60 protein-coding genes and 1 pseudogene (2 of these 61 running past the window's edge) are annotated in these 56900 nt (G+C 51.4%); 22 read left to right on the forward strand and 39 right to left on the reverse strand.

Going from position 1 to position 56900, the window contains the following annotated elements:
• The 4 genes from ACFQO0_RS14355 to ACFQO0_RS14370 all read right to left on the reverse strand — a co-directional run.
• A protein-coding gene (locus ACFQO0_RS14355; protein WP_382235778.1) for an efflux RND transporter permease subunit crosses the window boundary here: on the reverse strand, positions 1-153 show its 5' portion. It extends 2994 nt beyond the left edge of the window; 153 of the gene's 3147 nt are visible here — the first part of the coding sequence; the start codon lies at positions 151-153; its stop codon lies beyond the left edge, outside the window.
• Complete coding sequence (locus ACFQO0_RS14360; protein ID WP_382235780.1) at positions 150-1640, reverse strand: efflux RND transporter periplasmic adaptor subunit; 1491 nt, start codon at positions 1638-1640, stop codon at positions 150-152. The genes ACFQO0_RS14355 and ACFQO0_RS14360 overlap by 4 nt, the downstream gene beginning before the upstream one ends.
• Positions 1637-2722, reverse strand: coding sequence for a TolC family protein (locus ACFQO0_RS14365; protein ID WP_465261970.1), 1086 nt, complete (start codon positions 2720-2722; stop codon positions 1637-1639). The genes ACFQO0_RS14360 and ACFQO0_RS14365 overlap by 4 nt, the downstream gene beginning before the upstream one ends.
• 293 nt (positions 2723-3015) lie before the next feature.
• The gene (locus ACFQO0_RS14370) at positions 3016-3315 is read right to left on the reverse strand and encodes a hypothetical protein (RefSeq protein WP_382235784.1); all 300 of its coding nucleotides are present in this window, start codon (positions 3313-3315) and stop codon (positions 3016-3018) included.
• Between the two features lie 313 nt (positions 3316-3628).
• On the opposite strand from ACFQO0_RS14370, the gene ACFQO0_RS14375 reads away from it, so the two are divergent.
• The gene (locus ACFQO0_RS14375) at positions 3629-3973 is read left to right on the forward strand and encodes a DUF4148 domain-containing protein (protein ID WP_382235786.1); all 345 of its coding nucleotides are present in this window, start codon (positions 3629-3631) and stop codon (positions 3971-3973) included.
• A gap of 221 nt (positions 3974-4194) precedes the next feature.
• Here the strand turns inward: ACFQO0_RS14375 and ACFQO0_RS14380 are convergent, their stop codons facing one another.
• Together ACFQO0_RS14380 and ACFQO0_RS14385 are read right to left on the reverse strand one after the other, a co-directional pair.
• A complete protein-coding gene (locus ACFQO0_RS14380; RefSeq protein WP_382235788.1) occupies positions 4195-5571 on the reverse strand; it encodes an ATP-grasp domain-containing protein in 1377 nt (458 codons plus the stop codon).
• Between the two features lie 101 nt (positions 5572-5672).
• Positions 5673-8033, reverse strand: coding sequence for a heavy metal translocating P-type ATPase (locus ACFQO0_RS14385; protein WP_382235790.1), 2361 nt, complete (start codon positions 8031-8033; stop codon positions 5673-5675).
• A gap of 393 nt (positions 8034-8426) precedes the next feature.
• On the opposite strand from ACFQO0_RS14385, the gene ACFQO0_RS14390 reads away from it, so the two are divergent.
• A complete protein-coding gene (locus tag ACFQO0_RS14390; RefSeq protein ID WP_382235792.1) occupies positions 8427-8879 on the forward strand; it encodes a DUF305 domain-containing protein in 453 nt (150 codons plus the stop codon).
• Positions 8880-9303: 424 nt separating this feature from the next.
• Here the strand turns inward: ACFQO0_RS14390 and ACFQO0_RS14395 are convergent, their stop codons facing one another.
• From ACFQO0_RS14395 to ACFQO0_RS14435, 9 genes and pseudogenes are all read right to left on the reverse strand, one after another.
• Complete coding sequence (locus ACFQO0_RS14395) at positions 9304-10521, reverse strand: type II toxin-antitoxin system HipA family toxin (protein WP_382235794.1); 1218 nt, start codon at positions 10519-10521, stop codon at positions 9304-9306.
• Entirely contained in the window at positions 10514-10771 is a 258-nt protein-coding gene (locus ACFQO0_RS14400; protein ID WP_011871057.1) for a helix-turn-helix domain-containing protein, read from the reverse strand. The genes ACFQO0_RS14395 and ACFQO0_RS14400 overlap by 8 nt, the downstream gene beginning before the upstream one ends.
• Positions 10772-10852: 81 nt before the next feature.
• Positions 10853-11854, reverse strand: a complete 1002-nt coding sequence (locus tag ACFQO0_RS14405; RefSeq protein ID WP_382235796.1) for an AAA family ATPase — start codon at positions 11852-11854, stop codon at positions 10853-10855.
• A gap of 8 nt (positions 11855-11862) precedes the next feature.
• Complete coding sequence (locus tag ACFQO0_RS14410; protein ID WP_382235798.1) at positions 11863-13830, reverse strand: Mu transposase C-terminal domain-containing protein; 1968 nt, start codon at positions 13828-13830, stop codon at positions 11863-11865.
• A gap of 1 nt (position 13831) precedes the next feature.
• Positions 13832-14518 (reverse strand): PDDEXK family nuclease, encoded by a 687-nt coding sequence (locus tag ACFQO0_RS14415; protein ID WP_382235800.1) that lies wholly within the window; start codon positions 14516-14518, stop codon positions 13832-13834.
• Between the two features lie 144 nt (positions 14519-14662).
• Positions 14663-15991: a hypothetical protein gene (locus tag ACFQO0_RS14420; protein ID WP_382235802.1), complete on the reverse strand. Its 1329-nt coding sequence runs from the start codon at positions 15989-15991 to the stop codon at positions 14663-14665.
• Positions 15992-16275: 284 nt separating this feature from the next.
• Positions 16276-16533 carry a hypothetical protein gene (locus ACFQO0_RS14425; protein WP_382235804.1) on the reverse strand — a complete coding sequence of 86 codons (258 nt, stop codon included), beginning with the start codon at positions 16531-16533 and terminating at the stop codon, positions 16276-16278.
• A 292-nt stretch (positions 16534-16825) separates the two neighbouring features.
• Positions 16826-18613 carry a diguanylate cyclase domain-containing protein gene (locus ACFQO0_RS14430; RefSeq protein WP_382235806.1) on the reverse strand — a complete coding sequence of 596 codons (1788 nt, stop codon included), beginning with the start codon at positions 18611-18613 and terminating at the stop codon, positions 16826-16828.
• Between the two features lie 221 nt (positions 18614-18834).
• Positions 18835-19109 (reverse strand): annotated as a pseudogene (locus ACFQO0_RS14435) (type I restriction endonuclease subunit R); the annotation flags it as partial.
• Between the two features lie 463 nt (positions 19110-19572).
• On the opposite strand from ACFQO0_RS14435, the gene ACFQO0_RS14440 reads away from it, so the two are divergent.
• The 7 genes from ACFQO0_RS14440 (at position 19573) to ACFQO0_RS14470 (ending at position 25567) form a co-directional block, all read left to right on the forward strand.
• The gene (locus tag ACFQO0_RS14440) at positions 19573-20571 is read left to right on the forward strand and encodes an SDR family oxidoreductase (protein ID WP_382235808.1); all 999 of its coding nucleotides are present in this window, start codon (positions 19573-19575) and stop codon (positions 20569-20571) included.
• A 14-nt stretch (positions 20572-20585) separates the two neighbouring features.
• Complete coding sequence (locus tag ACFQO0_RS14445; protein WP_382235810.1) at positions 20586-21065, forward strand: VOC family protein; 480 nt, start codon at positions 20586-20588, stop codon at positions 21063-21065.
• 146 nt (positions 21066-21211) lie between these two features.
• Positions 21212-21649, forward strand: coding sequence for a DUF6152 family protein (locus ACFQO0_RS14450; protein ID WP_382235812.1), 438 nt, complete (start codon positions 21212-21214; stop codon positions 21647-21649).
• Between the two features lie 10 nt (positions 21650-21659).
• Positions 21660-22142, forward strand: coding sequence for a DUF2214 domain-containing protein (locus ACFQO0_RS14455; protein WP_382235814.1), 483 nt, complete (start codon positions 21660-21662; stop codon positions 22140-22142).
• 213 nt (positions 22143-22355) lie between these two features.
• Positions 22356-24752 (forward strand): catalase, encoded by a 2397-nt coding sequence (locus ACFQO0_RS14460; RefSeq protein ID WP_382235816.1) that lies wholly within the window; start codon positions 22356-22358, stop codon positions 24750-24752.
• Positions 24753-24833: 81 nt separating this feature from the next.
• Complete coding sequence (locus ACFQO0_RS14465; RefSeq protein WP_382235818.1) at positions 24834-25001, forward strand: hypothetical protein; 168 nt, start codon at positions 24834-24836, stop codon at positions 24999-25001.
• Between the two features lie 167 nt (positions 25002-25168).
• Positions 25169-25567, forward strand: a complete 399-nt coding sequence (locus ACFQO0_RS14470) for a thiol-disulfide oxidoreductase DCC family protein (RefSeq protein WP_382235820.1) — start codon at positions 25169-25171, stop codon at positions 25565-25567.
• 188 nt (positions 25568-25755) lie between these two features.
• Here ACFQO0_RS14470 and ACFQO0_RS14475 read toward each other — a convergent pair whose 3' ends face one another.
• The gene (locus ACFQO0_RS14475) at positions 25756-25947 is read right to left on the reverse strand and encodes a YgaP family membrane protein (protein ID WP_382235822.1); all 192 of its coding nucleotides are present in this window, start codon (positions 25945-25947) and stop codon (positions 25756-25758) included.
• 675 nt (positions 25948-26622) lie between these two features.
• On the opposite strand from ACFQO0_RS14475, the gene paoA reads away from it, so the two are divergent.
• From paoA to ACFQO0_RS14500, 5 genes are read left to right on the forward strand one after another with little or no spacing between them, the layout of a single operon-like run.
• Positions 26623-27270 carry an aldehyde dehydrogenase iron-sulfur subunit PaoA gene (paoA, locus tag ACFQO0_RS14480; RefSeq protein WP_382235824.1) on the forward strand — a complete coding sequence of 216 codons (648 nt, stop codon included), beginning with the start codon at positions 26623-26625 and terminating at the stop codon, positions 27268-27270.
• The gene (locus ACFQO0_RS14485) at positions 27267-28220 is read left to right on the forward strand and encodes an FAD binding domain-containing protein (RefSeq protein ID WP_382235826.1); all 954 of its coding nucleotides are present in this window, start codon (positions 27267-27269) and stop codon (positions 28218-28220) included. Before paoA ends, ACFQO0_RS14485 begins: the two co-directional genes overlap by 4 nt.
• A gap of 4 nt (positions 28221-28224) precedes the next feature.
• Positions 28225-30426: an aldehyde oxidoreductase molybdenum-binding subunit PaoC gene (paoC, locus tag ACFQO0_RS14490; RefSeq protein WP_382235828.1), complete on the forward strand. Its 2202-nt coding sequence runs from the start codon at positions 28225-28227 to the stop codon at positions 30424-30426.
• A 4-nt stretch (positions 30427-30430) separates the two neighbouring features.
• The gene (locus ACFQO0_RS14495) at positions 30431-30991 is read left to right on the forward strand and encodes a nucleotidyltransferase family protein (RefSeq protein ID WP_382235830.1); all 561 of its coding nucleotides are present in this window, start codon (positions 30431-30433) and stop codon (positions 30989-30991) included.
• Between the two features lie 9 nt (positions 30992-31000).
• On the forward strand, positions 31001-32008 hold the full coding sequence (locus ACFQO0_RS14500) for an XdhC family protein (protein WP_382235832.1): 1008 nt from the start codon (positions 31001-31003) through the stop codon (positions 32006-32008).
• Positions 32009-32033: 25 nt separating this feature from the next.
• Here the strand turns inward: ACFQO0_RS14500 and ACFQO0_RS14505 are convergent, their stop codons facing one another.
• Both ACFQO0_RS14505 and ACFQO0_RS14510 read right to left on the reverse strand, forming a co-directional pair.
• A complete protein-coding gene (locus ACFQO0_RS14505) occupies positions 32034-32477 on the reverse strand; it encodes a universal stress protein (RefSeq protein WP_382235968.1) in 444 nt (147 codons plus the stop codon).
• A 120-nt stretch (positions 32478-32597) separates the two neighbouring features.
• The gene (locus ACFQO0_RS14510; protein WP_382235834.1) at positions 32598-32924 is read right to left on the reverse strand and encodes a YegP family protein; all 327 of its coding nucleotides are present in this window, start codon (positions 32922-32924) and stop codon (positions 32598-32600) included.
• A 280-nt stretch (positions 32925-33204) separates the two neighbouring features.
• On the opposite strand from ACFQO0_RS14510, the gene ACFQO0_RS14515 reads away from it, so the two are divergent.
• Both ACFQO0_RS14515 and ACFQO0_RS14520 read left to right on the forward strand, forming a co-directional pair.
• Positions 33205-33555: a DUF3147 family protein gene (locus ACFQO0_RS14515; RefSeq protein WP_382235836.1), complete on the forward strand. Its 351-nt coding sequence runs from the start codon at positions 33205-33207 to the stop codon at positions 33553-33555.
• A 298-nt stretch (positions 33556-33853) separates the two neighbouring features.
• A complete protein-coding gene (locus ACFQO0_RS14520) occupies positions 33854-34384 on the forward strand; it encodes a superoxide dismutase family protein (RefSeq protein WP_382235837.1) in 531 nt (176 codons plus the stop codon).
• A gap of 148 nt (positions 34385-34532) precedes the next feature.
• Here ACFQO0_RS14520 and ACFQO0_RS14525 read toward each other — a convergent pair whose 3' ends face one another.
• The 7 genes from ACFQO0_RS14525 to ACFQO0_RS14555 form a co-directional block, all read right to left on the reverse strand.
• Positions 34533-34880, reverse strand: a complete 348-nt coding sequence (locus ACFQO0_RS14525; RefSeq protein WP_382235839.1) for a copper-binding protein — start codon at positions 34878-34880, stop codon at positions 34533-34535.
• Positions 34881-34934: 54 nt separating this feature from the next.
• Complete coding sequence (locus ACFQO0_RS14530) at positions 34935-35429, reverse strand: cupredoxin domain-containing protein (protein WP_382235841.1); 495 nt, start codon at positions 35427-35429, stop codon at positions 34935-34937.
• A 15-nt stretch (positions 35430-35444) separates the two neighbouring features.
• Positions 35445-36722, reverse strand: a complete 1278-nt coding sequence (locus ACFQO0_RS14535) for a multicopper oxidase family protein (RefSeq protein WP_382235971.1) — start codon at positions 36720-36722, stop codon at positions 35445-35447.
• Positions 36723-36748: 26 nt separating this feature from the next.
• A complete protein-coding gene (locus ACFQO0_RS14540; protein ID WP_382235843.1) occupies positions 36749-38173 on the reverse strand; it encodes a TolC family protein in 1425 nt (474 codons plus the stop codon).
• 116 nt (positions 38174-38289) lie between these two features.
• Entirely contained in the window at positions 38290-38730 is a 441-nt protein-coding gene (locus tag ACFQO0_RS14545) for a hypothetical protein (protein ID WP_382235845.1), read from the reverse strand.
• A gap of 83 nt (positions 38731-38813) precedes the next feature.
• Positions 38814-39491, reverse strand: a complete 678-nt coding sequence (locus ACFQO0_RS14550; protein ID WP_382235847.1) for an alpha/beta hydrolase — start codon at positions 39489-39491, stop codon at positions 38814-38816.
• A 216-nt stretch (positions 39492-39707) separates the two neighbouring features.
• Entirely contained in the window at positions 39708-41294 is a 1587-nt protein-coding gene (locus ACFQO0_RS14555) for an OpgD/OpgG family glucan biosynthesis protein (RefSeq protein ID WP_382235849.1), read from the reverse strand.
• A gap of 383 nt (positions 41295-41677) precedes the next feature.
• Between ACFQO0_RS14555 and ACFQO0_RS14560 the strand changes: the two genes are divergently transcribed.
• Together ACFQO0_RS14560 and ACFQO0_RS14565 are read left to right on the forward strand one after the other, a co-directional pair.
• Positions 41678-41923, forward strand: a complete 246-nt coding sequence (locus ACFQO0_RS14560) for a hypothetical protein (RefSeq protein ID WP_382235852.1) — start codon at positions 41678-41680, stop codon at positions 41921-41923.
• Between the two features lie 305 nt (positions 41924-42228).
• On the forward strand, positions 42229-43053 hold the full coding sequence (locus ACFQO0_RS14565) for a D-alanyl-D-alanine carboxypeptidase family protein (RefSeq protein WP_382235855.1): 825 nt from the start codon (positions 42229-42231) through the stop codon (positions 43051-43053).
• 88 nt (positions 43054-43141) lie between these two features.
• Here ACFQO0_RS14565 and ACFQO0_RS14570 read toward each other — a convergent pair whose 3' ends face one another.
• The 5 genes from ACFQO0_RS14570 to ACFQO0_RS14590 all read right to left on the reverse strand — a co-directional run bounded on the left by ACFQO0_RS14570 (position 43142) and on the right by ACFQO0_RS14590 (position 46823).
• Positions 43142-43474, reverse strand: a complete 333-nt coding sequence (locus tag ACFQO0_RS14570; RefSeq protein ID WP_382235858.1) for a DUF6587 family protein — start codon at positions 43472-43474, stop codon at positions 43142-43144.
• A complete protein-coding gene (gene feoB, locus ACFQO0_RS14575) occupies positions 43471-45315 on the reverse strand; it encodes a ferrous iron transport protein B (protein ID WP_382235861.1) in 1845 nt (614 codons plus the stop codon). The genes ACFQO0_RS14570 and feoB overlap by 4 nt, the downstream gene beginning before the upstream one ends.
• A gap of 11 nt (positions 45316-45326) precedes the next feature.
• The gene (locus tag ACFQO0_RS14580; RefSeq protein WP_382235864.1) at positions 45327-45566 is read right to left on the reverse strand and encodes a FeoA family protein; all 240 of its coding nucleotides are present in this window, start codon (positions 45564-45566) and stop codon (positions 45327-45329) included.
• Between the two features lie 103 nt (positions 45567-45669).
• Positions 45670-46200, reverse strand: a complete 531-nt coding sequence (locus tag ACFQO0_RS14585) for a GNAT family N-acetyltransferase (protein ID WP_382235867.1) — start codon at positions 46198-46200, stop codon at positions 45670-45672.
• A gap of 71 nt (positions 46201-46271) precedes the next feature.
• The gene (locus ACFQO0_RS14590) at positions 46272-46823 is read right to left on the reverse strand and encodes an NADPH-dependent FMN reductase (RefSeq protein ID WP_382235869.1); all 552 of its coding nucleotides are present in this window, start codon (positions 46821-46823) and stop codon (positions 46272-46274) included.
• Positions 46824-47039: 216 nt separating this feature from the next.
• On the opposite strand from ACFQO0_RS14590, the gene ACFQO0_RS14595 reads away from it, so the two are divergent.
• On the forward strand, positions 47040-47252 hold the full coding sequence (locus ACFQO0_RS14595) for a DUF3820 family protein (protein ID WP_382235872.1): 213 nt from the start codon (positions 47040-47042) through the stop codon (positions 47250-47252).
• A 9-nt stretch (positions 47253-47261) separates the two neighbouring features.
• Here the strand turns inward: ACFQO0_RS14595 and ACFQO0_RS14600 are convergent, their stop codons facing one another.
• Positions 47262-47924, reverse strand: a complete 663-nt coding sequence (locus ACFQO0_RS14600; protein ID WP_382235875.1) for a TetR/AcrR family transcriptional regulator — start codon at positions 47922-47924, stop codon at positions 47262-47264.
• An 85-nt stretch (positions 47925-48009) separates the two neighbouring features.
• Between ACFQO0_RS14600 and ACFQO0_RS14605 the strand changes: the two genes are divergently transcribed.
• Together ACFQO0_RS14605 and ACFQO0_RS14610 are read left to right on the forward strand one after the other, a co-directional pair.
• Positions 48010-48456, forward strand: coding sequence for a YybH family protein (locus ACFQO0_RS14605; RefSeq protein WP_382235877.1), 447 nt, complete (start codon positions 48010-48012; stop codon positions 48454-48456).
• A gap of 93 nt (positions 48457-48549) precedes the next feature.
• The gene (locus tag ACFQO0_RS14610; protein WP_382235880.1) at positions 48550-49026 is read left to right on the forward strand and encodes a VOC family protein; all 477 of its coding nucleotides are present in this window, start codon (positions 48550-48552) and stop codon (positions 49024-49026) included.
• A gap of 45 nt (positions 49027-49071) precedes the next feature.
• Here the strand turns inward: ACFQO0_RS14610 and alkB are convergent, their stop codons facing one another.
• The 8 genes from alkB to cyoA form a co-directional block, all read right to left on the reverse strand.
• Complete coding sequence (gene alkB, locus ACFQO0_RS14615) at positions 49072-49725, reverse strand: DNA oxidative demethylase AlkB (RefSeq protein WP_382235883.1); 654 nt, start codon at positions 49723-49725, stop codon at positions 49072-49074.
• Positions 49726-49827: 102 nt separating this feature from the next.
• Positions 49828-50364, reverse strand: coding sequence for a response regulator transcription factor (locus ACFQO0_RS14620; protein ID WP_382235886.1), 537 nt, complete (start codon positions 50362-50364; stop codon positions 49828-49830).
• Positions 50365-51699 carry an ATP-binding protein gene (locus tag ACFQO0_RS14625; RefSeq protein WP_382235889.1) on the reverse strand — a complete coding sequence of 445 codons (1335 nt, stop codon included), beginning with the start codon at positions 51697-51699 and terminating at the stop codon, positions 50365-50367.
• Between the two features lie 50 nt (positions 51700-51749).
• Positions 51750-52580, reverse strand: coding sequence for an SURF1 family protein (locus tag ACFQO0_RS14630; RefSeq protein ID WP_382235974.1), 831 nt, complete (start codon positions 52578-52580; stop codon positions 51750-51752).
• Between the two features lie 2 nt (positions 52581-52582).
• Positions 52583-53035 carry a cytochrome o ubiquinol oxidase subunit IV gene (cyoD, locus tag ACFQO0_RS14635; protein WP_382235892.1) on the reverse strand — a complete coding sequence of 151 codons (453 nt, stop codon included), beginning with the start codon at positions 53033-53035 and terminating at the stop codon, positions 52583-52585.
• Positions 53032-53679: a cytochrome o ubiquinol oxidase subunit III gene (cyoC, locus tag ACFQO0_RS14640; protein WP_382235895.1), complete on the reverse strand. Its 648-nt coding sequence runs from the start codon at positions 53677-53679 to the stop codon at positions 53032-53034. The genes cyoD and cyoC overlap by 4 nt, the downstream gene beginning before the upstream one ends.
• A complete protein-coding gene (gene cyoB / locus ACFQO0_RS14645; RefSeq protein ID WP_382235898.1) occupies positions 53672-55675 on the reverse strand; it encodes a cytochrome o ubiquinol oxidase subunit I in 2004 nt (667 codons plus the stop codon). Before cyoB ends, cyoC begins: the two co-directional genes overlap by 8 nt.
• Positions 55675-56694, reverse strand: a complete 1020-nt coding sequence (cyoA, locus tag ACFQO0_RS14650) for a ubiquinol oxidase subunit II (protein ID WP_382235901.1) — start codon at positions 56692-56694, stop codon at positions 55675-55677. The genes cyoB and cyoA overlap by 1 nt, the downstream gene beginning before the upstream one ends.
• Before the next feature lie 157 nt (positions 56695-56851).
• Here cyoA and ACFQO0_RS14655 point away from each other — a divergent pair, with 157 nt between their 5' ends.
• Positions 56852-56900 carry the 5' end (the start) of an MFS transporter gene (locus ACFQO0_RS14655; protein WP_382235904.1) on the forward strand. Its footprint extends 1295 nt past the window's final position, so 49 of the gene's 1344 nt are visible here — the first part of the coding sequence; the start codon lies at positions 56852-56854; its stop codon lies beyond the right edge, outside the window.

Here is a 56900-nt window from a genome sequence, read left to right on the forward strand (position 1 = left end):
AGCACGAATGATGACCTGCGTGTCCGACAGGTCTGGCAGTGCATCTAATGGCGTTTTGTTCAATGACCATAAACCCCATCCTGTGATGACGATCGCGGCAAGCAGAACCCAGAATCGATTTGCAATAGACCAGCGAATAATTCGCGCGATCATTGCTTGCCTCCCACCGGTTTGACGCTTTCGAGTAGATAGCCGTCGTCATTTTCCTTGAATAAAAACTCCACTTCCTGTCCGGCTCTTATCCCGTCAAATAACTCAGGACGCGACTTGTTAAAATCCATCGTCATCGCACCCCATTCAAGCTCCGGAATAGGCTTGTGCGAAAGAGTCAGTGCTTTTGGTGTTACTTTCTCTACCGTGCCAATGCCCCGGTGAACAGGAGACGCTACTGGCTGCATTGTTTGGCTATGGCCGGAAAACTTGGGCAATACCGACTTCAGACTTGCTTCCGAATCAATGAGGAATTGCCCTGAGGCGACTACTTTCTGGCCCTCACTCAAGCCACTCAAAATCTCAGTGTCGTTCCCTGTATCCAGCCCTATTGTCACAACTACAGGCTGCATGCTGTTGTTTTCGCTCGCCACCAGAACGATGGATTGCTTGCCGTTTGCAATTACGGCTTCACTCGGAACCAGAAGACGCGAAACTGCTTTCTCAGCATCGAGGCGAACGCGCATGAGCATGCCAGGGGTGAGGCTGCCATCACGATTATCCAATTCAAGACGAGCCTGCAAGGTCCGTGTCGTAGTACTGATACCCGGCAGGATTTCGCGAACCTTGCCACTGTATTTTCTATTCACGTCACCGGAGAACGTCGCCTCCACCGTCATGCCAGAACGAACTGCATTGCTCAGAGTCTCTGGCACTTCTGCTACCAGCCACACCTTGCTTAACCCTGCTACTTTTGCGATGGTCATGCCGGGCGTTACCATTGCCCCATCGCGTACGGACAACTCGGTGATGACGCCGGCAACCGGGGATGTCAGCGTGAAGTGCTTTTGTGATTGTCCGGTACGGTCTGCCTGATTGACCAATCCATCCGGAATAGACATCGCTCGCATTCTTTGCCGAGCAGCTGCTGCCAGTTCGGTATTACCTCCACGCTTGAGGGCCAGATATTCCTCCTGCGGTGCAATCCAGTCAGGAACAAAAATAGAAGCTATTGCTTCACCGCGCTTGATACGCTGCATAGGCGAACGGGCATGCAGTTTGTCGATATATCCTGTCACGCGGCTTTGTACGACTTCCGATGCACTCTCATCAAACTGCGTTGTGCCGACCATTTCAAATGCATCCTGTACATCTTCACGTCTTACAGTTGCAAATCGGATGCCGAGATTCTGTTGAAGTGAAGGGTTGATTTTTACGCCACCATCTGCCGAACCTTCATCCGCGTACATCGGGACCAACTGCATATCCATGAAAGGACTTTTACCAGGTTTGTCGAACTTGTTTCCCGGAACCATCGGGTCGTGCCAATACAGGACTTTACGCCCAGTCTTCGGGTCAACTTTCTCAGTTGCTGTGCCCGATGTAGCGGCATCCATATTTCTTTGCGTGCCAAACCAATACCCACCAAATACGAGACTGGCACCTGCTAATGCCAACACAACCACTTTCAATGCGAATTTAGGTTTCATTTCGTTTCTCCTACAGACACCGTGTCATGTGGAACCACCTGATATTCAAGCGCCGCCCAAGTCAGCGCTGCTTCTCTTTCAAGCTCTACTATTTGAAGTCGTCGTTCCAACAACATCTTTTTTGCATTGAAAACAGCGCTCAGACTGCCTTCACCTGAACGGTAAGCGGCAGTTGCCAGTTCTGCTTGCTGCGATGCCGCGGGCAACAATTGCGCATTGAGTTGCTGAATACGCTCTTTAAGGCTTTCTAATGTCGAAGACTGGCTCTCGATGTCCGTCTGCAGGTCACGCAAGGCTTCTTCGTATTGCATTCTTGCTTTGGTACCCAAAGCCGATTTTTCAGCGATGTCACGGTTTTGTTTTTGCGCACGATTAACGGGAAGAGGAATGCTGATGCCAAAAGAGACCATGTTTGAGTACTGGCTGCCGCGCTGGCTGTAAGCGGCTTCAACTGACCAATCTGGATTACTTTCGCGGGTCGCAACGGTACTATCAGCGTCGGCTAAATTAATTGCGCGACGCGCCGTCAGTAACATCGGGTGGTACTTTTCAAGTTCATCGATAGGTAATCCCGGCACGTGCGAAATCAGTTTTGGGCTCTCGTCGCTGACAATTGCCGCAGGCATGCCAGTCCAGCGGCTGAGTGCAAGTCGCGCATTCCGCAAATCCTGTATGTTTTTGCTCGATGCATCTTGCGCTTGCGAGAGTGACAATTGCGCTTGCATCACGTCTGAAGCGTTTGCCTTGGCACCACGATGCGCCGCATTCACCGCAATCAGATCATCAGACGCTTCTTTTTCCATCCCACTGACCAATGCCAATGTGCGCTGACCGTACAGCACATTGACCCATGCCTTGGCAGTTTCTTCCCTTACCTTGGCAACGCTTTCCAGATAAGTGCTTTCTTCCATTTCGACGGCGCGTTGAGCACGTTCGGACCGTGCAACGCGTTTGTCAGAAGATACCCATTGCTGTTCGATACCAACTCGACGCATGGTCATGAAGTCGCTCGTAGTGCTGTAACGGTCGCTACCTGTCACCGGCAAATTGTCGATACCAACTTTCAGCATCGGGTCAGGCAATTGGTCAGCTTTCGCGGCTGATTCACGGCTGGCCAAAACTGAGGCATTAGCAGCTTTGGTCAGTGATGACCTCTGTAATGAAAGCTGTATTGCTTCGTTTATTGTCAGTCCATTGGATTGGGCGTGAACAAAAGGTGTGCCAAAAGCCAGCGCCAGTAAAACGCTCATTCGGCAAAGAGTGCGCGACTGATGATTCAGTGGCGCGTAGATACGCAAAAACATATAACCCCCGGTAATGAAGACGAACGCCGACCACGGCCCAATGCCGGTCAGCGAAACAACTGGGGGTTAAATCAAATACGAAGTCGTTGCGTTCGGAGATAAGGCGGATCTACGCCTAATTCCAGAGAAGCGTCAGTCCAGGCTGAAGCCAGTACGACAGGAATAACCGGCACAGGTGACGGAATAATGAATGAAACGATAGTTGGTGCCAACGACGTTACAGCGGCAAGATGTTCAAGTGCCAACTGCGTGCCTGATTGTTGAGAAGCGCAATGAACCGGCTTTTCGATATCCATCCCTGCACAGGGCATGTCACCCATTGCCATCTCTTGCACAGGAACCGTTGTCTGCGAACAGACGTAGGCAGCCATTGCTATTCCTGAAGTCATAACAGTCATGACTAGGACGCAAGCAATTAAACGGCAAAAAGATGAAAAGGAGTGTCGGCGCATTTGGCGGTATTTATAAGTCTTTTTCCAGTTTAGCGCAATTCATTTATATGCCACGACCATGTTGACCGACGGATTACATCTTTGTAATACCGTTGTCATGTTTGCGTAACTGCTGAATTTCTATAATTCATCCATTGATACATTAGATCGCTAAACAGTTGAAACAATGTATCTGATCGATTTCGTTTTTGAATTTACTTAGACGAATCAATCCTAACTTTGGAGAATTGAAATGAATATCACACACAAGAAACTCATCGCAGTTATTGCAATATCCATTGCATCAGGCACTGTTTTTGCGCGCACCGCAAATACGAATACCTTGCAACTTGCCCAAGCAGAAGAGTCTAACTATCCAATCCTTCCATCATTTACGTCGACCAAAACTCGCGCAGAAGTAAAGGCGGAATTACAGCAGGCTCGCGAAAAGGGATTGATTGCGGTTACTGATAGCGAATATCCAAAGCTGCCTGTAGTTACTAGTAGCAAAACGCGGGCCCTAGTTAAAACCGAACTTGAACAAAGCAAGGCAAGTGGCGAATTCAAACGTCTTGAGACAGAGCAATACAGCGGCTAATCATTCATCCACCTAACAAGTTCTTCCCTAGTACTGCCTATTATCGAAAGATAACCCATCCCAATCTATGCGGGGGATGCGGAGCGGCAGTACTCTAGACAATCCTCTACGCGACACAAAATATAGCCTTTTAGGCCATATCGTATACGCACATTTATCTGTAATTTCCTATTCTTGATGGCCCTGCAATTGGACAGTTCATGGCTAGGTAAATACCTGTATTAAATGCAAGTTAGACGGCAACACACCAATGCATCCGCAGCGCTCTTCAATAGTTCGTGTTCATCTGCCCTTATTGCTGTATCCGGTACGGTGTAGACCGGCGAGAATCCTCCACCGGCCGTACGAAAATTCGTAGTCTGTCCTTGATATAAACGCGCGGCTGTCCATTGAAGCTGGCCGTCATAGACATAGGCGCGAATATCAAACTTAAGCATTTCCGGGTCCTCTTTGCTTCCACTGATTCTTTCTCCTGGCGCCATGATTGCTTGTGCCACGTAATCTCCCGCTAAAATTTCTGTCCATACTCGCTTAGTCAGCTTGTCTCCCCGATACGTCGCGCGAGAACCAAAGCCTGCACGTGGTTTGAAAAACAAATGACGGCGATCTTTCCATAGTTGCTCGGCATTGATAGCTGTGACAATTAAGGTACGCGGAATATTCGATAATAAAATTTCCTGGACATCGAAAGGAACGCCAAGCTCTTGCAACATTTTTGAATCGGTAAATAATGCGAGATTATATTTGTCGGCGTATAGGGCATGCGCTTGCGGATGTGGAGTCAATACCACTGCATTGGCCAGATAGGCTGCGCGTAAGGCAGCACATGCCTCAGTTTCCAGCATGAAGTCAGTTAACCGGTTATAGACCAGATCGATGAGCGTATCGCCGAACCACAACCTCCCTTGACGCCACTCCAAATCGGACGGATCGACTATGACCGACTGTATCCCGTGCCGCTTGAATAACTGCTGGAATAACAGAAATTCGGGATACATATATTGCTGCTGTGGATGCGTGTCGACAATCGCGATAGTCTTGAGCAATGTTTCTTTAGCAGATAATTTCCATTCGCTTTGAAACATATCAACGAAAGTTTTTTCTAGCGCTGCTGCCGATTCTTTGGCCAATGCCATGCTCTTTGGATCCAAGCAGCAGGATTGATGCACACGTGCCATGACGGCGTTGAACATCGCGCCACCAGCGTTGGTGTTAATTTCAATGAGCCCGAAACCATCGTTACTTAAATGAAAGTCATAACCAAAAAAGACGCCTTTTGCCCCACCCGGATCGTGCCTGACAATCTCGGATGCATTAGTAAAAATATGTGCTCGATAAGCTGGTAGCGCAATGACCGATTCAATCGCCCGGATCACGCTTACCATGCGTTCAATCTGGCTATCGGAAGCGAATACGGGCCGGGCAGAAAATAAATACGGGCAACGTTCTTCAACCAGAGTCATTAATTCAGGAGAATCAAGTTCAATGCTAAGCGCATGCTTTAGTGCATCGCTATCCAGACTGACGCAAAAGCATGCACGATTGAACTGCTCACTAAACTGACCAATGATCTTTTTTCCCTGAAGTGTATGCGTCATTAATTTCCATCTAAAGGAATCTGTAAAAGAATCATTGAATTTCCCTCAGTTTCTGAGGATATCGTGCGTCTGTCAAAGCATCCCTCAAAACATTTACAAAGCTACTTTGAGCGCAAACGCAAAGCATTAACAATTACGGAAACGGAACTCAAACTCATCGCGAGTGCTGCAATCATTGGTGATAGCAGGTGCCCCGTAAATGGATATAAAAGACCTGCTGCCAATGGTATTCCCAGGGAGTTGTAGATGAAGGCAAAGCCAAGATTCTGGTGCATGTTGCGGACTGTTTCTAAAGATAAATTCCTCGCTTGCGCAATCGCTCGCAAGTCTCCCTTGATCAAGGTCAGATGTGCGCTATTGATGGCAACGTCAGTACCCGTACCCATCGCGATGCCAACAATGGCTCGTGCAAGTGCCGGCGCATCATTGATGCCGTCACCCGCCATTGCCACAATTTTCCCTTCTTTTTGCAAGCGTTCAACGAGCGCCAATTTGTCCTGTGGCTTGACCTCGCCATAGAATTCTTCAATCTGTAATTTTGCCGCTACCGATTTAGCGGTCGTCACCCCATCGCCAGTCGCCATGATGACGTTAATGCCCGCATCGCGTAAAGTCGTGAGCGCCTCTTCTGTCGTCGCCTTGATGGGATCGGATACCGCAATTAAGCCAGCGAGCGCACCATCTGCCGCCAAATACATGACGCTTGCACCTTCGCTACGTAGTTCTTCGGCAGCTTGCGACAAAGGCTGCCAATCGACTTTTTCTTCATCCATCAACGCTGTGTTGCCAAGCGCAATGCGCTTGCCATCTACGGAACCGCGCACACCAATGCCGCTGGCAGATTCAAAATTCTCGGGCTTAGTGAGCGTCAATTTTCGCTCACGTGCCTCTGCCACAATCGCATGCGCTAGTGGATGTTCGCTGCCCTGATCAATGCTTGCAGCGATCTGCAATACTGTAGTCTCGTCCATGCCTTTTGCCGCAACGATACGGTCAAATGTTGGTTTACCTTGGGTCAGCGTGCCGGTTTTATCGACGATCAAGGTATCGACTTTACGCATATCTTCAATCGCGGCAGCGTCGCGAAACAACATGCCCTGTGTTGCGGCACGCCCAGTTGCCGCCATGATGGACATTGGTGTTGCCAAGCCGAGTGCGCAAGGACAGGCAATGATCAACACCGAAACCGCAGTCACAAAACCAAATACCCAACTAGGTTGCTCGGGGCCGAATAATCCCCAGCCAAGTAGAGTTAACACTGCAATACTGACCACCACCAAAACAAAATAGCGTGCCACCTGATCGGCTAATCGCTGCATAGGTGCGCGTGAGCGCTGCGCCTGCGACACCATTTGTACAATTTGCGACAGCATGGTTTGCGAACCGATTTTTTCGGAACGAATCACCAAACTACCGCCAGTATTCAGCGTTGCGCCAATGACCTTATCGCCTACTCGCTTAGAAACCGGCATCGGCTCTCCTGTCAGCATGGATTCGTCAATCGCGCTTTCGCCCTCTTCCACAACGCCATCTACTGGCACTTTTTCACCTGGACGCACACGCAATTTGTCATCGATATGGACGTTATTGAGTGGGATATCTTCTTCCGAGCCATCCTCACGGATACGGCGTGCGGTTTTTGGTGACAGGCCGAGTAAAGATTTAATCGCGGCAGAAGTTTGTGAGCGTGCTTTTAATTCCAATATCTGCCCCAACAGTGTTAACGAAACAATCACTGCTGCCGCCTCAAAATAAACGCCAACGTTTCCATGCACGCTCATTGCCGCTGGAAAAAAATCCGGTACCAGGGTGGCGATCACGCTGTATAGATAAGCCGCTGAAACACCCAAACCAATCAGTGTCCACATATTAGGACTGCGTTTTGCAATCGAGTGTATGCAGCGTACAAAGAATGGCCAGCCCGCCCACAAAACGACTGGCGTGCTCAATGCAAACTCTATCAAGTTCTGATGTGATATTCCTTGCGGGAAAAGACTATGCCCCGCCATTGCTAGCGTGGTGACAATGACTGTGAGTGGTAAAGTCCACCAAAATCGGCGACGAAAATCCACCAACTCTGGATTTTCTTCCTCATCCAAGGTGGGCATGACAGGTTCGAGTGACATGCCACAGATAGGACAACTGCCGGGAGCTGGTTGTCTAATTTCAGGGTGCATCGGGCAGGTATACATCGTTCCCTCAGGCGCATCCTGTTTGGTTTCCGATGATTCCTTGTGGGCGTATGACGCAGGGTTCGCATCAAATTTATCCATGCAACCGGCGCTGCAAAAATAATAATTCTCGTCTTCGTACGCACGCGTTTTCTGCGGATCGGCTTTGACCTTCATCCCGCAAACAATATCTGTATACGGCTTATCCGTCGTCGAGCTTTGCTTGTCTGTCTCTGCATCCGCATGGGCATGACCTGTATGGGAATGATCGTGATGTGTGTCTTGAGTCATGGTTCCATCCCTGCATGAAGGTAGCTGTGTACTTTGTATAGTGTCAGAAATATCGCTGTGACTACAGTTAATCTGGATAATGAGCAATTAAAAGAATGATGGTGGTTGCTGTGAGGTAAGCACTGAGGCAGCGATCAGGGCACGAAATAACACAATTGATTCGATCCGTGAGTAAATTTGATTATCAAAGCGGATGGCGGGCACATTACAGCCTGTTGTCATGAAGGGAATCCTATTTTCTAATCACGCATCCTTCGTTAAATAATTACGCGGTAACGGGACGAAAAATATAGTTTCCATTCTCATTCGTTAACATGGGACCTCTTTCTTTAGTTTACAAACTTTTTCTCTAAAAGATGTCTAATAAAAACAAAAAGTTAGAAAGGAGATGAAATGAACAAGTACGCCAAGTTTTGCCTGATGATCGTCACATCAACAGTCATCATGTTTGGACTAATGTATCTAAACACCTACCAGCCAGACCATCTCTTTTTTAGTGAAACACGTGCTTACATGGCGCTCGTTATGGGAGCAACCATGGCGGTCATCATGCTCGGTTTTATGTTGAATATGTACTCTGAGAAGAAGCTCAATATTTCCATACTGATTGCCAGCATTGTTATTTTTTCCGCGTCAATCTGGTTAGTGCGAAGCCAAAAAACCGTGGATGACATTGGCTGGATGAAAGCAATGATTCCACATCATTCCATAGCCATCTTAACTAGCGAACGTGCCAACATCAGCGATCCTCGAGTGAGGAAACTCGCAGACAATATTATTGAAGCACAACGTCGTGAAATCGATGAAATGAAGGCTTTGATCAAAGATATTGAAACTAAGAATTAGCCGATCGATTCCTACATTTAGCCAACTTACATCAGCAATGCTAAAGATAGTGATTAATTTCTACTGAAATATGTACAAGTTCTTCGTGAACACCTAGCGGCTCTTCGACATAATCTGGTTGTACATCCGCATTCGTAGCCAAAGAACGAATACAGGCCTATTTACCTTGCCCGACACGCCAAATATTAAGATCGCATAACGTCGCGTTAATAGGGCTAGCGGCAACCATGTGCCAGTCAACGCAAAGGTCATTGGTAACCATGTGTAGTGGTCTAATGAAACCGGACATCAATTTAGGCGAGAATACTCGCCATAGAGAGGTGTTTGATGACCAAGAATGATCGCCATCATTGATGACAGGCGCTGGCTGTGGGAGTTTAGTTAAGTTAACGAATGCAACGTCTAGATTCCCTTTTGTTAGTTCTTAAATTCTCACCTGTGCTCGCGCCTTACTAATCATGCCGATACCTTTCGCAATTTCAGGACGCATTTTTTCCCATATTTCGCCAGTATCGATCGCAGGGATGTAAGAAGTAATCACTTCGATCACTTCATCGATAATTTCGACCGGGCGATCAAGTTTACAGTGTGCTTTTCCAAACTCTATAAGCTGCTCACGAGATGGCCATGCTTTTGCCTTGTTCATTTTTAAGGCAATCGTGTCACGTGGGATATAAGCTGTTGTACATACGATGTCATACAGAGGTGACAGTCGAACATCGTTTGTCTCAGGTGTCGTGTACAACATTCCAAAATTTTTCAGATGCGCATCGCCATTCCGTACTGCTATTGACAGCACAAGCGATTTAAAAAATTCGGCAAGCGATTCCGTCTTGTAAGTGCTGCTCGAGAAAATATCGATGGCCTTTGCTACGTTCTCATAGCTTGAATCGTATTTCCCGTCATTTTGTTTGCCAGTTAGAGCGGTCATATCTTCGAACCCAAGATACTCGCCCGATATTGGATCTATATCAAAGCGCTCAATAACAAATACTTCCTTGTTTTCAGATAGCCAAAATTTTGGGACATTAAGTCCCGCAAGCATTCCCATTGTCATGCAATGGAATTCATTTTCCGCGAGTCCGTCATAATCGGCTCCACTGGCCTTGATAATTAGCCTACGATCTTTCATTGCTCCTTTGTCGACCGTTTCCTTATCTTCGTATGCGACAGCAAGTACCTTCGGCTGTACTCCAGAAATTCCAGAAGTGCTCGCATATTTTTCAGCCAAATAGTCAAATAGACTTTCACTTCCCTTCCACGACAGTAAGGCACTGAGATCTTCCGCTTTTGCGTGTTCAACGTGGTTTTCGTTAGGACTAACACTCACTCGGCCAATCATGTCACTGCCAGTGAGTGCCAGAATATTGAAATCGTCCATTTTCATGGTCTTACCAAACCGTTCGCGAATCCAATGAAGTAAATAACCTTCGGGAAGGTTCTGTCGCAATACACCAGGCAAAATATTTGCAGCGTATGTCTCTGCTCGCAGCGGCATCGTCAGGCTGATCTCGCAATGCGGGTCATCGCTACGATATCCAAAAACAATCTGTGATTCGCGCGTGAGCTGGCCGGCCAAGCCTTGGCTTGTATGCACAAACAATTGTTTGAGACCTTGCGGTTGGGAGTTCGATTTATTCATCGTCGGCAAAGATTGTGTTTAGCTCGGATTCGGTCGGACGCTTTGATTTTTCTATGACTGCGATGTTCAGTCCAAGAGCATTGAGAATGCGTTCAATCTTGCGGAAGCCAATATCATTGGAACCAGGCCCATTCTCGAGATCAATGAGAGTGCGGCGACTGATATCAGCTCGAACGGCTAATTCTGCTTGAGTCAGCTTCAGTGCGCGGCGGGCTGAAACGATAATTTTTGCTAGATCAAGAGTATTCATGTGAATAATTTAGCACTTTATACTGAAATATTCAATATAAAGTGAAAAATACAGCACTTATTGCAAGGAGCAGAAGAATTATCACTCTTGCATCATGCTGGTGAATAAACGGAGTTGTGACGCATCGACAGCATCCTGCAAATCATTATCGGACAATACAAAATTAGGGCAATCCGAAGCTCGTGCCATTTGTAACAGGCTCTCAATTGCCACTATCGTGTGTTCCATTGGCAAACCGCCACTTTCACCACCGACATTTGCCGTCGTCAATGCAGACCACAGCTTGCTTGCGTAAATCTGGAGACGAAAGCCTTCCTCAAATGCGCGAGGTAAAAAGAAACGCGTAAAGCTCCAACCAGACCCTTCTGGATACTCTGTTCCTTCGTCAAAAGTCTTCAAGATTTCCTCCAATTCTTCGATGGAAGTACAACCATTGAAAGCTAACGGCTCACTTAAAAACCGAGCAATAATTTGACGTTCCCCAGCAATCATCATCGCAGCCCTACGATGCAATATCTCTGGCTGAGCAAATGATAGAGTTGTCATGTTTATATTCTTAAGTTTGAGATCATTATGCACAACCAACAACTGACTTAGATCAGTTCCACTTAGAAGATGCATTTCATCGATCAGTAAAACAAATTGCATTCCTCTACGTCGCCCTACCTGCATTGCTATGTCGGTGACGGTATTACGAAATAAAACACCGGTATTGGTTCGTCCCGCGAGCTCATGGTTTAGACCCTCCAGTAAGAGGCGGTACATATGTGCTTCGCTAGGCCGGGACGCACGCGCGCTAATCAATAAAAAAAAAGTCTTCGGAAACTCAGCTTCAAGCATCCCTTTAATCATCATCAAACATGTGGTTTTGCCGATACGAGGAGTTGAATAGAAGTTGAGACCCGTGCGACGAGCCCATACCCTTTCTCGTACCAAATCGTAGGTTCTCTGAAGAGTAGGAGTTGGCAAAATATAGGTTTTTGTCACCATAGGATGGTCATCAAGCATCTTCAGAATATCTGCTGAAGAAAACTTAGCAATTGATGTTTGTGAGGAATTGGGTGACTCATTCGCAGCATCCATGGTGATTCCTATCGATGATTTTTGGTCTTCATTGGAATTGGAGACGGACGTCCAATCAATGAGCGCCTTTTGCTCGCATCATTAACTGATTTACCTCTTTTAATTTTGTCTTCCTGCGGGGCAGTTATTGTAGGTTCAAGACCAGCCGCCTTCGCTACGTGAACTACTGCTGTTGCTACCTTGGGCGGAGGAGGTTTGATTCCCCCTTTGTGTTTCACCCCTTTTCCGATATGTGCAAGATATACCGCTACTGGGTCATCAAATTCAGTTAAGACGATAATTCGCTCATATGCCAATCGATTGATAATCTTACGTGTGCGGCGACTGTGTTTAGTTAAATTCCATCGCCCCCCTGCTTTCAGTATCCCAAGTTCGGTTCCATTTGGGAGGAATGCACGAACTTGTCGCATATCGTCTTCATCAATTTCAATCGTTACTTTCTTACCTATTAGATGCCCCGCCTCTGCAAGAATAGGGTTGGTGTAACGCACCCGGTCAATTTGTACATATGGTCGACGACCTGTTTTCTTGCCTCCGCGTACAAAATGCGTCTCCGTTAATAGAAACAATTTTGTTTCCGCTGCAGCTCGCGCTGGAAGATGCCTTACTATTAAGCGAGCTACTGGTCCGTCTATGAAGTAACGTAAATAATCCAGCGGCGTCATGTACGAAAGGCCCTCGGTGGGAGTGGCGTTATGCTGAGCGAAATAGACGTCAGTCATTTTTTCTGCATCATCAGCATTAATTCCGTATCTGATTGCTTTTGCCTCAGCATCATCTGCGCGACCTTTACGAGGGTGGCTACCTGTAGTGGACGGCAAACGTTTGAATACATCATCGCCAATTTTCCGAAATGTTCTTTCAACATTCGGTCTCCTTTCGAAATGGCCCACTGGCCCCCAATTAATAATCATGCCAAGCGTTTTCCTAACGCGGTCATGTAACGCTGTGGCTAGGTGAGCCAGCGCGCCATCCAGCATAGTGATTTCCCAAACTGCACCAAATGCGAGGGGGATTACACCGCTAGGGAGCCCACTACCAATCCCATATGTAAATGGGGGGCCGGCAAGAGGTTCCCATTTTTTTGCGACAGCATCGCGAATAAGAGCAACTATGTCATTTGCCCCAACTTCGCTCCGGTAAACAAATGACCATGCAAGGACAGCAGTGCTCGCGCGTTCAACAGCAGCAATTAACCAAATCCGTTCGAGTAAAACTTGCTTGCTCGTACCCTCCGGTGTTAAGAAGTCGATAGTAAAGTGAGCTTCAATACAGTAGGCATCAATTTCGACTGCATCATATGGATCTTCAAAAGATAAGAAGGGAGGATCGCCTGTTCCGACAGCTAAGTGCGCCTTTGCGTCAATCTCTCCTCGTCGATAAACGGATTTCGAAAAATATTTGTTGAGTACACCCACCATGAATTTTTGGATCGTGCGAATACCAAGGTACTTGGTATTGAATGGCCATTCGTGACGACAAATGCCTTGCTTCTCGATGCACTTAATAAATAAATGGTGTAAATCTTTTGCGCGCAGCTTGTATTCCGGAATAACCTTTGCCTTAGCATCTTGCATAATCCATCGTACTAACTCGCTTTCCAAATTTGGAAGTCTCTCCAAAAGATTGGACAATGCACCAGACAAACCACCTTGGGCTTCGGGGAATTTCGTTTTTATCGCGGCGCGGCGCTGATAAGGTTTTAATCTAATGTTTGGGACAACAGCGCGAAAACCGAATATTCGGCCATCTTCCGCCAACATCAGACACTTACGTGCCATGGTCGGTAAATAGCGCTGATCAACGCCTGTACGCTCTGCAATACTCGCAACGGCTTCGTTGGCATAATATAAGCGTATGGCCTCCTCGTTTCTTTGATATCGCACTTTTATCTCGGGTGCAAGGCTGGCTACACTAACCGTCGGCCACGTTTCAATCGGCGGTGCATCCTGAAAGGCATTGCGGCGTGACCACATGTCAAAACTCCTCCAGCCATTTCCATTGAGTCTCATAATTGAACGATCGATGAGATAAATCGATCGCAATTACCCCCTGTATTGCGCAGCGAATAAATAACCCAATTACCGTTGGTATGTCGTGCCCGAAGAAATCCTGCAAAATTTGATCGAGTGTCCCTTGCGTTCTTGCTTTCAATACTATTAGTAACCGTCCTTGTAATACTGCATGGTCTTGATCGCGTAAGGCAGCGGCAAAGCCGAGAGGCTTTAACCATCGAATACTAGTTTTAACGTGGGGTATTAAATCGTCGTCGGTGAACAGTCGATATTTGATTCCTTCGCGCTGAGCCTCACTTGCTTGCGCAAGAAGCTGACCACGTGCCTCATGTACTTTGGTTGAGTCACTTTTAACTTCATGAAACTCTTGGTGTCCGTCGACGTATTCAACTTCTGCATCGAATTCCGTTCCGCGGTACTCCTTATCATCAAACGAAATGCGCAGTTCTGGTGCAAGGTCAAACGATCTCACCGATCGATTCAGTTCTAAGAAATTCAGCCAATGGACGAACTGACGTCCGCTGGGAAGTATCCAATCCCTGTTGGTCTTGACGCTGTAGACAAGGTAGAGATCATTGTTCTGTTTGCCGCGCCCACGATACGCTGCAAAAACATGTAGACGTTGTTTGTTTTTGGGCGACTTGCTCATGCGATACACCTCATGAAAGTTAGTCGATATCCAACTGATAGACATTGAAAAGCGACTTATAAATAATCGATTTTGATTTTTAGATTGTCAATGAAATTCTAAAAACTTCGTGCGATTCAGCTTTTAATAACTAAAAATTTAATGTCATAACCACGTCGTTTCTACGAGGTTCAAGCATTTCTCATCGATTGACTGCTGAACTTCTGATTCCTTATGAAGGATCGCTAATACTTTTGAGTAGGTAGGAAATAAAGACAGTTCTTTGTCATCGACTACCTGAGCCACTTGATGAAAGAAAAAATTTGAAGAACCGCGAGAACCTTTTACTACTTCTTCATCAAGATATTTACTTATATTAGGAAATAAAATTGCTTGGCTGGGCACACTTCTTTTGCCGAACCAAACTAAGGGTTCTTGTGAGTAAAGATTTCCCATTAAAAATAGATAATATTTACTATCTTTTAAAGTCGATAATTTTTGATAGATTCCGAAATATTGGGCGTAACACCAGTTAAGAACGAAATCATCGTCCACCTCCGTAACAAAACTTTGGAGATCAGGTGTATTCAGAGTTAAGCGACGCCGTGTCCGCTGGTCAAGCTCAGACAAATTACGTCCTTCAATCGACATCCGCCACAACAAAAATGCTAATGCTGGTTTAGCTACCTTATCGACATTAAAGCTAATGGCATAACCATTGCACAAAAGTATATTGTTAAAGCATCCCCTATAGCGTCGGACAAATTTATTAAATAAATGGCGTCTAAGACTCTTGTAACTTTTGAGCAAATCTAGAGGTACAGATCTATTTTCAGCCTTCCATCGAATTAAGCTAAATCTAGATTTTTTCCTTGCGATTTCCCACGAGAGAGGCGGCTTATCAGCTACGTCTAGAATTACAGAATAATAAATTCCGAAAGGCTCGGGTTCATATCTGTAGGGTAATTCATGATGAGGAGAGTATCTGCTCATAGCTGTTTTACACCAATCCAGTAGCTCACTACACTGGATATGGATTCTGTCAGCTAAGTGACTAGGAACCTTTGTGACCTCATAATCGGAAACAAAGTCCACCAAGATTTCACGGCAACCTGGGCAGCAGAGAAGAAGATCATAAGGCTTAGTTAATCTTGCTCCTTTAACTGGTGCAGAACATTCACTGCAAGAAGAAATTAGCGGCACCCGATGCCATGGGCAACTCTGCACAAATGGTAAATCGAACAAGACACAATGATAATTTAGGTCAAGGCATTGGGGACATATCCTGACTTTGTAGCCAGAATTTGGACCTTTAATTCCGAGTTGGTCTGGAAAGCAATTTCTGAGCGTTTCTTCACACACTCCTAGTAATCCCGATAGTTTCTCGAAATCAATCCAAGAGCTATCAGTAATATCCAGTGCATTAATTTTCCGCTTTTTCGATACCTCGGTTTGTATAAGTCGCATCAAATTATGCGGGGTAATCTCGTTCAATACGCATATTTTCAAGAACAGAATCCACGCCGACTCAAAAGGTGCTGGACTAGAGGGATGCCACGACAGTCTCGTATGTAGCTTTGCCATAACCATATCCAATACAGGACGAGGAATATGATTATGTCTCCTCCTCCGGGATTTAGTTCCACTGTCCGCAAAGTAGAATAATCAGTTCTAAAAATTAGAACTAATTAGTCAACCTGACTTCGCCTATTACAAGAGATAAGAGTTGTAGCTGTTTGAGGTAAATGAGATCGTTGAATGTGGGAGACATCGATGTATTACTTCGGAGCGCTACCTACTCCTTTGGAGTTTGCATTTGCTACGTGTTCGAAGCCATCAAACATGGTTTTTAAAGTCGTGTCGATTTCGCGCCAGCGTTCCAGATGATTTTTGCCGTAAGAGTATTCAAGTACGATGCCATCTTTATAATTTGATTTTGTTCTGCAACTTGGCGAAAAGTCATCGCTTGCAGGCTCTGGATCGCAGCTAATAACCAACTCCAGATCATCATTGATGGGAAAATAAAGGTCCTCCATTTTTCTAAATTATCGTCACCCGGAATCGGGCGCATCACTATTTAGCGGATACACAGGGACATAACTTGATGGTAGTTCGCTAGAGAATCAAAATAAATTACTCGTCGTCGGGCAAGGACCATAATGGGCTATTAGGCTCAGTAACTGCTTGTTCACCCGGTGCGCCAGCCCTGAACCGAGCAGAGTGAACACGACGTCACTGCCGACTCTGTACAAGGCTGCGCGGTAACATCCCATCCCGCCTTCGCGCCGATCACAGCATCAAAGGCGGCAGTAACGCCAACTGGGACCGTCACAATGGGGGCTGGTAAATGTGAAACCGGTTCCTTCCACACGTCTTGGCCTCGTACATTGCCTGATCCGCTTGCCTGAGCAATTCGCTCGTGCTCGTTGCCTGGCCGCTGTAAATGGCAATGCCGATACTGGAGCTACAGCTATGGACGGTGTGAGCAAGATGATAGGGGCGCGCCAGGCTGATGTTGATTTTTTGCGTCACAGTGTCCACCCACCCCGTCCCGGCTTGGTTCGAGTCGCGACTGATATTAAGGATGATGACGAACTCATCGCCTCCCAAACGGGCGACAATGTCCGACTCGCGGACGCACTTGCTCAGCCGTACGGCAACTTCCTTGAGCAATTCATCGCCGGCTTCGTGGCCACACACATCATTCAAGGCCTTGAAATTATCCAGATCGATGAACAAGACGGCAAACTCAGCCTGGTCACGTTGTGCCCTCAGCAACGTGTGTTGCAACTGCTCCTGCAACAAGCGCCTGTTTGCCAGCCCGGTCAGCGTGTCGTAGAAGGCCAGGCGCCTGATTTCCGCCTCGGCAGCCTTGGCTTTTGTAATGTCGCGGGCGATCTTCGAGGCGCCAATGACCCGCCCGCTCTGGTCGCGCACGGGAGAGATGGTTACCGACACATCGACCAAATGGCCGTCGCGATGAAGGCGCCGGGTTTCAAAATGGTCCACTTTCTCGCCACGGGCGATCCGGGCAAGCAATTCCGGCTCTTCATGGGCCCGGTCCGCGGGAATGATATCCATCATTGGCTTGCCGATCATTTCATCGGCGCTAAAGCCGAAAATCTTTTCGGCGCCGCGATTCCAGCTTGCGATGATCCCTTGTGTAGTCTTGCTCAGGATGGCATCGTCTGACGAATCGACCATCGCCTTATAGTGCAGCAGGTCCAGTTGAGCGAGCGTGCGCTGAGTTTGCGCAATCCAGCCCAGAACGCTATCAGCGTTTTTATTGTTCAATGCAATCGGGCTGATGAAATCGCCGCTGCCAAGCCGGATAATGGTTCTATGCAGCTCGGGAATGGAGCAACCAATAATGAGATTCAGTTGCTGCCGCACTTTCAGGATCAATACAACCAACAAAGCGCTCAATATGAACAGCGCCGTCAGCGCAATTTTCAAGCGCTTATGCGTCGCATCGACGACCTGCTGGGTTCGTCTAATTATCATTCCCTCGGTAAGGATAATCGGTCGCATCACCTGCGCTTTAATCGACAAGAAATTTTCATCTACCATCATGCGCAGTGCCTGCTCGCGCTTGGCCGGATTGACCGGGCTATCCTGGTCGACCAGGGCCATCACCATTTTTTCAATCCGCACCAATTCGTCCGAATAGGCTTTCGATTGCGCCAGGTTTGCCATCTCTTCTCGCGTAATGCCAGCGCGCCTCATCAGCTCCAGCAAAGCGACCGCCTCGCCTACCGGTTTCTTATCGCTTTGGTAGCCAGGATCAATTGCCTTCAAGTCCCAATAAGCAAGACTGTAATTTGATGGCCTCGGAATTCTGCCCTCGCGGATGTCAATCACCGCCTGGAACTGCGATTTGAACACCGGATTGCCAGTCGTAGCGTAGGTACGGACCAGGCGGGTCAGATCATTCGACGATTGACGCAATTCTTCTACCAGGCCGATTGAGACGGAGCGGTTTTCAAGCGCTTGCTCGTAATGCCGCTGCTCGTAGATAAACCCAATGAAACTGATGCCGAGCGCAGCAACAATTCCCAACATCAAATAGAGGTAAAAGGTGAAATGTGACGACTTGCTATTTTTCCAGAACCTCATTTTGCCTCCCAACGTCTCCACGCATGCTGGCATTGCCGCTGATTCGAGCTTCTGTATCGCATGTAATGCAAAGTGCATCAAGCTGCACAATAGTATCTTCTTTTGCCCAGAAACAACAACTTGCACGCGATGCAGCCTCCACACAACTTAGCAGCGCTGCGTCTCCGCACGGGGCTGTCTCGCAACACGTTGCGCAAGTGGCTCAGGAAGCCGGATCAGGCAGCGTAGTTCAGCGCCTGCTGCATGCCCGCACCGACGCTGTGGCAGTTGTCCTTGGCCTCGATCACTGCAAGGGGGATGTTCGATTTGTAATACAGGATGTAATCGGCACGCTTCTGTTCGCCGCGAGTATGCAGCTTGCCCCCACGATAATGCGTCCCTTGGTAAAGCTCACTTCTTCGCGAATGTGCGTATGGAGATCCCATCCTGCGCTGGTGATTGCTGGGGTGATGTATCTGGAGCAGATGTCCCGTTCGGAGAGTTTCTTTTTGTCCATTCTGCTTTTATCTAAACCTTCAACAAATACCCCCTGGCAGGATTCCATTAGCGGAAACATTATGTGGCATGGAAGTATTTGTGGCCTGTCCCCAATCTGAAAGGCACCGTATTAAGCCAACTGAGCTTGTTGTTCAAAGTCAATTGGGCTGACATAGCCCAACGTTGAATGTCTTCGAACTTGGTGTCTTTCAAGTCTGAGACAGGCCAGTTTTTGAGCGCCCTCCTTCCTAGCCACCGTTTTGATTTCATCGGATTGCCAGCCAGCGACATGGTAAAAATCGCAACCGGAATCAAGATCACGGCACCAATGACCGGTCAACGCTTCCAGATCGGGACGATATCGCTTGCTTCCATCTCGGCATCGGCTACAGACGATCTCCTTAAGAGAAATACCCTTTCTCGGGAACGTCGCAAGCTCCCTTGCGTCATAAAACTGTATAGCTTAACTACAGGAGATACGCATGGCATCGTCCGTCAAAACAAAATCCCGTTCGACTGCAGATACCGTAGAGAAACAGAAAAAAATCCAACGCAAGCAAGATGTAAAGGACGCGAGCAAGAAAACTGCAAGCAAGTCCAAGCCAGCGGTACAAACCAGTGACAAGAAGCAAGCTGCTCCGCCGATGTCGCGTAAGCACTTGCGAAAACCTGGCACCGAAGCCGAGCTGGAGGTGGCGCCGCAATTTCTCGCGACTGGCTATAAAGGCAGCGGCAAACTTAAAGGAATGAAAGCCATCATCACGGGTGGCGACTCTGGAATTGGGCGTGCAGTCGCGGTGTTATTTGCGCGTGAGGGTGCGGATGTAGCGATCATTTATCTCAATGAAGATAAAGATGCCAAGGAAACACGGCGTCATGTTGAAGCGGAAGGTCGCCAATGCTTGTTGCTACCTGGCGATGTGAAAGACGCTGCATTTTGTCAGAAGGCGGTGAAGAAGGCAGTCAAGACATTCGGCAAGCTCGACGTGTTGGTCAACAACGCAGCATTTCAAGAACACGCTGATACTTTGCTGGATCTGACAGAAGAACGTTTTGATGAAACCATGAAGACGAATGTCTATGGCTATTTTCATATGGCAAAAGCCGCACTGCCCCATTTGAAGCGTGGTTCCGCCATCATCAACACCGGTTCGGTGACGGGTTTAAGAGGTAGTAAAAAGTTGCTCGATTACTCGACTACCAAAGGTGCGATTCATGCCTTCACAATGGCGCTTGCCGCCAATCTACTGGATCAGGGCATACGCGTGAATGCAGTCGCGCCAGGCCCAGTATGGACTCCGCTTAATCCGGCGGACAAATCCAAGCCGGAAGACATCGCACAGTTCGGTGCGCAAACCAGCTATCGTAGACCTGCACAGCCGGAAGAGATTTCACCTGCTTATGTATTTCTCGCTTCTGCTGTTTGCTCCAGCTACATTACTGGAATTGTATTGCCCATTACCGGCAGCGTAGGCGAATAAAAAGGAGAATCAATATGCTCAACAAAAACACGATTTGTCTTTGGTACGATGGCACTGCTTTGGATGCCGCAAAGTTCTACGCCGAGACCTTTCCTGATAGCACAGTAGATGCTATTCATCGCGCGCCAGGTGACTATCCTTCTGGCAAGGAAGGCGACGTTTTAACAGTCGAGTTCAAAGTGATGGGCATTCCTTGCCTTGGCTTGAACGGCGGCGCGGCATTCAAACACAACGAAGCATTCTCTTTTCAGGTCGCAACTGACGACCAAGCTGAAACAGATCGATTGTGGAATGCGATTGTCCAAAACGGCGGACAAGAAAGCGCATGTGGTTGGTGCAAAGACAAATGGGGTTTATCGTGGCAAATCACACCACGCGCACTCATCGCCGCTGTTACAGACTCTGATCACGCAGCAGCCAAGCGTGCGTTTGAAGCCATGATGACGATGTCAAAGATCGACATCGCTGCGATCGAAACGGCTCGACGCGGCTAATTCACACCCAAAGCGGACCTTAGAGAAGGCTACTACCCGCTTCGCTTTTGGGGAAGTTGGCACCGGTAGTTGTCGTACCGTTAAAACCAGGAACTGGGTCAATGTGTCGGACTCTCAGTTTTTTACTCACCTAAAGGAGCATGATTATGTCGGTATCAAGTGAAAGTCGAACCGCCACCCGCACAATCTCCATGACGGCGCGCGATGTTACGCGTCGTATGGTATTGATGTTTTGCGCAACGGCCATGGCGCTATTTACCATGCAAGCCTTCGCGCATCATGGCTGGACCTGGGCGGAAGAAGAGCAGTCCGAGTTGAAAGGCACGATAACCGAGATTTCGATGGCGCCGCCGCATCCAGCGATGCGCGTGAAGGCCCAGGATGGTCGCTTGTGGCAAGTCGATCTGGGAAACCCGAATCAGACACAGCGCTCAGGTTTCACCGGCGACACTGCCAAGGCGGGCGATGACATTACAGTACTGGGCAACCGCAGTAAGGAGCCGAACAAGGCGCATATAAAAGCCGTGCGCATTACGGTCGGCGGCAAACAGTACGACATGTATCCTGAACGCATCAAGGAATGACGGCACGGCGATGACCGGTTTTCTGCAAGCAATTGCTGGTTGGCCCGGTGCCGTCTTCCTGCAGGAATACTGGGTCGCCTACCTCGTTGTCAATGCAGCCCACATCCTTGGTATAGGGCTACTTCTTGGTGCTATCCTTCCGCTCGATTTACTCCTTTTGCGTTCAACGCACAGACGGGATCTGCCGATCCTCGGCCCCTTTCTTGTGCGTGCAGCGGCAACGGGTGCCGCACTCGCGGTTACGACAGGGCTTTGCTTGTTCTCAGTGAAACCGGTGGAGTACGCAGAGAATCCAGCTTTCCTCTTCAAGGCCGTACTGCTTGTACTGGCAATCTGCAACATCGCACTACAGCATCGCGGCGAGAGCTTTGATGCTGCCCTGCGCAGCGGCCAGCCATCTGTGCGAGTTCAAGCCTTGGCCGCCGTATCCGCCATTCTTTGGCTTTCTGTCCTCATAGCTGGCCGCTGGATAGGTTTTGTCGAGACGATGTGATTGGCGGGAGATTATCAGTGGGGAGTTAGCTGCGCCAGAACCTGTCGTTCTCCTTCCCAAATTTGTTTCCATTTCGCATCTCTATCCGCACAGAAATTGAACCCCTTGTCTTACACGGTGTTGAGCAAACGTCTGATAGGTTAACCCCAATACATCTCTTAATCTTCAAAGTTAGAAACCAGGTCCCCCTCATCTATCACTTTGGAGATTCTTATGCCAACGAAAATCACGGCCCCGAAAAATACTGGCTCGCTGCTCTCTACCGTCTCCGGACCGTCGACCGCACAACCGGCAGCAAAAACGAGTGCAGTAAAAAATTCATATTTGGCCGACAAGGTTGAAGGGACCGGGGCACTCGCTGGTTCAATGCCGAACAATCCAAACAAGGCTTCAGAATATGGCGAGGCAGCATATAACCCGCCCGAGGGTGCTACCGCTCTGCCCGCCTCTGCTGCCGTCACGAGTAGCACGGCGAGTGAAAAAAACGGATCGACTAAAACCGGATCGGGAAAACCTCCGCAAGGGATAAATGCAATGATCGCGTCGCTAGACCGTGTTCGTGTGGATTCGGGTGGGCAACAATTGACGACGAACCAAGGCGTACCGATTGCTGACAATCAAAACTCTCTGAAAATCGGCTTGCGAGGCCCAACCGCACTGGAAGACTTCATCCTTCGTGAAAAAATCACTCATTTTGATCACGAGAGAATCTCTGAGCGCGTTGTTCATGCTCGCGGCTCTGCAGCACATGGCTACTTCGAATGTTATCAAGCGCTGGGCGCATTGACAAAGGCGACCCCCTTTGCAGAAGACGGCAAGCAAACGCCGGTCTTTGTACGTTTCTCTACCGTCGCAGGAGAGCGCGGTTCGACAGATACTGCGCGCGACGTCAGGGGTTTCGCCGTCAAGTTTTACACTGACGAAGGTAACTGGGACCTGGTCGGCAATAATATGCCGGTTTTCTTTATCCAGGACGCGATGAAGTTTCCTGACCTGGTCCATGCCGTCAAGCCAGAACCGCATTTTGCAATGCCGCAGGCATCTAGCGCGCATGACACGTATTGGGATTTCGTTTCATTGATGCCTGAATCGACGCATATGTTGTTATGGCAAATGTCTGACCGTGCGATTCCGCGCAGTTACAGAATGATGCAAGGCTTTGGTGTCCATACTTTCCGCTTGATCAATGCTGAGGGTGAATCCGTGTTTTGCAAATTTCATTGGACCCCGGTGGCCGGCACCCATGCACTGTGCTGGGACGAGGCAGTGAAAATATCCGGTGCTGATTCGGATTTCCATCGAAGGGATTTATGGGAGGCGATTGAGGCTGGTGCTTATCCTGAGTGGGAGTTGGGACTGCAAGTATTTACCGAACAACAAGCAGAAGAGTTTGAGTTCGATGTACTCGATCCAACTAAACTGGTGCCAGAAGAGTTGATTCCTGTCATCGCGGTCGGCAAGCTGGTATTGAATCGCAACCCGGATAACTTCTTTGCTGAAACCGAACAAGTGGCTTTTTGCACTGCTCACATTATTCCGGGTATCGATTTCAGCAATGATCCCTTATTGCAGGGACGAATTCACTCTTACCTCGACACACAGATAAGTCGACTTGGTGGCGCTAATTTCCACGAGATACCTATCAATTCGCCATTGGCTCCAGTCCACAACAACCAAAGGGACGGCATGCATAGGCAGGCGGTTGCCCGCGGCCGCGTATCGTATGAACCAAACTCGCTGGGTGGCGGCTGCCCTTTCCAGGCTGGCGGCGCTAAGGGATTCACGAGTTTCGCGGAGCGCGTTAGTGAAGACAAAGTGCGCGGCAAACCTGAAAAGTTTGCGGATCACTATTCGCAGGCGCAGTTGTTCTGGATCTCGCAAACTCCGGTCGAGCAACAACACATCATTAAAGCGTTTCGGTTCGAGCTTACTCGCGTGCAAACACAAGCGATTCGAGAGCGGGTCGTATCGCTGCTGGCCAACGTCAACGCTGAGTTAGCTGCCGGTGTCGCCGATGGATTAGGTTTTGCCGTGCCTGCACCTGCGCTAAATATTTCGCCATTGCCACCACACACTTACGATCCATCCCCGCCGCTGTCGATGAGCTCGTACCCAGCTAGCGACATCAAGACAAGACGGGTGGCAATCCTGATCGCGCCGGGCATTGATGGTGCAATGGCATCGAGTATTTACTCGGCGTTGATCGACGCAGGTGCAGTCCCTCGTTTCGTCGCTGCCAAGCTAGGTGAAGTGAAGGCGGGCAAACTTGGTTTGCACGCAGAGATATCCATCGAAGCCGGCCCGGCTGCTCTTTATGATGCGATGGTGGTTCCCGATGGTGCAGATGGCGTTGCCGCTTTGCTTAAGGATGGCAATGCGATTGAATTCATTAAAGACCAATACCGCCATTGCAAACCAATGCTGATGATGGGTGCCGCCGAGGCGTTGTTGGAAAAGGCTGGCATTCCGCTCAATCTGCCTAGCGAAGAAAAGGATCCCCTCATTGTAGGGCCGGATCAGCCCGACGCAGGCAAAGCTACTAAAGCTTTCATTTCAGCCATGACCAAACACAAAGAATTTGGCCGTGAAACTGATCCGCCTGCAGTCTGAAAAACCGGCGATCCGGCAAACAAATGCACCTCGTCATATTTGGTGAAATGCCAGACTTTACGACACTTAAAGGAGAATGCAATGACTAACAGAATCGGAAACAAAGACATCGCCCATCAACGGAGTGAGGAAGAGAAAAAACGCATCAAAGCGTCAAATCAGACGATGGAGGCAGAGAAAAAGGCGGCTGCAAATGCGAAGTATCGCAATGCCATCGAAGGTCAGGAAACCGAGACGCGCGGTCCATAAGGACTAATGGCCTGCGGCCACCCCGATTTAGGCGGTCGCAGGCGAGCATTGTGTTATATGGTTCAGGGTAGCTTGAATTTTATTTTTTTCCGCTTCCAGCTCGAACAACATGCTGGCAGCACTATCGATACGTTTCTTATCGCGATCGCTCCCTGAAAGAAAACCATATGAACAAAGATGCTGATAGTCAGAGCAACGGATCGACCAAGGTTATGTTTGATGGTGCCTGCCCTCTGTGCCGCCGTGAGATTGCCATCTATCAGAAAATACAGGCCAATGAAGACATTGCCTGGGTCGATGTATCCGCTTGTGATTTCCAGCCGCCTGTCGGCATGACCAAGGCACAGTTGCTGAAGCGCTTTCACTTGATTACTCCTGACGGCGATATATTGAGTGGTGCCGAGGCTTTTGTATTTGTATGGAATCGCTTGCCCGGCTGGCGCTGGCTTGGCCGGTGCGCTCGTTTGCCTGGAATGATGTTCTTGATGGAATGGCTGTATCGCGGCTTCCTTGTCGTACGGCCTGGGCTACAACAGCTCGCCAGATTTTTCGCGGCAAAGCAATAGCGCTCTCATGGCGGAATAACTCCGCGTGACGCTTAAGAATCAAACGCATCCCCTCCCCGCCTGACTTTTTCTACTTGTAGCTTCCTTCTTGCCTATGTTTGTATTGATGCCGAATTTCTTCGCGCGCGATGCGCGAAGGGTCGGCATTCAGTTGGCGGTATTGCAAATCTATTTATTCAGCCAACAAGCTATTTTTTCACGCTGCAGGTGTTAAAGCCGAACGGCAGATATACCGGACAAAAACGAAATATTCCGGTTGCCAGTGGGATCACGCCTATCCAGCCCCATGGGCCGATAAGGTCTAACAGAGATGCCGCAATCAGCGCAGCACCAGCAACTATGCGCACGATACGGTCGATACTTCCTACGTTTGTTTTCATGATGGCTCCTTCGTGAATGAGTGATCCGGGTTGGAGGTTAACATCCAGGGATTGATTGATAGACCTGCATATACATGCGACGTAGGTCATCGCCATGCAGGCCTGCTGATACAACACGTTCGCACTACCTGCTACAGCACCACTCAAGATCAGGCACGTGCTGCTGTGGTCTTGTCGCTGAATATGATCAGTGCGCTCATGTCATTTCCGGTCTATGTGGACAGACAAGAGCAAGCGACACTGTTACACCGGCACGCGCCCTGTCAAACTAATTGCTGCCGGTCAAAAGCCAACGCAAAATCTTTCCGCGTTTAATTAATCCTACACTTAGGGGGTGTCGTCTTTCTTAGTTTTTTCATGAAAAGTGCATCGCTATTGATCTCGATCATGATTCCAAACAAAGCTTGCAAAAGAACATGCCGACTCCACGAATCTGATCAGTAGCGAAGCGATGTGTTGGAGCAATGGTGCAAAGTGTTACGTGCCGAAGAAGATAAAGCTTCAACGATTCTCGTACTTGCAGGGAATTAATTGGCCGCCAGCAGGTCTTTCTCAAGTCGAGTATCGTACTAGGGTCATTTCCCATACGGCACATGCTCTTGCAGTCATGCGGTCATGCGCCAGACAGCAATCTCTATCAGCCAGTCTCCATTAGCCAAATAGGATGCGAACACCATGGATCAATTCAGCGATATCAAAATAACCCGGCGCAATCTGCTGATTGCAGGCGCGGTGTCCACCACCGCCATGGCAGTGCCGTCCGTTGCGGGAGCTCAAACTTCTATGCAAACTACGCCTAGCCAATCCCCCATTACGTCCAAAGTATCGTTCCGCGTGAATGGCGAAGTCCGCCAGCTCGAGCTCGATACGCGCACCACACTACTCGATGCATTGCGCGAACACCTGCACATGACGGGCACCAAGAAAGGGTGCGATCACGGTCAGTGCGGAGCGTGCACCGTCATCGTCGATGGACGGCGCATCAATTCCTGCCTCAGCCTCGCCGTCATGCATGAAGGCGCGAACATCACCACGATCGAAGGCCTGGGCAACAAGGACAAGCTGCATCCGATGCAGGCGGCCTTTGTCAAACACGATGGTTATCAGTGCGGCTACTGCACGCCGGGCCAAATCTGCTCTGCAGTTGCGGTACTCGAGGAAATCAAACAAGGTATTCCTAGCCATGTCAGCGCCGATTTGAACGCCAGCCCCAAAGTCAGCGCCGAAGAAATCCGCGAACGCATGAGCGGCAACATCTGCCGCTGCGGCGCGTATTCCAACATTATCGACGCGATCACCGAAGTCGCAGGGAGGCCAGCATGAAGGTCTTTAGCTATCAGCGCGCACAGTCGCCGGCTGAAGCAGCGGCCGCTGCATTACGCACACCGGGCGCCAGATTTATTGCGGGCGGGACCAACCTGCTCGACCTGATGAAGCTCGAGATCGAGACTCCGGCGCATCTGATAGACGTCAACGGTCTGGCGCTAGACAAAATCGAGCCCATGGCTGATGGCGGACTGCGGATCGGCGCACTGGTACGCAACACCGACCTGGCAGCCGATGCGCGCGTGCGCCGCGACTATGGCGTGCTGTCGCGGGCCTTGCTGGCAGGCGCATCCGCACAGCTACGCAACAAGGCTACGACTGCGGGAAATCTGCTGCAGCGTACCCGCTGCCCCTATTTTTACGACACCAATCTGCCCTGCAACAAGCGCGTCCCTGGCAGCGGCTGCTCAGCGATAGGCGGATTCAGCCGCCAGCTTGCCGTGGTCGGCGTCAGTGGTGCATGCATTGCGACTCATCCCAGCGATATGGCGGTGGCCATGCGCGTGCTGGATGCGCAAGTAGAGACCGTGCGACCCGACGGCTCGATGCGGACGATTCCGATTGCCGATTTCCATACACTGCCGGGCAACACGCCTCATATCGAACACACATTGCAGCCCGGCGAACTGATCACCAGCGTGAACCTACCCAGGCCTGTCGGCGGCAAGCAGATATATCGCAAGGTGCGGGATCGATCGTCATATGCGTTTGCATTGATTTCTGTCGCCGCAATCGTTCAGCCCGACGGCACTGGCCGCGTGGCCTTGGGTGGCGTCGCGCACAAACCATGGCGGGTGGAAGCGGCAGAGAAGAAATTGCCGAATGGCGCCAAGGCCGTGGCAGATCTACTGCTGGCCGGCGCGAAAACGACACATGAAAACGCGTTCAAGATCCCTTTGGTGCACCGTACGCTCGCCGCCGTGTTGGCCGAAGCGAAGAAAGGTTGATGTCATGAAATTTACAACGCCTGCCACCACTAATCCCATCGATCAACTCAAGGTCATAGGCCGTCCGGTGGATCGGATTGACGGCCCACTGAAAACCAGCGGCGCTGCGCCTTATGCGTATGAGCAGCATGCGGCGGCACCGAACGCTGCTTATGGTTATGTGATCGGATCGGCGATCGCCAAAGGGCGTATCACCTCCATCAATCTGAACGAAGCCAGGCAAGCACCAGGCGTGATTGCGATTGTCACTGCCGAGACTGCGGGCACGCTAGCCAAAGGGCGATTCAATACTGCCAAGTTGCTCGGCGGGCCGGACATCCAGCATTACCATCAGGCGATTGCCATCGTGGTGGCAGAGACGTTTGAACAGGCGCGCTCCGCCGCCAACCTGGTGCGGGTTAAATACGCTCCTGCGAAAGGTGCATACGATCTGGCCAAGGCAAAGGATTCGGCAGCCAAGCCTAAAAAAGAAGAAGAGCCAGATACCAAGACTGGCGATTTTGCCGGCGCGTTCGCGACTGCCCCCGTACGGCTTGATGCCCACTACACCACACCCGACCAATCGCACGCGATGATGGAGCCGCATGCGTCGATTGCATCGTGGCAAGGCGACAAGCTGACGGTATGGACCTCGAATCAAATGATCGATTGGGGACGCGGCGATCTGGCGAAGACGCTCGGTGTGCCGAAGGAAAATGTAAGGCTGATTTCACCCTATATCGGCGGCGGCTTTGGCGGCAAATTATTTGTTCGTTCCGAAGCCCTGATGGCCGCTCTCGGTGCGCAGGCTGCGAATCGGCCGGTGAAAGTCGCCCTCACCCGCCCGTTCATGTTCAATAACACCACGCACAGGCCGGCCACCATTCAGCGCATCCGTATCGGCGCCACTCGTGATGGCAAGATCACGGCGATTGGACACGAATCGTGGTCTGGGGATCTGCCAGGCGGCAAACCGGAAACCGCAGTGCAGCAGACACGCCTGCTCTATGCCGGCGCGAATCGCATGACTTCGTTGCGACTGGCTGTACTCGATCTGCCCGAAGGAAATGCAATGCGCGCACCGGGTGAAGCTCCGGGCCTGATGGCGCTGGAAATCGCAATGGACGAGATGGCAGAAAAACTCAAGATCGATCCGGTGACTTTCCGCATCCTCAACGACACCAAGGTCGATCCGGAAAAACCGGACCGCCGCTTTTCCCAGCGTCGTCTGATTGAATGTCTGCGTACGGGTGCAGATCGCTTTGGCTGGAATGCACGCAATGCCGAGCCTGGCAAAACCCGCGATGGCCAATGGCTGATCGGCATGGGCGTGGCGGCAGCATTCCGCAACAATCTGGTGATGAAATCGGCCGCGCGCGTTCGGCTCGATCGCAACGGCGTAGTGACCGTCGAAACCGATATGACCGATATCGGCACCGGCAGTTACACCATCATTGCGCAGACCGCAGCCGAGATGATGGGCGTGCCGCTTGATAAAGTGGTCGTGCATCTGGGCGACTCGACCTTTCCTGTCTCTGCCGGTTCGGGTGGTCAATGGGGCGGCAATAGCTCCACCGCCGGGGTGTATGCCGCCTGCGTGAAGTTGCGCGAAATGATTGCGAAAAAATTAGGATTCAATCCGGCCGACACTGCGTTTGCCGATGGCATGGTACGCGCAAGCGGACGTTCCGTGCCGCTGGGCCAGGTCGCAGAAGGCGGAGAAATCGTTGCTGAGGATTTCATGGAGTATGGCGACCTCGACAAGAAATATCAGCAATCGACTTTTGGCGCGCATTTTGTTGAAGTCGGTGTCGACATCGCGACCGGTGAAACGCGCGTGCGGCGCATGCTGGCGGTGTGCGCAGCCGGACGCATACTCAATCCAAAATCGGCGCGCAGCCAGGTGATCGGCGCCATGACGATGGGCGTCGGTGCCGCGTTGATGGAAGAACTGGTAGTCGATACGCGATCGGGCTTCTTCGTCAATCATGATCTGGCCGGGTATGAAGTTCCGGTGCACGCCGATATCCCGCATCAGGATGTCATCTTCCTAGATGAAACCGATCCGATGTCATCGCCGATGAAGGCTAAAGGCGTAGGCGAACTCGGCATCTGCGGGGTCGGAGCGGCAATTGCCAATGCGGTATACAACGCGACCGGCGTACGGGTGCGCGACTACCCTGTGACGCTGGACAAGCTGATCGACAAGATGCCTGCTTACCTCTAAAACCATGCCCAGCCAACCCATCGTCATCGTACTCGCCGCCGGCAAAGGGCAACGTTACCTCGCATCGGGCGGGACGACGCACAAGCTTGCCGCATCCTTGGCAGGCTCAACCGTGTTGGCACACGTGGTCAGTGCAGTTGAGGCATCCGGCTTGCAGGTCCACATTGTGAAGAGCGCGGCTGGCGACGGCATCGCCGACTCGATCGCCGCCGGCGTGTGTGCCACAGCAGATGCGGCGGGATGGTTAATCCTGCCCGGCGACCTGCCATTGATACAACCGGAAAGCTTGCGACAGGTAGCCGATGCCTTGGCGCGTCACACGGTAGTGGTACCGCATTACCGCGGCCAGCAAGGCCACCCGGTCGGATTCGGCAAGGCATGCTTCGACGCGCTATCCCGCCTGTCCGGTGACGTCGGTGCGAAGTCGGTGATTCAAAAGTATCGTTTAACTGATGAAGTATTCGATTTATCCATCGACGATCAGGGCCTGGTCACCGATGTGGATACGGTCGAGGACTTGTCACGAGCCGAGGACTTATTCGTGCGCGCCATCAATCAAGCCTGAGATAAATAAATGGAAAGCATAGACCTCACCGTATTGCGTAACCTGCGTGACTGGCGCGTCGCGGGCCATCGCGCACTGTTGGCAACCGTCGTCAAAACCTGGGGCTCCTCGCCGCGGCCGATAGGCGCAATGATGGCCTTGCGCGCGGATGGCCATGCCGTCGGTTCGGTCTCGGGCGGCTGCATAGAAGACGATCTGATACAGCGTTATGCAAACGCCGACAGCGCATTGAATAGCGTGTCGGCATTTACAGAAGTGGTTCGCTATGGCGTCAGCGCAGACGAAGCGCATCGGTTCGGCCTCCCCTGTGGTGGTACTTTGGAATTGTTACTGGAGTTCAATCCGCAGCATGAAGCGCTGGACACCCTGGTGCACAAACTCGAGTCCGGCATGCTGATGCGACGTACGGTGTCTTGCGCCAACGGGCAAGTCGTTCTGAAATCCAGCGACGCTAGCGAACCCTTGCACTTTGACGGCAAGCAGCTGGCCTGCACGCTCGGGCCGGAATATCGGATGTTGCTGATAGGCGCAGGGATACTGGCCGAATATCTGTCTACGATGGCGGTCTTTAACGGGTTCGCCGTGACGGTTTGCGACCCGCGCGTGGAATATCTCAACGCCTGGTCGGTAGCCGGCGTGAAGACTGTGACGGAAATGCCGGACGATGCCGTGGTCACGTTCAGGCCGGATCGACGCAGCTGCATTGTGGCGCTGAGTCACGACCCGAAACTGGATGATCTGGCGTTGCTGGAAGCACTACATAGCTCCGCGTTTTATATCGGCGCAATCGGATCGCTGCGCAATAGTGCAAGCAGGCGCGACCGCATGATTACCCACTTTGGCGAAACCCACGCATCGCTGGAACGCCTGCATAGTCCGGTCGGCGTATATATAGGTAGCAAAACGCCGGCTGAAATTGCGGTGAGCGTGATGGCGGAAATCATTGCTGTCAAAAATGGACTTGCTCCATCTTCGACAACCAGAACGGCATCCTGCGATGCTATCCAGCCTGCCTAGGATTCTGTTTGGAGTGCTGATACCCTTACTTGAGAATCACCACGGGCACGGTGCTATGGATCAAGACTTTTTGCGCAACGCTTCCCAGCAAAAGCCTGTCTATGCCCTTGAGTCCATGCGAACCCATGAAAATCGAGTCACACCCATAGCGCGTGGCTGCATCAATGATTTCTTCGTAGGGAGTGTTTCCGCGCTCGATATGTACTTCACAACGGACATTCGCTGCCGCGGCGAGATCGGCGATTTTTTTGGCATTTTCCCGCGCTATTTCTCCCGCCTTACCCTCCGTTGCATAAGGGAAATAAGGATGTACTTCTTCAACTGCCAAACCGATGATCTTGCTATGGTTGTCCTTTGCAAATTCAATCGTTGAGCGTATCGCTTTGTCCGAAGCATCGGAACCGTCAGTTGCCAGCAAAATTGTTTTAAACATCATGATCCTTTGAAGAGTTTTGCCTGCCCTGAGCATCAGGTACAAGGCCTTGAAAATCCAGTTTTAAAGCTTGGTATCCACATAGACACTGTGACTAAACAGCGCTTGCCGTTAACTATTTCAAACACCCTTCTATCTCGTTCTTATCCATCGTTTTCATCTACCTTTCTTGCTACTGTCTTCAAACAAACCCGGCCCTGCATCGTCAAGCCTGATCGTCAGAGGCTGGCTACTTATCGTATTGATCAAACCTACCGTATCGATATCGGCACCCCCAGTGCTCAATGGAGCATCGACCACCGGTGTCATGAAATTTGTAGAGCGTGCTATCTCTAGCGAACGTTCTCGTTCATCCTGATTGTGATAACCCTCGGCGCTAGCAAACACAATCTTTCCATTGGCCCAAAAACGCCAACGGTATTTTCCTTGCGATGCAGCCAAAGGATCATCCAGCGCAGTTTGCTCGTATCTTTCGAAGTACATGGGACCTTCCTTTCGCAAGCAGACTTGAATTGTCGGTTGCCATGTTGCGTGCTCTACAAAAAAGGGAAACGCATTCAATATAGGCGAGGGTTAACATATAACAAGTGTTGAAAGACGATCCATTGCGCTGGATCAAGAAATAATTGATTACCAAGCCGTCAGCTATAAACAGGAAGACAGCTCAGCAGCTGCACAATGCGACATCTTGATTCACATTGATCACGCTGGATCAACGGAAGTGCAATACTCGAATGCATCGATATCGATATAGGGAAGAGCAATGAGCTGGATTATTACCAAGTACTTGATAACTGCAGGTGTGGTCGTTCTTATTTCGGAGTTAGCCAAACGCAGCGACAAACTGGGTGGTCTGATCGCTGCCTTACCGATGATTACGATCTTGACCTTGATCTGGCTTTATCTTGAGAAGCAACCAGAAAGCAAACTGGCGAATCATGCCTGGTACACGTTCTGGTATGTGATTCCCACCTTGCCTATGTTTCTTGTTTTTCCTACCTTGTTGCCGCGCATCGGTTTTTGGCCAACGCTATTGGTATCCGCTGTCATTACGATTGCCTGCTTCGCCCTGTTCGCTTTTGTTTTGCGTCGCTTCGGCATCGACCTGCTGTAATCAATAAACAGATGGCAGAGACTCGAACTACACTCAATAAACATTGTCTGATAAGCACTGGTTTGTTTTTGCAGGACTTGAACCATTTTTGAGAAAGCAGCATTAAGCGATTGTTTTTATTACGAAATTCTATCTATCTCTATCGTTCGCCCGAGCTTGAGTAAAAAATATACAAAGAATGTGTGTTGTAAAGTGCAGTAGCAGCAAGTCAGAAGAAGCATGCAACTCTTTCAACCATACCGGCAGATAGTGTTACCGGGGTTGATAGAACCAATCATTCAACCAGGAGCATCCAGACATGAAGATCATTCCCGTTGTGACAGTCTTAAGCGCCGTTGTTGTCGTGACGGCCTGTGCCGGTTTTTCAAAATCACCGACCACTGCCGAAGCCATCATGAAGCCGACACAGGGCAACACAACCAGTGGCATCGTGAGTTTTACGCAGCAGGACGACAAGGTATTAGTCAATGCGCGGATACAAGGTTTGTCGCCAGGCCTGCACGGCTTTCACATTCATGAAAAAGGCGATTGCAGTGCCCCGGATGCGACCAGTGCAGGAGGTCATTTCAATCCCTCAGGTACAAAACACGGCTCGCCTACCACTGCCGAGCATCATGGCGGGGACTTTGGCAACCTGACGGCCGACGCAACGGGCACAGCAACGCTGGCGATCGCCGTACCGGCCAGCCAAATTTCACTTTCGGCAAGCGGTGCCAATAGCATCATCGGCAAGGGCTTGATCGTGCATGCAGATCCTGACGATTACATCACGCAGCCCACCGGCAATTCCGGCAAGCGCCTGGCTTGCGGTGTGATCGGTTTGAAATAGGCCAACCCTAACCTGGGCGAAATAGCGTAGCCGGTTGTAAAGCGAAATTTTGCTCACGGCCTGAAGAAGCCCCGTGGCGGCATATGCGGCCACGGGGCTTCTTCTTTTTATCTGTTTTTTGGAACAAGTCGGCCATACGTACGCATGTTCAATCCGCTATGTGAAGCTCCTTCACCACGAATACCCCATCAACCTTGTCCGCGACAAATTTAATCTTGTCGCCTTCCCTGATTTGATCCAGCATCGCCGGATCTTGCACGCGAAAGATCATCGTCATGCCCGGCATATCGAGATTATCCAGTGGCCCGTGCTTGATGGTTACCTTGCCACCTTCCTTGTTAATCCGTCTGACTTCACCGTCGCTAAGCGTCGCTGCGGGCTTGGCGGCATCGGTGATTTGCATGGGATTGCTTGCGCTAGCGTAGGCGGCATGACTTGCGATAGTTGCTGAACCCGCCAGGAAGACGGCAAGGATGGTTTTAGTTAGAAATTTCATGATTTATCCTTTTGAAACATACTTGATTTGAGAATGGTGGGCACAAAGACCTGATTAGTTTTTCGCAGTCACAGTAATCGTGCCTACCATGCCAGCTTCGAAATGACCTGCGATCAAGCAAGCGAAATAAAACTCGCCCGCCTTGTTGAAGGTCCAGATAATTTCCTGCGACTGGCCAGGCTTGACATGCGCCATATAGGGAGTTCCATGCTCCATCGTCGGGAATTTTTTCATCAGCGCTGAATGCTGCTGCAATTCCGGCATGCTGCCGATAACCGCTTCGTGCATGATTTTTCCCTTGTTCGCAATGACCAGGCGTATGGTTTCTCCCTGCTTGACCTTGATCAAGCCAGGCGTAAACCGCATGCTGTCATCCATGGCTATCCGTATGGTCCTGCTGGCTGTTGTCGCGTCACCGGCGATGCGGAATGCCATCTGTTCGCTTGCCGCCGCATCGAATCTGTCTTTTGCAGGGGGTTCATCCCCATGCGCAAACGCCACGCACGATGCAAGCAACAGCGGCATTACGACGAGATTAAATTTTTTCATTTCCGCTCCTGTTCTTTATTTCAGTTCGTAGGCGACGCTACCTTTGGGATGCTTGTACCAGCCAGGGTCCTTGTAGTCGCCCGGCTTCTGGTCCTTGCGTATCTTGACGGTCGTGAACATGCCGCCCATCTCGATCGGGCCAAACGGCCCGTTTCCGCTCATCATCGGCAGCGTGTTGTCGGGCAGCGGCATTTCCATAGACCCCATGTCGGCCATGCCTTTGTCGCCCATCACCATGTAGTCGGGAATGATGCGGATGATTTTTTCGGCGATCTTGCTTTGATCCACGCCTATCATCGTCGGCACGCCATGCCCCATCGCATTCATCGTGTGATGTCCTTTGTGGCAATGGAAAGCCCAGTCGCCCGCATCGGTGGCGTCGAACTCGATCGCGCGCATTTGCCCGACGGCGACGTCGGTTGTCACTTCCGGCCAGCGTGCGGATTTGGGCACCCAGCCGCCATCGGTACCCGTCACCTCGAATTCATGACCGTGAATATGGATGGGGTGATTGGTCATGCTCAGGTTGCCGAAGCGTATCCGCACGCGATCGCCCTGCCTGCATACCAGCGGATCGATACCGGGAAATACCCTGCTATTCCAGGTCCAAAGATTGAAGTCCAGCATCGTATTCACCTTGGGCGTGCTGCTGCCGGGTTCGATGTCGTAGGAGTTCAGCAGGAACACAAAATCGCGATCGACCTTGTGCTGCTCGGGATTCTTCGGATGCGTAACCCAGAATCCCATCATGCCCATCGCCATCTGCGTGACTTCATCCGCATGCGGGTGATACATGAAGGTGCCGGGACGCTTCGCTTCAAATTCATATACATAGGTTTTGCCGACCGGGATTTGCGGCTGCGTCACACCGCCCACGCCATCCATCCCATTCGGCAGACGCTGGCCATGCCAGTGTATGGTCGTGTGTTCAGGCAGTTTGTTGGTCACGAATACCCGTACCTTGTCGCCTTCGACCACCTCTATCGTGGGGCCGGGGCTGGAGCCGTTGTAACCCCACAGAGTCGCTTTCATGCCGGGCGCGAGTTCGCGAATCACGGGTTCGGCAATCAGATGGAATTCCTTCCAGCCATTCTTCATGCGCCATGGTGCGCTCCGGCCGTTGAGTGTGACCACCGGATTGAACGGACGGCCATTCGCTGGTGCGGTGGGCGGCAAGGTGCGCGCATGCTGAACGATCTGCGCTTCCGGAATCGAAGCAGCACCCGCCTTGCTGACCAAGCCTGCCCCTACTAGCGTTGTTGCCGTTGCGAGAAAACTTCTGCGAGAAATCATGTCGATACTCATTTTTGTATTCCTTCTCAGTGTTCTTCTGCTGTCGATGACGCGGATACGGTATTGGTAAACGCGGCAGATGCTTGCGCGGTGCCGCTGCCGTTGATAGCCAACTGCAGATCGGTCTCTGCCAGCCAGTAATCGCGTTGTGCTGTTATTGCGGCATTGACTGCGTTGATCTGTACGCGTGCATCAGCCAGCAGGTCGAATACGCTGGCCAGCATGCCGTTGTAGCGCAGCAGCATTTCTTCCGAAATCTGCTTGCGCAGCGGGACCACTTCATCGCGGTAATGCAGGGAAAGATCATAGGCTGTGCGATAAGCGGCGTAGCGTTCGCGCACCTCAGATTGCGCACGCACGGCGGTCTCGGCAGTGCGATGCAGCGCCTGCATATAGAGTGCTTCTGCCCTGCCCGTTTTAGCCGAGCCCCAGTCAAAGATCGGTAGCTCCAGACTGATCTCATAGCCATTGCTGCGCGGACTGCCGTTTTCGCTTTTATTGATGTAACCGGCGTCGAGCATGTTGATGAAGCGCGTGGCCCTGGTCAAGCCGAGCGCACTGGCGGTGGCTTCGGCATCACGTTTGGCCATTTGTACATCCAGCCTTTGTTGCATTGCTTGCGCTTCCAGCTTGCCCAGTTCCGTGGGCATAGTGGGCAAGTCCGGCAAGGTCGCAGGCAAGACGAGCGCTTGATCCGTTCGCAGCAAGCCCAGCATGCGCGTCAAATGTTCGCGCGTACCGAGCGCATATTGCCGACTGCGTGCATGCTGCGCGAGCGTATCCGCATAAGCCATTTGCTCACGCGCCGCATCCAGCTTGTTCCAGTTACCGACTTTCAGCATGCCTTGTGCAAGTTCGGCCCCGGCTTCGGCCGCCTCTTTTGCCTGCGCCATGAAGAGCATGCTCTGTTGTGCGGCGACGGCATTGAAATATGCACGGCGCGTTTCGCCAGCCACATTGACGGCATCGCTTGCGGCCTGCAGTTTTGCCTGCTCGAAGCGACCGCTCTCTATCTTGCTGCGCATCGGTATAGTCAACAAACCGACCAGGTCGAACATCACGCTGCGATCAATCTCGACCGTACCGCCGCCGCTCAGGCGCCCGAATGAAAACCCGGGATTGCGCATGCGACCGGCCTGTACCAGATCGGCTTCGGCAATCCCCAGTTCGGCCAGCTTTGCTTGCAGACCCGGGTTATTGATCAAGGCAATCTGTACCGCGCTGTCTGCGCTAAGCGGTTGCGCCAGTAGGTCGCGTACCGTTTTATCCAGACTGCTGCGCTCGCTATCGCTACGTACGTGTTGTGGAATCTGGCCGGTGCGCTCGCGGGTCAGTGTGGCAACATCGGCCATGCCGCCATCTGTGGAAAAGCTGGCGCAACCAGACAGCAAGGCAAGCGTGGCCAACGCTATGGCGGCCGACCGAAATGGCGAATGTAATAGAATTTTCATGAAATTCTCGTTTAATAAATGATGGGAATCGGCGCACGGCATGCGTGCGCGCATCAATCGCGGCTTGAACCGCAGCTTGAACAGTGATGCCGTTCAAGCAGATTGATTACCGGGATTTAAACGAGAGAAGGCTTGGGCGGGCGTTTTATCCCGTCAGGGATAAAACCGAAAAACAGGGAGGATGGTGAAGAAACAACGGGTGTTGAAACAAGAGGGAAAACCGGCAATTCCGGCAGCCCGGGCAACATCGCGACACCGATGCAGCATACTGCACACGCACTGCACTTAGCGTTGGCGTGCGCATGGGTCTGATCGTTCTGTTGATGCGCCGCGGTAACGACCTCGTCAAGCTGCACGGTCACTTGATGATGTGTATGTTCGACGCTATCAGCACTCATGTGATGATGTGAATGTGTCGAATTTTCTACCGCCCCTGCCGCCACAATCACATGCTGCATCTGCGGCACACAAGACGATTGCGTGACTGCAGCAAAACCCTGCACGGGCAAAGCCAGCGCAAGCAGCCACAACATCGCAGTCTTGAAAAGTCGATTCATCGTCAAAGTGTAGCACGGCGTGTATGCCGTCTTGTTGGGCTGAATCAGCCGCAGTGATAGGCCATCGCGGCGAGCTTTCTGTATTACTTCAGGAAAAACTGTACTGCCAATTCGACGATGGGCGGCTGTATCGAGTGATTGCCTTCGAACTCCAGATACGTCACGTCGTAGCCTGCCGCCTTCAATTTCTCGGCATGCGGGCGGCCGCTGGTCTCAATCGGCAATTGCTCATCCGACAAGCCATGCGCGATGAATATCTTGGGCGCACCTTCCTGCATGAAGACTGACATGAAGCCGCCGGAAAACACGATCACGTGGGTAATCAGATCGCCATTGGTGATGCCATTCGACAAGGAATAACTTCCACCATCCGAAAACCCGGCAAAGCCAAAATGATCGGGATCGATAAAGTAATGTGCCGACACTTCAGTCAAGGCCTGATTCAGCCTTTGCAGATCGGGACCGTTGCCGCCTATGACGATATCCCAGGTCGGATAAATCGATTGCGGCACCAGCAACAGAAACTGATTGCGCTCTGCATGCTGCTCAAGGAAGGGCATTACTTTTTCTGCGCTGCCGCCACCGCCATGGAACAAGACCAGCAAAGGCACGGCAACTTCTTCTTCAAGCCCGGTGGGAACATACAGAATGGCATCGCGTTCTTCGGCTATGCCGAGAGAATGGCGACCAGGCTGCAACGGTGGTTTGGTAGGAGCTGTCGGCGCAAAGGAAAGCCGGCCCATCAGAGAAGGATCAATCATGCCGCCATCTTACCTTTTTCATCCAAAATTGAAAACGACCGGAGATGCACGACGGCCAGATTTCGGCCACGTTTTGGCTGCGAGCCAGAAAATCCCGCGCTGGAATAAAGCTTGCCAATGGCATGAATCCAATCGTGCCCAGCCTGCAACATTCAAATAAATATTGCAGCACCTGCCCCGCTCAGCAACACAGGGCGAGGCAGGCGCATCGCCGTTTTACTGAAAACTGCGTTTGACTGGTGGCGTCCATTGATACAACCAGGTTTCCGACAAGGTTTGTCCATCTGCGGTCAGATACAGGCGCAAATCGATGGGCCCCTGAATGTCGTCACTAATCTTCAAGTCGAACATGCCGCGATAGCCTTTGATATCGTCCAGCGGCCGCGCCGACACGACTTCCACCGATCCCTTGCTGGCCGTCACCATCGCTTCGACCTTGGTATCGCGTCCTAGTAATGCCAGATCGCCCCCGCTGAAATCGACCGCAAAGCGCCACGAAAAATACGTGCGCTGCTTGCCCACCACGCCGCCTATTCCGGTGCGGGTCGCTACCACGGTGGCTGCTTGCGGGCTGACCGGCATCTTGGCGCCCCAGTGCAGCTTGTAGCCGAACAACAACTCCTGCCCGGGTTGCGGTATCGCTTCCGGATTCCAGAAGGCAACGATGTTATCGAAGGTTTCATCGACGGTAGGAATCTCTACCAATTGAACCGAGCCTTTACCCCAACCCGACTTGGGCTCTACCCACAGGCTGGGTCGGCGATCATAGAACACGCCATCATCCTGATAGTGATCGAAGTTGCGATCGCGCTGCATCAAGCCAAAGCCGCGCGGGCTTTGATCGGCGTAAGCATTGAAACGCAGATTTTCAGGATTGACCAAAGGTCGCCATATCCATTCACCGTTGCCCGACCACATCGACAAACCATCGGAATCATGTATCTCGGTGCGCCAATCATTACTGATGCGCCTGTCGTTTTCCGCCGTCAGGAACATGCTGGTCAACGGTGCGATACCCATGCGTTCGATCGCCTTGCGCGGATAAAGCGCTACGTCAATATCCATCAACATAGTCGCGCCCGGCATGATTTCGAAGCGATAGGCGCCTGCGACGCTAGGCGAATCCAGCAAGGCATACACCACCAGCTTGCTCGACTGCTTGGCTGGACGCTCCAGCCAGAATTCGGTAAAACGCGGAAATTCTTCCGGTCGCGCCATGCCGCAATCGATCGCCAGACCGCGCGCCGACAAACCGTATTGCCAATCACCGCCGACTGCGCGGAAATAGCTCGCGCCCAGAAACGCGGCAATATCGCGCACCAGATCAGTATGAAAATTGACGCGAAAACCGGCAAAGCCCAGATCCTTCGGCAAGTCAGCGCCCTTCAAGCCGCTTTTGCCGTAATTGAACATCTCCGGATCGTAGGCCAGCTCGCGCGCCTTGCCATCTTCCAGCTCATGTATCTTCACGGACTGTGTCGCGTACATGCCGAGGTGGAAAAACTTGGTTTGAAAACGCAGCTTATCCTTGCCCCACAAGGCGTGATCATCGCGGTATCCTATCGACTGGTATTGATCCCAATCAAGCGCCTTGACCTTGGCAGGCACTTTGTCGACAGTCTGCTGATATGGCTTGCCAGCCATGTCGCGTGCACGTCCTTTCAGGAAGGCGTAATCGAAGAGCTCCGACTTTCCTAAGGTTTTAAGTTTGGCGGGAGCATTGCCGGCAGCGTACAAAGACGGGGCAGAAAAACCAGCCAGCGCGAGCGCGGCGGATGCTTTGAGTAGGTCACGACGTTGCATCAGACTCCTTTATTGATTTGTTGAATGTTGGCAATGAATCACAACACGGTTGGGCATAGACAAGCGGATAACGTTCAATATTCGTGCCATGGTTTATGCATCAAATCTGCGCAGAAAACATGGAAACATCATTCTCCGTCGCCATGTTGCCCCACAAAATATCTTTATAAATCACTTTAATAATTTACATTTAATATCAATAAATCATAAGTTTGAAGTAATTATTTAAAGCATTTTATTATGATCGAATAAGGAGAAACAGCAATGGACCGCCATGATGATTTCATCCCGGCAAGAAATTTAAACTGCTCGCGTAGAAGACAATTTATGCCATGTTCGTTATCATTTCAGCTTCAGCCACTGAATGAAAAAAGGAAGCTTCAATGAGCGACACGAACACCAACGCAGCACCCGTAGAAACCGTTACAAAAAGTGAAGTTGCTTCATTCTGCCGTCACCTTGGCCGCAGCCTGAAGGGCATCACGACCAACGATACCGCCCTCGCCGTCCATCTGATGCGCGAATCCGAATACCTCGAACGCAATAAATTTACTGCTGCTTCTGAAATGTTCGCCGCAGTTGCACGCACACTCGACCCTAACCTGCCGGTCAATCCTGAAGCTTCCTGAGCGTAAATGGGCGACGCAAGATCATATGCGTCGCCCACATCATCCCACCTCGAAACCAGCCAGCTTTTACGTGTCGTAGATAGCACTTACGCGGCTCGCATCAATATTTCAATCAGGATTTCAACGCGCTGCTATCCGGACCATGTCTGCCTCTTGCCTGACGCTGTATATATTTTTTCAGTGCAAACGGCTTGATTAATTGGTATCGGTTACAAAAAATATCGACGCGGCGGTGCGATAACCACATACATCTTCTGCAAACGACGCTATCATCGCAGCCGGATGCAATCATTCTTCGAGCCAATATGATCAGGTCTTTTCTCTTTGCCGCACTCTTTACCCTAACTGCATCAGCCTCGGCAATGTCCCTGGGTTCCAAGCATGCCATCGTGATTGATGAAGCTACCGGCAAGGTGCTCTTCGAGAAAAACGCCAGCGATATCGTGCCGATCGCCTCGCTCACCAAGCTGATGACAGCCATGGTCGTGCTTGATGCCCGTCAGGATATGCATGAACATATCGTGATCACAGACGAAGATGTTGACGTACTCAAATTCAGCTCGTCGCGGGTGCCAGTTGGTGCCGTCCTGACGCGCCTCAACTTGCTCGAACTTGCATTAATGTCGTCGGACAATCGCGCTGCCCATGCTTTGGCGCGCACCTATCCCGGTGGCATTGAATATTTCAAAGTAGCGGCGCGCAACAAGGCACATGCACTTTCGCTGCGACGCACCAATATCGAAGAGCCTACCGGCCTGTCGCCATTCAATACCTCGACTGCAAGCGATCTGGCCAAACTGGCGATGGCAGCGTCCCGCTATCCGGAAATCGAAAGAATCACGACCGTATCTGGCGACATGATTGAGGTTGGCGGTTCAGCACGTCACTATCACAACACCAACAAGCTGGTCGGCGACAAGAACTGGACGATCTCGCTTTCCAAAACCGGTTATACGCAAGAAGCCGGACGCTGCATCATCATGCGCGTGCGTACCGCCGGTCGCGACGCAATCATGGTGCTGCTGAATGCGCGTGCCAGTGCAAATCGCACAGCCGATGCCATCAGCCTGCATCGCTTCCTGATGACGGAACGCCAACAGCCAGTCATGGCTGGCTTGAACATCAAATAAAACGTTGAGCTGTATGTGACGCGACATCCTATCCGGTCCAGGATAGTGATCGCTGCTTGACGATGAACCTGCCTTTAAGTCGAATGACTCAAATGTGGCGTTGAAACTCCAGCGGCCTGGTTTCGACTGCAGCCTCCGGCTTATTTCCGGATATATCCTGCGAGTCGCTTGCCGGATTCGACGCACAGTTGGAACAACTGCTGCAACCACTACCGCAACCTCCACCCGACGTCTCATCAGGCATCATGAAGCTTCCCAGCTTGCGTAGTGGCAGTGAATGCGACGGCTGGTTCAGCATGCTTGCCAAAGCCAACTGTCTGCCCCGCACCCACTTCGGCATCAACTTGCGCAATACGTACAAAGCACTCATCAGCACAACGATGCTGATAATCGCATTTTGTACAAATCCATACATGCTCATGTGAGTGCCTTCGCAATTTGATAGGTCAAAAACGCCGCCAGATAAGCCAGGCCAAACAGATAGCCGGCGGACACGGCAACCACGCGCCAAGAATTCGTTTCGCGCCGTATCACGGCCAGCGTCGACAGGCATTGCGGTGCAAATACATACCATGCCAGCAAAGCCAGCGCAGTCGCCAGCGACCATTGTGCCGCAATCACCGGACCGAGCTGGGCGGCCACTGCATCTTCACTGCCAGACATCGCATATACAGTGCCCAGCGCAGCAACGGCAACTTCGCGCGCAGCCAGGCCCGGTATCAAGGCAATACAGATTTGCCAGTTGAAGCCGATAGGTGCAAACACCGGTTCGATAAACCGCCCCAGCATACCGGCCAGACTGTAATCAATCGGCGGCATGGTTGCGCCGTCAGGTGGCGATGGAAAAGTCGACAAGAACCACAGCAGTACAGTCAGCGACAGGATGATGGTGGTGACACGGCGCAAAAAAATATAGGCGCGCTCCCACAAGCCGATCGCAATATTACGAGGGCTGGGCAAGCGATAGGATGGCAGCTCCATCAGTAATGCATGCTCGCTTTTATCCTTGCGCAGACGCTTGATAAACCATGCAACCGCCAGCGCGCTGGTCACGCCCGACAAATACAAAACAAACAAGACGATGCCTTGCAGATTAAAGAAATTCCATACCGTCGTGTTCGGTATGAAGGCGGCGATCAGCAATGTATAAACTGGCAGGCGTGCTGAACAGGTCATCAGCGGTGCCACCAGTATTGTGGTCAGGCGATCGCGCGGGTCTTGAATACTGCGGGTCGCCATGACGCCGGGAATCGCGCAGGCAAAACTGGAAAGCAATGGAATGAAGGAACGCCCTGTCAGTCCGGCCTTGAACATCATGCGGTCCAGCAGGAAGGCGGCACGCGGCAAATAGCCGGATTCTTCCAGCACCAGAATGAACAGGAAGAGAATCAGGATTTGCGGCAGGAAAACCAGTACTGCGCCCAAACCGGCAAACAGGCCATCGACGATCAAGCTACGCAACAAACCATCCGGCAAAGTGGAAGCGAACCATTCGCCAGTGAAAGTCACACCTTGCGTGATACCGTCCATCAAAGGCTCGGCCCACGAGAACACCGCCTGAAAGATAAAAAACATCACTGCCGCCAGAATCATCAGGCCGAATACCGGGTGCAAGGCCCAGCGATCAATCGCGTCATCCACCACTGCAGTGGCGCGCGGCATTGTCACCGCGGCAGCCAGTATCTTGCGCACATGCGTATGCAGATCGTCGTCACTCTCGAAGGCGACTGGCTCCGGCGCACCCACTTGCATCTGATCGATGTGCGCCACCAGATTTTTGGTGCCGCCATGCTGAATCGCGACGGTCTCGATGACGTCCATACCCAGTTGCCGCTGCAACTCTTCGCGGTCTATCGTGATGCCACGCTTGCGCGCCGCATCCATCATGTTCAACGCCAGCACCATCGGACGCCCAAGTCGTTTGACTTCCAGCACAAACCGCAGGTGCAAACGCAGATTGGTCGCGTCGGCCACGCAGACGATCAAATCCGGCAACTCCTCACCTGGGAAATGGCCAAGACAAATATCGCGCGTGACGACTTCATCCGGGCTGGTTGCGGCAAGACTGTAAGCGCCAGGCAAATCCAGCAATTTGAAGGCACGGCCAGACGGCGCAGTAAAGCGCCCTTCCTTGCGTTCAACCGTTACACCAGCGTAATTGGCCACCTTCTGCCGACTACCCGTCAGTTGATTAAACAAGGCGGTCTTGCCACAGTTGGGATTGCCGACAAGTGCAATGCGCGAAATACCTGAAATAGCCATATGTCTAAAAATTACTGTTCAAGATGAATGCTGACGCGCTGTGCTTCAGAGCGACGCAAGGCAAAACGCGTAAATCCAATTTGCACCAGCAAAGGATCGGCACCGATCGGACCTCGCGCGACGATGCGTACCGGCTCACCCGAAACAAAACCGAGTTCGCGCAAACGCTTGGCGATCGGATCATCACTCTCGATGTTCGTTACCTGATCGACAATCGCGGAAGTAAAAGGAGGAAGTTCGGAAAGATTCACACAAAGCCAAAATTAAATAACAATGATTCTCATTATAATCTAATTCGACTTACAAGTTATACCCCTACGCATGCTCCATCGCGCGCGCACTGCATCGTTTTTTTCAATCGAGAGTAAGGCGCATGGGTAACATGGCGGAAGTGGTGAAGCCGTGCCTGGAATAGAACTTTTGTGCAGCCTTATTAGCACTGTCAGTGAGTAAGGTAATGCGCTTGCACCCACGATCACGCGCAAGCGAAATGGCTTCCGTCAAAAGCCGGGTGCCGACCAGCTCCCTGCGGCATGCAGAACTGACTACCATATCTTCCAGCAACGCTACCGGCGCGCCTAGCGCGGTAGAAACCGTAAACAGCATGTTCAGCATGCCGACCACTTGGCCCATTTGCCCCGTTTTCCCATTCCGCCGCGCGAGCAAGATGATGCCAACATCAGGATTATTAATAATCGTCAGCAATCCCCTGGACTGCGCCTCGCTGTCCGGCGTGAACTCTTGTTCTTGTGAAAACAGTTCCGCCAGCAACGCACTTAGCGCCGGAATGTCAGCAGCACTTGCCGTTTCTATCAACATTTGAGAATGGGAACCTGCGTTTAATGGGTGAAGAAATAGATGGATGAAAAAGTGAAATGCCTTCAAGCTGCTTGATGAGCTTGATGATCATGCCGACTGAAGGTCGACATGATCCGGTCTGACGCAGTACCTCGCTGTCAGCCTGCGTGTTTCTTGACCCAGGCTACATAGGCATCCATCCAGCCTTGCAGGAATTTCTTGCTGCCTTCGCCGATATTTCCCTCTGCATCAAACAAACCATCCTTGGCATGAATAAAGGCCTCCGGCTGGCCGAGGGTGGGCGCATCAAGGTAGGCCAGAATATTACGCAAATGCTGTTGCGCCAGTGCCGTGCCGATTGCACCTACGGAGACACCGAGTACTCCAGCCGGTTTACCTGCCCATGCGTTTTGACCATAAGGACGCGACGCATGATCGATCGCATTCTTGAGCACGCCGGGAATGGAGCGATTGTATTCTGGCGTCAGGAACAACAAACCTTGCGATGCCGAAATATCGGCCTTCAAGCGCTTCACTGCAGCCGAAGGATTGCCGTCATCGTCCTGATTATAGAGAGGCAAATCAGCGATCTGCAACTGCTTGAACACGAACCCTGCGGGCGCGAGCTTGGCAAGCGCGGTGGCCATTTTCTGATTAAACGAATCCTTGCGCAGGCTGCCGACGACAACTGCAATTTGATATTGGCTCATGCTGTTCTCCTTGTTAGAAACTTGAAATGAATGGGCATTGCCACCCGATAAAAGAAACCCGCTTTATCAGGGTAGCTGGATTGCATGCAGTGTTGAAGCATACCCTTGTTAGCCCAGCACCGCAGCGCCCTCCTCCCTTCAAGTATTTGTTCTAGCAGCTGCAAACAGTTTCCAGGTTTATCATGTGCGCCATCGTCGATCACTTCACTGCAAGGCATGAACCCCGAACACCTCTCGCTACTGGTCAGTCAAACCATGCCCTATGGAAAATACAAAGGCCGTCTGTTGGCCGATCTGCCCGGGCATTATCTGGGCTGGTTCGCGCGTGAAGGCTTTCCAAAAGGCGAACTAGGCAGTCTGATTGCCTTGATGTACGAACTTGACCACAATGCCTTGCGTCACTTGCTGGATCCACTGCGTTCGCGCTGAAGAATTGCATTAGCGCATTGGGCTGGCCTGCGGCAAACCACACTCCACCATGTCTATCAGGCGCTGCCCGATCGCTTCTGCCTGATCCGCATCGAGCGCACGCAAAGGACCGTCGATCAGCAACATCGACAAACCATGCACGGCAGACCACGCCAGGAATTCTGCTCCCGCTCGACGCTCTGCCGGCAGAACTCCGGCTGCCAGCATTTCATCCAGCGCGCGACCCAATAACTGAAAAGGCGTCAAACCACTTTTGCCGGCCATTTCCGCCACGCCCGCTTTTTGCAGATCTTCGTGAACCGAAAATGCGGTGCGAAACAGCCCGGGTTCGGCGCGAGCAAAGCGCATATACGCCGTGCCAACTGCACGCAAATGTGCACGGGCAATACCGGTGGCATTACCTTCTTCCTTTACCTTCACCCACTCCACTTCGATAGCCAGCGCCAATTGAGCCTGCGCCGCGGCGCACACTGCCTGCAAGAGTGCGTTGCGATCGGCAAAGTGGCGGTAAGCAGCATTGGGGGCAACCCCGGCCTGGCGCGTAGCCTCGCGCAATACTACTGCGCCTGGGCCGCCCAACCTCGCCAGTTGTGTACCGGCATCCAGCAACGCGCGATGCAAATCCCCGTGCCGATAGGTTTTTCGTTTAGGTGACTCCATTTTCTTTGTCATTTTCTATAATTGTGTACGCTGTACACTATCTATCCTATTATTTATGCGTGCCGCCCACAACACCTCATTTCAAAGGAGAAATATCATGGATCAAGCCGTTGTAAACATCAAAGCCGAAACCGATATCCGCAACCTGATCAAGAGTTGGGAAAAGGCCGCCAGTGCGGGTAATCTGGATGCCATCATGTCGCACTACTCACCCGAAGTGATTGCCTATGACGCCATCGCAGCGCTGCAATTCAAGGGCGCGGAGGCCTACAAAAAACATTGGAAGATGTGTCTTGAAATGTGTAGCGGACCGATGACTTTCACGATGCACGACTTGCATATCGGTACTGCTGATGAAATCGCCTACAGCCATTACCTGAATCATTGCGGCGGCTCCGACAAGGATGGCAATCAGCATTCTTCATGGATGCGCGTGTCCAGTGCCTATCGAAAAATAAATGGCCAATGGCGCATCGTGCATGAACATTTTTCCGCGCCTTTCGATCCCGAGAGCGGCAAGGCCTTGTTTGATCTAAAGCCCTGAGTCACACGCATGCAGCACCTTCATGGAGTGCAGGCGCAACCGTTACTCCGGCAGTGAGCATAGGCCGGCGATAAAAATCCAAGGAGAACCATCATGAGTCAGACCAAAGTACAAGCAATACCGAACGGGATGCACAGCGTCACACCGCATCTGGTGTGTGAAGGTGCAGCCGCAGCCATTGCGTTTTATATCAAGGCATTCAATGCAGTGGAGTTGGCGCGTCTGCCCGGCCCGGATGGAAGAATAATGCATGCGCAAATCCGTATCGGCGATTCCTGCGTCATGCTGGTGGACCAAATGCCCGACTGTGGCGCATTCGGGCCAAAGGCTTTGAAAGGCTCACCAGTCACGCTACATCTGTATGTCGAAGATGCCAATGCGGTGTTCAATCGTGCCGTTGCAGCCGGTGCCACCGTCAAGTTTCCCATGGACGATATGTTTTGGGGTGATCGCTACGGTGTCGTGGAAGACCCGTTTGGTCACAATTGGTCGATCGCGACACACGTTCGCGATGTCAGTCCGGAAGAAATGAAACAAGCGCTCGAAAAAATGGTCAGCGCCACATCGTGATGTCGCCACCATCCACTGTTGCGCTGATGTGCAATGCACCCATGCTCAACTGACTTTGCGAAAAGTCAGATTGATGCGGTGCTGGCCTAGCAGCGGATGACTTGCCTGTTTGAGTGGCAGTACTCCGTGATAGCGCAACCTTGCGGCGCCGCCCCACACCACAACATCGCCATGCGCCAGCGGTATGCGCATGGCTTTTTCTTCGCGCTGCATGCCGCCAAATAAAAACATGGCGGGGACGCCGAGCGAAACCGAAACGACGGGTTGCGTGAAATCACGTTCGTTTTTATCCTGGTGCAAGGACATGCGCGCACCGACCTCATAGCGATTGATCAGGCAGGCATCCGGTGCGAAATCGTTGAAGCCGGCTTGTATTGCCGCTGCTTGCGCAAGCCGGATCATGAAATCCGGCATTTCCGGCCAGGCATGCCCACTATCCGGATCTGTGCGGTCGTAGCGATAACCACTGCGATCCGTCACCCAACCGTAAGTCCCGCAATTGCTCATCGCGACCGACATCCGAAAACCGCCGGGTGTGACCATGTGGCGTAACGGTGCGGCGGCAAGAATGCTTTCCAACGCTGCAAGAATGTTCGCTTCTTGATCAAGAGCGAAACCACGCAACACAAGTGCACCTGCGCACAAAGGCTCTTGCCAAGTACGCCTGCTTTCTTCCTCATCGAACAAGCTCAAGGTCATGACATGCTCCTCAAGTTACTTACTGAACAGAGTCGCGTAGCGCGGCTGCACAGTCGAGCCCCGCCCTGTGGCATCAAGAATGTCATGCAAATAGGGCAAAACTTATTTGACGCGCTGCTTTTCGAGCTTGCGCGCCAGCGTGCGCCTGTGCATACCCAGCCTGCGGGCTGTTTCAGAAATATTGAAATCCGTTTCCACCAAAACTTCATGTATGCGCTCCCACTCGAGCGTCTTGATTGATGTCGAACGGCTGGTCAGCTCTATCTCGTTCACGCCGGCTATATGGCCAAATGCCGCTTCAATGTCATCGGTATTCGACGGCTTCGCCAGATACTGGCATGCGCCCAGCTTGATCGCCTCTACTGCCGTGTTCAAACTGGCAAATCCGGTCAACACAACAATCAGCATCGCCGGATCATGCTTGTGCAGCATCTGCACGCAGGCGAGACCGGATGTATTGCCTTCCAGCTTGAGATCGACGACCGCATAACCGGGGGAATGCTCGCGCAGCAAGACGCTGGCAGCATCCTGATTCGGTGCAAGCAAAACTGTATATCCGCGACGCTCGAACGAGCGCCCCAATGTGCGCGCAAAAGCGGCGTCATCTTCAATCAGCAACAACAGGCGATCAGTCGACATTTATTCTTCCTCGTCCAGGCTGATTGCAGCGAGCGGCAAAGTGAGTTCAACCAGCGCGCCGCCCTCTTCCCGATTACGCGCGCTAAAACTTCCGCCCAGTTTGCGCGCCACATTCACGACCAAAAACAAGCCGAGGCCGCTGCCTGGACGTCCTTTGGTCGATTGATAAGGCTTGCCTATCTGCGCCAGCATGGCAGGCGCAAAGCCGGGACCTTTATCCATGATGCGCAACGTCAGCGTGTCGCCTTGGCGCGAGGCTTCCAAACTGACAAATTGCGGCGAGGCTTCAAATGCATTGTCGAGGACATTGCAAATCATCTGTTTCAACACAGAATCGAATACCACAGGCGCGTCATGCGCAATCCGGTTGATGTATTCGAAGGAAGCGACCGGCCTGCTGGTACGCCACTCAGTTGCGAGGTCATCTAGAAACGTGCTGAGCGTCGTCTTGACTGAGGATTCTCCACGCGCTTCGCCGGCTGACAGCAAAATGCTGCTGACGATACTTTTGCAGCGTTGCAACTGTGTTTCCATCTCGGTAATTTCTTCCAGCAACACCTTGTTTTGGGTGAATTCCGGCATGTGCTTCCAGTCCCCCAGAATCACCGACAGCGTCGCCAGCGGCGTCCCTAGTTCATGCGCAGCCCCGGATGCCAGCAGCCCCATGCGCACGATATGTTCTTCTTCCAGTGCGCGTTTGCGAAACTCTGCGAGTTGTGCATCGCCTGCACGAAGATTCTGGCTGATACGTGTCATGAAAAAAGCCAGCAAGATACCGTTCAAGGTAAAGCAGATCAGCATGCCTTGTACATACAAGCTGAAAAACCGTAGTTGATGATCGTAGGGCAATACCAGCGGACTTGAAAAAAGAGTCAGTCCGATAAGGCAGGCGCTGGTGATTCCAACGATGCTCCATGTCGACCATGCCTCCAGCAGCATCGCGCTCAAGATAACCTGCAGCAGATACAGGAAGATGAAAGGATTGGTGGTGCCACCGCTCAGATAAAGTTGAGCAGTCAGGATGCCGACGTCCACCAGCATCGCAAGGAACAATTCATTGTTCGAGACGAAGGGCCGTTCGTGCCAACGCAGGTGGCTGGCAATGTTGAAGGCAACCAGGCATACCAGCACTTCCAGCATGTGACGCACCGGCAGGTCGATGCCGAAGATCAGCGTGACGACAGCAATCGTCGTGATCTGGCCAACGACGGCGATCCAGCGCAGCTGAATCAGTTGCTGCATATTCTTGTGGCCGACGGAATTTTCAGCACGCACTGCGTTGCTTCGGATTTTCAGCTCGTCTTTAACCGAAGGAATTTCAGTTTTTCCCAGCATCTTCAATTTCTCTGTCTATACGATCGGCGCGGCTGGCAGCGCCAAGAGAATCAGCGTGTGCGCGCTCGTCTAGCCTTGCGCTCTTCACGTGCCACCCAAAAGGCTGCACCTGCCACCATCAAGGCAAGAGCATACCAAGTAAGTGCATAGACCATATGGCTATTGTGAAATGCGATGACGGTGAGACCGGCGACCGGATTGATAGTTGATGCATCCGCGTTACTTGCTGCAGCATTTTTATCGACTTCTGTGTCAATAAAGTAAGGCGCAACATTTGATAATTTGTGCGCTTGCGCGAGTGCTTGTACATCGCGTGAATACCAGCGAGCACCGGCCGGATCATTGCTGCGCAAGAACCCGCCGCCTGGTTCGTTCATCCGCAGTAAACCGGTGACAAGGACGGTCTTGGTATTTCCAAGGACAGCCGGATTGGCCTTTCCCTGTTCGGAAAAAATTGCCTTGCTTTGCGCTTCGGTGATGAAGCCGCGATTGATGAAAACTGTCGTGCCGTCTTCGGCACGTAATGGCGTCATCAACCAGTAACCGGCACCGAGTTCAGTAACCGCTTGAACCTTACTCGACAGTTCATGTAGAAAGATACCGCTTGCATTGACGTGACGATACTCATCATTCGCCGCGCTGACTTGCGACCAGCAATCCGGCGCCGGCGCAGCAATCGCTACCGCATGCACACGCTGATCTACACGTTCAATCAAGGCGAGCTTCCATTGCAAACGATAGACTTGCCAGGTACCCAGCGCGATAAAGCCGGCAAACAACAACAGCGCGCAAACAGCCAGCACGATCCGCGTTGTGCGTGAACGTAAAGACGGCTCGGTTTCCTGCGAAACCGAGCCGTCCTTGTTTTGCAACTCATGCACCATTATTTATGGTTCATGTGAGGCGTAACAGCAGGATTAGCCGACGGCATCAGCATTTCGCCAGTCGGATCAGCCATGTGCGGCATCATATTGGTATTGAGGTGATACATGACCCAGATAGAACCAACCAGCATGATGACAACCACCATGATGGTAAAGACCAGCGCCAGCATCGACCAGCCACCTTCGGACTTGGTATTCATGTGCAAGAAGTAAATCATGTGAACCACGATCTGAACTGCTGCAAAACCAAGAATAACGAATGCAGTGGTGCTGGAATTGCTGATCACTTTACCCATGACCAGCCAGAACGGAATCGCTGTCAGGATGACCGACAGAATGAAACCAATCGCATAGGTTTTCAGGCTGCCGTGATCGACATGATCTTCGTGGCCGTGGTGACCGTGACCGTCGTCATGAGCCGCATGTGCGGTATTTGCGTGATGATCGCTCATGGCAAGACTCCCATCAAATAAACAAAGGTAAATACACCGATCCAGATCACGTCCAGGAAATGCCAGAACATCGACAAGCACATCAGGCGACGGCCGTTTTCAGGAATCAGACCATGACGTTTGAGTTGGAACATCAAGGTGACCAACCACACGATACCGAAGGTAACGTGCAAACCGTGAGTCGCAACGAGAGCGAAGAACGCTGTCAGGAAGCCACTACGGTGTGGACCCGCACCTTGGTGAATCAGATGGCTGAACTCATACAGTTCCAGCGCCAGGAAGGCCGCACCGAGCAATCCGGTGATACCCAACCAGATCATGGTGGCACGCAGGTTTTTCTTCTGCGATTCCAGCATGGCAAAGCCGTAGGTAATCGATGACAACAGCAGGAAAGCCGTATTCATCGCCACCAATGGCAAGTCAAACAAGTCGGCACCAGTTGGACCGCCAGCATAGTTACGACCCAAAACAGCGTAAGTGGCGAACAGACAAGCGAAGATCAGGCAATCGCTCATCAGGTACAACCAGAAACCCAGCAAGGTGCTGCTTTCCGGATGATGCTCATCCACGTAATAACGCGCGCTCGGATCAGCGCCAGCATCAGCGCTTAATGCGCCAGGATAATTTGCAGTAATTTCAGACATGGCTTTCCAGCAAACGTGTGCGAGCTTCTTCGGTACGGGTTACTTCTTCCGCCGAGATGTAGAAATCGCGTTTGTAATTAAAGGTATGAATAATAATGGCTGCCATCATGACGACGAACACCACTGCAGCACCCAACCACATGTGCCAGATCAGACAGAAGCCGATCGCTGCGCTCAATGCAGAAATGATGAAACCGGCCGCCGTATTTTTTGGCATGTGGATTGCGGTGTAGCCTTTCAATGGACGCTTGTAGCCGTTCTTCTTCATGTCAGCCCATGTGTCATTGTCATGAACACGTGGTGTGAATGCGAAGTTGTAATCTGGCGGTGGCGACGAAGTCGACCATTCAAGCGTACGACCATTCCATGGATCGCCTGTCACATCGCGCAATTGTTCGCGACGTTTGAAGCTGACATAGAACTGCATGAACATCGAACCAACACCAGCTGCAATCAACAAGGCACCGACCGCTGCGATCTGGAACCAGATTTGCAATGATGGGTCCTGGAACTGACTCATACGACGCGTCACGCCCATCAGGCCCAACACGTACAACGGCATGAACGCCATCCAGAAACCAACCAGCCAGAACCAGAACGAGCATTTACCCCAGAACACGTCGAGCTTGAAGCCGAACGCTTTCGGGAACCAGTAGTTAATTGCTGCAAACACACCGAACACGACGCCGCCGATAATCACATTGTGGAAGTGAGCGATTAAGAACAAGCTGTTATGCAACACGAAGTCAGCTGGTGGAACCGCCAACAACACGCCGGTCATACCACCGATCACGAACGTGACCATAAAGCCCATCGTCCACATCATCGGCAATTCGAAACGAATACGGCCGCGATACATCGTGAACAACCAGTTGAAAATCTTCGCGCCGGTCGGGATCGAAATAATCATCGTGGTGATACCGAAGAACGAGTTGACACTCGCGCCGGAACCCATCGTGAAGAAGTGATGCAGCCAAACCAAGTAAGACAGAATCGTGATCACGACAGTCGCGTACACCATTGAGGTGTAACCGAACAGACGCTTGGCCGAGAATGTCGATACAACTTCCGAGAACACGCCGAACAGCGGCAGAATCAAGATGTAAACTTCCGGGTGACCCCAGATCCAGATCAAGTTCACGTACATCATGGCATTGCCGCCCATGTCATTCGTGAAGAAGTTGGTATCAAATACACGATCCAGTGACAACATTGCCAGCACAGCGGTCAAGATTGGGAATGCTGCAACGATCAACACGTTGGTGCACAAAGCAGTCCACGTGAAAACCGGCATCTTCATCATATCCATACCTGGTGCGCGCATCTTGACGATGGTTGCAATCAGATTGACACCGGACAGCAATGTCCCTACCCCGGCCACCTGCAGTGACCAAATATAGTAATCGACGCCAACACCCGGGCTGGCCAAAATTCCAGACAGAGGTGGATACGCCAACCAGCCGGTACGAGCAAACTCACCGACGAACAGCGATGCCATTGTCAACATCGCGCCGAAAGTAGTCATCCAGAAGCTGAAGTTATTCAGGAACGGGAAAGCAACGTCGCGTGCGCCGATTTGCAAAGGCACTACATAGTTCATCAAACCGGTAACCAGCGGCATCGCCACGAAGAAAATCATGATCACGCCATGCGCGGTAAAGACTTGATCGTAGTGATGTGGTGGCAGGAAGCCAGGGTTATCGCCAAAAGCGATCGCTTGTTGCGCACGCATCATCAACGCATCTGCAAAGCCGCGCATCAACATGATCAAACCGAGGATCATGTACATGATGCCGATTTTCTTGTGATCGATACTGGTAATCCAGTCGCGCCACAACGTGCCCCACACGCGGAAATAAGTCATCAAGCCGAGGACAGCACCACCCCCCAGAACCACCATGCCGAATGTCACCAGCAAGATTGGTTCATGGAACGGGATTGCGTCCCAGGACAGACGGCCAAAGATAAGCTTCGTCAGATCAATATGGTCTAGCATCAATTACTCTTCAATAAATTGGTGGACGAAGTGCATACCGCTGCGTCGATTTCGGCGACGCGTGAAATGTTTCCGTTACTTTGGAAGTTTCTGGCAGCAGCTTCAACCTTCATGCGGTTTGCATCGTCATGCATCATTCTGTCCATGCAGACAGTTCCTTCAGCAACGCAGCGATTCAAGATTGCGCCGTACAAGTCAGGTGCGACTTTGCCGTAGTAACGCACTGGTTCGCGTTCGCTAGGCGCTTCCAGCGCGGTATAGCTTGTACGATCCAGCGAACCGCTTTCAGCTTTGACTTTTTTAACCCAGTTTTCGAAGTCTGCCTCACCCATGCCGTGATACTTGAAACGCATGTGCGAGAAGCCGTCACCACTGAAGTTCGCGGAGAAGCCGTCGTAGACGCCTTCTTTATTAATGACCGCGTTCAACTGTGTTTGCATGCCTGGCATGGCGTAGATCTGACCAGCCAACGCAGGAATGTAGAACGAATTCATCACGGTCGAGGCAGTAATCTTGAAACGCACAGGAACGTCAATTGGCGTAACCAATTCATTAACGGTCGCAATACCTTGTTCAGGATAGATAAACAGCCACTTCCAATCGAGTGCGACCACTTCCACTATCATCGGCTGGGTAGCGGATGAAATCGGGCGGTCTGCGTCCAGCCTGTCGAGCGGACGATATGGATCGAGCGTATGCGTGCTGATCCATGTAATCGCACCCAGAACGATAATAATCAAAAGCGGAGCGCCCCAAATTACCAGCTCAAGCTGTGTGGAGTGATCCCAATCAGGATCATATTTGGCTGTTGTATTACCCTGCCGATAACGCCAGGCAAAGAAAAAAGTCAGGAAAATCACCGGAACGATGATCAAGAGCATCAACAGCGTGGAGACCACGATGAGTTGTCCCTGCTGGGCAGCTATGTCACCGGAAGGATTGAGCACCACCAAGTCGCAACCTGCAAGCAACATGAGAGGCAACAACAATAATCCGCGACGAGTTATCAAAGAAGTCATTCAATTCATTACGGAGGTTAGAAGATCGTGATAATGTAATACAAACAGCGTGCGTTGCCGATAGGACGTTTTGTCCCACCCTGATGGTCAGGGACTTGTGGATGTGGGGCAGCCGTCAGCGCGTTGTTAAAACAAGATCGATATGGAGGCCAAGCTTATGGATACCACGTATAACACTGAACTTCCACCCGACTCGCGGCTTGCCT

Origin of the sequence: Herminiimonas aquatilis (genome assembly GCF_042665175.1) — a bacterium.
In the GTDB taxonomy this organism is placed as follows: Bacteria; Pseudomonadota; Gammaproteobacteria; order Burkholderiales; family Burkholderiaceae_D; genus Oxalicibacterium; species Oxalicibacterium aquatilis.

Bases quoted from the DNA above. Each gene is read 5' to 3' on its own strand.
- ACFQO0_RS14540 (WP_382235843.1), bottom strand. From the start codon at position 38,173: ATGAAAATTCTATTACATTCGCCATTTCGGTCGGCCGCCATAGCGTTG.
- ACFQO0_RS14525 (WP_382235839.1), bottom strand. From the start codon at position 34,880: ATGAAATTTCTAACTAAAACCATCCTTGCCGTCTTCCTGGCGGGTTCA.
- ACFQO0_RS14370 (WP_382235784.1), bottom strand. From the start codon at position 3,315: ATGGCTGCCTACGTCTGTTCGCAGACAACGGTTCCTGTGCAAGAGATG.
- ACFQO0_RS14595 (WP_382235872.1), top strand. From the start codon at position 47,040: ATGAACCCCGAACACCTCTCGCTACTGGTCAGTCAAACCATGCCCTAT.
- ACFQO0_RS14405 (WP_382235796.1), bottom strand. From the start codon at position 11,854: ATGGATGCTGCGAATGAGTCACCCAATTCCTCACAAACATCAATTGCT.
- ACFQO0_RS14555 (WP_382235849.1), bottom strand. From the start codon at position 41,294: ATGCAACGTCGTGACCTACTCAAAGCATCCGCCGCGCTCGCGCTGGCT.
- ACFQO0_RS14415 (WP_382235800.1), bottom strand. From the start codon at position 14,518: ATGAGCAAGTCGCCCAAAAACAAACAACGTCTACATGTTTTTGCAGCG.
- ACFQO0_RS14535 (WP_382235971.1), bottom strand. From the start codon at position 36,722: ATGATTTCTCGCAGAAGTTTTCTCGCAACGGCAACAACGCTAGTAGGG.
- alkB (WP_382235883.1), bottom strand. From the start codon at position 49,725: ATGACCTTGAGCTTGTTCGATGAGGAAGAAAGCAGGCGTACTTGGCAA.
- ACFQO0_RS14590 (WP_382235869.1), bottom strand. From the start codon at position 46,823: ATGAGCCAATATCAAATTGCAGTTGTCGTCGGCAGCCTGCGCAAGGAT.
- feoB (WP_382235861.1), bottom strand. From the start codon at position 45,315: ATGGCTATTTCAGGTATTTCGCGCATTGCACTTGTCGGCAATCCCAAC.
- cyoC (WP_382235895.1), bottom strand. From the start codon at position 53,679: ATGTCTGAAATTACTGCAAATTATCCTGGCGCATTAAGCGCTGATGCT.
- ACFQO0_RS14565 (WP_382235855.1), top strand. From the start codon at position 42,229: ATGATCAGGTCTTTTCTCTTTGCCGCACTCTTTACCCTAACTGCATCA.
- cyoB (WP_382235898.1), bottom strand. From the start codon at position 55,675: ATGCTAGACCATATTGATCTGACGAAGCTTATCTTTGGCCGTCTGTCC.
- ACFQO0_RS14425 (WP_382235804.1), bottom strand. From the start codon at position 16,533: ATGGAGGACCTTTATTTTCCCATCAATGATGATCTGGAGTTGGTTATT.
- ACFQO0_RS14400 (WP_011871057.1), bottom strand. From the start codon at position 10,771: ATGAATACTCTTGATCTAGCAAAAATTATCGTTTCAGCCCGCCGCGCA.
- ACFQO0_RS14410 (WP_382235798.1), bottom strand. From the start codon at position 13,830: ATGTGGTCACGCCGCAATGCCTTTCAGGATGCACCGCCGATTGAAACG.
- ACFQO0_RS14530 (WP_382235841.1), bottom strand. From the start codon at position 35,429: ATGAAAAAATTTAATCTCGTCGTAATGCCGCTGTTGCTTGCATCGTGC.
- ACFQO0_RS14515 (WP_382235836.1), top strand. From the start codon at position 33,205: ATGAGCTGGATTATTACCAAGTACTTGATAACTGCAGGTGTGGTCGTT.
- ACFQO0_RS14505 (WP_382235968.1), bottom strand. From the start codon at position 32,477: ATGCTCAGGGCAGGCAAAACTCTTCAAAGGATCATGATGTTTAAAACA.
- ACFQO0_RS14510 (WP_382235834.1), bottom strand. From the start codon at position 32,924: ATGTACTTCGAAAGATACGAGCAAACTGCGCTGGATGATCCTTTGGCT.
- ACFQO0_RS14570 (WP_382235858.1), bottom strand. From the start codon at position 43,474: ATGAGCATGTATGGATTTGTACAAAATGCGATTATCAGCATCGTTGTG.
- ACFQO0_RS14600 (WP_382235875.1), bottom strand. From the start codon at position 47,924: ATGACAAAGAAAATGGAGTCACCTAAACGAAAAACCTATCGGCACGGG.
- ACFQO0_RS14620 (WP_382235886.1), bottom strand. From the start codon at position 50,364: ATGTCGACTGATCGCCTGTTGTTGCTGATTGAAGATGACGCCGCTTTT.
- ACFQO0_RS14360 (WP_382235780.1), bottom strand. From the start codon at position 1,640: ATGAAACCTAAATTCGCATTGAAAGTGGTTGTGTTGGCATTAGCAGGT.
- ACFQO0_RS14390 (WP_382235792.1), top strand. From the start codon at position 8,427: ATGAACAAGTACGCCAAGTTTTGCCTGATGATCGTCACATCAACAGTC.
- ACFQO0_RS14475 (WP_382235822.1), bottom strand. From the start codon at position 25,947: ATGAAAACAAACGTAGGAAGTATCGACCGTATCGTGCGCATAGTTGCT.
- cyoD (WP_382235892.1), bottom strand. From the start codon at position 53,035: ATGAGCGATCATCACGCAAATACCGCACATGCGGCTCATGACGACGGT.
- ACFQO0_RS14450 (WP_382235812.1), top strand. From the start codon at position 21,212: ATGTCGGTATCAAGTGAAAGTCGAACCGCCACCCGCACAATCTCCATG.
- ACFQO0_RS14550 (WP_382235847.1), bottom strand. From the start codon at position 39,491: ATGATTGATCCTTCTCTGATGGGCCGGCTTTCCTTTGCGCCGACAGCT.
- ACFQO0_RS14380 (WP_382235788.1), bottom strand. From the start codon at position 5,571: ATGACGCATACACTTCAGGGAAAAAAGATCATTGGTCAGTTTAGTGAG.
- ACFQO0_RS14460 (WP_382235816.1), top strand. From the start codon at position 22,356: ATGCCAACGAAAATCACGGCCCCGAAAAATACTGGCTCGCTGCTCTCT.
- paoA (WP_382235824.1), top strand. From the start codon at position 26,623: ATGGATCAATTCAGCGATATCAAAATAACCCGGCGCAATCTGCTGATT.
- ACFQO0_RS14440 (WP_382235808.1), top strand. From the start codon at position 19,573: ATGGCATCGTCCGTCAAAACAAAATCCCGTTCGACTGCAGATACCGTA.
- ACFQO0_RS14470 (WP_382235820.1), top strand. From the start codon at position 25,169: ATGAACAAAGATGCTGATAGTCAGAGCAACGGATCGACCAAGGTTATG.
- ACFQO0_RS14605 (WP_382235877.1), top strand. From the start codon at position 48,010: ATGGATCAAGCCGTTGTAAACATCAAAGCCGAAACCGATATCCGCAAC.
- ACFQO0_RS14485 (WP_382235826.1), top strand. From the start codon at position 27,267: ATGAAGGTCTTTAGCTATCAGCGCGCACAGTCGCCGGCTGAAGCAGCG.
- cyoA (WP_382235901.1), bottom strand. From the start codon at position 56,694: ATGACTTCTTTGATAACTCGTCGCGGATTATTGTTGTTGCCTCTCATG.
- ACFQO0_RS14625 (WP_382235889.1), bottom strand. From the start codon at position 51,699: ATGCTGGGAAAAACTGAAATTCCTTCGGTTAAAGACGAGCTGAAAATC.
- ACFQO0_RS14395 (WP_382235794.1), bottom strand. From the start codon at position 10,521: ATGAATAAATCGAACTCCCAACCGCAAGGTCTCAAACAATTGTTTGTG.
- ACFQO0_RS14495 (WP_382235830.1), top strand. From the start codon at position 30,431: ATGCCCAGCCAACCCATCGTCATCGTACTCGCCGCCGGCAAAGGGCAA.
- ACFQO0_RS14560 (WP_382235852.1), top strand. From the start codon at position 41,678: ATGAGCGACACGAACACCAACGCAGCACCCGTAGAAACCGTTACAAAA.
- ACFQO0_RS14610 (WP_382235880.1), top strand. From the start codon at position 48,550: ATGAGTCAGACCAAAGTACAAGCAATACCGAACGGGATGCACAGCGTC.
- ACFQO0_RS14455 (WP_382235814.1), top strand. From the start codon at position 21,660: ATGACCGGTTTTCTGCAAGCAATTGCTGGTTGGCCCGGTGCCGTCTTC.
- ACFQO0_RS14375 (WP_382235786.1), top strand. From the start codon at position 3,629: ATGAATATCACACACAAGAAACTCATCGCAGTTATTGCAATATCCATT.
- ACFQO0_RS14430 (WP_382235806.1), bottom strand. From the start codon at position 18,613: ATGAGGTTCTGGAAAAATAGCAAGTCGTCACATTTCACCTTTTACCTC.
- ACFQO0_RS14520 (WP_382235837.1), top strand. From the start codon at position 33,854: ATGAAGATCATTCCCGTTGTGACAGTCTTAAGCGCCGTTGTTGTCGTG.
- paoC (WP_382235828.1), top strand. From the start codon at position 28,225: ATGAAATTTACAACGCCTGCCACCACTAATCCCATCGATCAACTCAAG.
- ACFQO0_RS14465 (WP_382235818.1), top strand. From the start codon at position 24,834: ATGACTAACAGAATCGGAAACAAAGACATCGCCCATCAACGGAGTGAG.
- ACFQO0_RS14385 (WP_382235790.1), bottom strand. From the start codon at position 8,033: ATGACTCAAGACACACATCACGATCATTCCCATACAGGTCATGCCCAT.
- ACFQO0_RS14545 (WP_382235845.1), bottom strand. From the start codon at position 38,730: ATGAATCGACTTTTCAAGACTGCGATGTTGTGGCTGCTTGCGCTGGCT.
- ACFQO0_RS14500 (WP_382235832.1), top strand. From the start codon at position 31,001: ATGGAAAGCATAGACCTCACCGTATTGCGTAACCTGCGTGACTGGCGC.
- ACFQO0_RS14445 (WP_382235810.1), top strand. From the start codon at position 20,586: ATGCTCAACAAAAACACGATTTGTCTTTGGTACGATGGCACTGCTTTG.